44 protein-coding genes (1 of these 44 running past the window's edge) are annotated in these 57,671 nt (G+C 52.6%); 26 read left to right on the top strand and 18 right to left on the bottom strand.

Annotation, left to right across the window (positions count from 1 at the left end; translation table 11 throughout):
• Together ACO0LK_RS15985 and ACO0LK_RS15980 are read right to left on the bottom strand one after the other, a co-directional pair.
• On the bottom strand, window positions 1-610 hold the 5' portion of the coding sequence (locus ACO0LK_RS15985; protein WP_422976674.1) for a DUF1868 domain-containing protein. 215 nt of this gene lie to the left of the window's left edge; only the first 610 of its 825 coding nucleotides appear in the window; it begins with the start codon at window positions 608-610; its stop codon lies beyond the left edge, outside the window.
• Between the two features lie 72 nt (window positions 611-682).
• Window positions 683-3,418 (bottom strand): TonB-dependent receptor, encoded by a 2,736-nt coding sequence (locus ACO0LK_RS15980; RefSeq protein ID WP_422976672.1) that lies wholly within the window; start codon window positions 3,416-3,418, stop codon window positions 683-685.
• Window positions 3,419-3,769: 351 nt separating this feature from the next.
• On the opposite strand from ACO0LK_RS15980, the gene ACO0LK_RS15975 reads away from it, so the two are divergent.
• Together ACO0LK_RS15975 and ACO0LK_RS15970 are read left to right on the top strand one after the other, a co-directional pair.
• The gene (locus ACO0LK_RS15975; protein ID WP_422976670.1) at window positions 3,770-4,942 is read left to right on the top strand and encodes an ROK family transcriptional regulator; all 1,173 of its coding nucleotides are present in this window, start codon (window positions 3,770-3,772) and stop codon (window positions 4,940-4,942) included.
• Between the two features lie 111 nt (window positions 4,943-5,053).
• Window positions 5,054-6,334 (top strand): MFS transporter, encoded by a 1,281-nt coding sequence (locus ACO0LK_RS15970; protein WP_422976668.1) that lies wholly within the window; start codon window positions 5,054-5,056, stop codon window positions 6,332-6,334.
• A gap of 14 nt (window positions 6,335-6,348) precedes the next feature.
• On the opposite strand, the gene ACO0LK_RS15965 is transcribed toward ACO0LK_RS15970, so the two are convergent.
• The 3 genes from ACO0LK_RS15965 to ACO0LK_RS15955 all read right to left on the bottom strand — a co-directional run bounded on the left by ACO0LK_RS15965 (window position 6,349) and on the right by ACO0LK_RS15955 (window position 10,302).
• Window positions 6,349-7,119: a substrate-binding periplasmic protein gene (locus ACO0LK_RS15965; protein ID WP_422976666.1), complete on the bottom strand. Its 771-nt coding sequence runs from the start codon at window positions 7,117-7,119 to the stop codon at window positions 6,349-6,351.
• Between the two features lie 54 nt (window positions 7,120-7,173).
• The gene (locus ACO0LK_RS15960) at window positions 7,174-8,811 is read right to left on the bottom strand and encodes a methyl-accepting chemotaxis protein (protein WP_422976664.1); all 1,638 of its coding nucleotides are present in this window, start codon (window positions 8,809-8,811) and stop codon (window positions 7,174-7,176) included.
• Window positions 8,812-9,333: 522 nt separating this feature from the next.
• Window positions 9,334-10,302: a zinc-binding dehydrogenase gene (locus ACO0LK_RS15955; RefSeq protein WP_422976662.1), complete on the bottom strand. Its 969-nt coding sequence runs from the start codon at window positions 10,300-10,302 to the stop codon at window positions 9,334-9,336.
• A gap of 95 nt (window positions 10,303-10,397) precedes the next feature.
• On the opposite strand from ACO0LK_RS15955, the gene ACO0LK_RS15950 reads away from it, so the two are divergent.
• Window positions 10,398-10,859 carry a MarR family winged helix-turn-helix transcriptional regulator gene (locus tag ACO0LK_RS15950; RefSeq protein ID WP_422976660.1) on the top strand — a complete coding sequence of 154 codons (462 nt, stop codon included), beginning with the start codon at window positions 10,398-10,400 and terminating at the stop codon, window positions 10,857-10,859.
• A 284-nt stretch (window positions 10,860-11,143) separates the two neighbouring features.
• Here the strand turns inward: ACO0LK_RS15950 and ACO0LK_RS15945 are convergent, their stop codons facing one another.
• Entirely contained in the window at window positions 11,144-12,421 is a 1,278-nt protein-coding gene (locus tag ACO0LK_RS15945; RefSeq protein ID WP_422976658.1) for a cation:dicarboxylate symporter family transporter, read from the bottom strand.
• A complete protein-coding gene (locus ACO0LK_RS15940; protein ID WP_422976656.1) occupies window positions 12,421-13,338 on the bottom strand; it encodes a LysR family transcriptional regulator in 918 nt (305 codons plus the stop codon). Before ACO0LK_RS15940 ends, ACO0LK_RS15945 begins: the two co-directional genes overlap by 1 nt.
• A gap of 184 nt (window positions 13,339-13,522) precedes the next feature.
• Between ACO0LK_RS15940 and ACO0LK_RS15935 the strand changes: the two genes are divergently transcribed.
• The 3 genes from ACO0LK_RS15935 (at window position 13,523) to ACO0LK_RS15925 (ending at window position 16,852) form a co-directional block, all read left to right on the top strand.
• Window positions 13,523-14,614, top strand: a complete 1,092-nt coding sequence (locus tag ACO0LK_RS15935; RefSeq protein ID WP_422976654.1) for a porin — start codon at window positions 13,523-13,525, stop codon at window positions 14,612-14,614.
• Between the two features lie 18 nt (window positions 14,615-14,632).
• Complete coding sequence (locus tag ACO0LK_RS15930) at window positions 14,633-15,451, top strand: substrate-binding domain-containing protein (protein ID WP_422976652.1); 819 nt, start codon at window positions 14,633-14,635, stop codon at window positions 15,449-15,451.
• A gap of 81 nt (window positions 15,452-15,532) precedes the next feature.
• Window positions 15,533-16,852 (top strand): MFS transporter, encoded by a 1,320-nt coding sequence (locus ACO0LK_RS15925; RefSeq protein ID WP_186949939.1) that lies wholly within the window; start codon window positions 15,533-15,535, stop codon window positions 16,850-16,852.
• Here the strand turns inward: ACO0LK_RS15925 and ACO0LK_RS15920 are convergent.
• Window positions 16,849-18,627 carry an alpha-L-fucosidase gene (locus ACO0LK_RS15920; protein WP_422976649.1) on the bottom strand — a complete coding sequence of 593 codons (1,779 nt, stop codon included), beginning with the start codon at window positions 18,625-18,627 and terminating at the stop codon, window positions 16,849-16,851. The genes ACO0LK_RS15925 and ACO0LK_RS15920 overlap by 4 nt on opposite strands.
• Window positions 18,628-18,967: 340 nt before the next feature.
• On the opposite strand from ACO0LK_RS15920, the gene ACO0LK_RS15915 reads away from it, so the two are divergent.
• From ACO0LK_RS15915 to ACO0LK_RS15905, 3 genes are all read left to right on the top strand, one after another.
• Window positions 18,968-20,185, top strand: coding sequence for a hypothetical protein (locus ACO0LK_RS15915; RefSeq protein WP_422976647.1), 1,218 nt, complete (start codon window positions 18,968-18,970; stop codon window positions 20,183-20,185).
• Between the two features lie 425 nt (window positions 20,186-20,610).
• On the top strand, window positions 20,611-21,693 hold the full coding sequence (locus ACO0LK_RS15910) for a calcium:proton antiporter (RefSeq protein WP_422976645.1): 1,083 nt from the start codon (window positions 20,611-20,613) through the stop codon (window positions 21,691-21,693).
• Window positions 21,694-21,905: 212 nt separating this feature from the next.
• Window positions 21,906-23,192, top strand: a complete 1,287-nt coding sequence (locus tag ACO0LK_RS15905) for a PQQ-dependent sugar dehydrogenase (protein WP_422976882.1) — start codon at window positions 21,906-21,908, stop codon at window positions 23,190-23,192.
• 34 nt (window positions 23,193-23,226) lie between these two features.
• On the opposite strand, the gene ACO0LK_RS15900 is transcribed toward ACO0LK_RS15905, so the two are convergent.
• On the bottom strand, window positions 23,227-23,730 hold the full coding sequence (locus ACO0LK_RS15900; protein ID WP_422976644.1) for a GNAT family N-acetyltransferase: 504 nt from the start codon (window positions 23,728-23,730) through the stop codon (window positions 23,227-23,229).
• A gap of 284 nt (window positions 23,731-24,014) precedes the next feature.
• On the opposite strand from ACO0LK_RS15900, the gene ACO0LK_RS15895 reads away from it, so the two are divergent.
• On the top strand, window positions 24,015-24,845 hold the full coding sequence (locus tag ACO0LK_RS15895) for a M50 family metallopeptidase (protein WP_422976642.1): 831 nt from the start codon (window positions 24,015-24,017) through the stop codon (window positions 24,843-24,845).
• Window positions 24,846-24,865: 20 nt separating this feature from the next.
• Here ACO0LK_RS15895 and ACO0LK_RS15890 read toward each other — a convergent pair whose 3' ends face one another.
• Together ACO0LK_RS15890 and ACO0LK_RS15885 are read right to left on the bottom strand one after the other, a co-directional pair.
• Window positions 24,866-26,683, bottom strand: a complete 1,818-nt coding sequence (locus ACO0LK_RS15890) for a redoxin family protein (protein ID WP_422976640.1) — start codon at window positions 26,681-26,683, stop codon at window positions 24,866-24,868.
• Window positions 26,684-26,774: 91 nt separating this feature from the next.
• Window positions 26,775-30,269, bottom strand: coding sequence for an EAL domain-containing protein (locus ACO0LK_RS15885; protein WP_422976638.1), 3,495 nt, complete (start codon window positions 30,267-30,269; stop codon window positions 26,775-26,777).
• Between the two features lie 609 nt (window positions 30,270-30,878).
• Here ACO0LK_RS15885 and ACO0LK_RS15880 point away from each other — a divergent pair.
• A complete protein-coding gene (locus ACO0LK_RS15880; protein WP_422976636.1) occupies window positions 30,879-32,141 on the top strand; it encodes an ectonucleotide pyrophosphatase/phosphodiesterase in 1,263 nt (420 codons plus the stop codon).
• Window positions 32,142-32,154: 13 nt separating this feature from the next.
• On the opposite strand, the gene ACO0LK_RS15875 is transcribed toward ACO0LK_RS15880, so the two are convergent.
• On the bottom strand, window positions 32,155-33,021 hold the full coding sequence (locus ACO0LK_RS15875) for a YihY/virulence factor BrkB family protein (protein ID WP_422976880.1): 867 nt from the start codon (window positions 33,019-33,021) through the stop codon (window positions 32,155-32,157).
• Window positions 33,022-33,098: 77 nt separating this feature from the next.
• A complete protein-coding gene (locus ACO0LK_RS15870) occupies window positions 33,099-33,245 on the bottom strand; it encodes a lmo0937 family membrane protein (protein WP_422976634.1) in 147 nt (48 codons plus the stop codon).
• A gap of 550 nt (window positions 33,246-33,795) precedes the next feature.
• Between ACO0LK_RS15870 and ACO0LK_RS15865 the strand changes: the two genes are divergently transcribed.
• Genes ACO0LK_RS15865 through ACO0LK_RS15850 form a run of 4 tightly spaced genes read left to right on the top strand, consistent with a single transcriptional unit; the run spans window position 33,796 to window position 37,461 of the window.
• Window positions 33,796-34,968: an MlaE family ABC transporter permease gene (locus ACO0LK_RS15865; RefSeq protein ID WP_422976632.1), complete on the top strand. Its 1,173-nt coding sequence runs from the start codon at window positions 33,796-33,798 to the stop codon at window positions 34,966-34,968.
• Window positions 34,968-35,879 carry an ABC transporter ATP-binding protein gene (locus tag ACO0LK_RS15860; RefSeq protein ID WP_422976630.1) on the top strand — a complete coding sequence of 304 codons (912 nt, stop codon included), beginning with the start codon at window positions 34,968-34,970 and terminating at the stop codon, window positions 35,877-35,879. The genes ACO0LK_RS15865 and ACO0LK_RS15860 overlap by 1 nt, the downstream gene beginning before the upstream one ends.
• Window positions 35,864-36,808 carry an MlaD family protein gene (locus tag ACO0LK_RS15855; protein WP_422976628.1) on the top strand — a complete coding sequence of 315 codons (945 nt, stop codon included), beginning with the start codon at window positions 35,864-35,866 and terminating at the stop codon, window positions 36,806-36,808. The genes ACO0LK_RS15860 and ACO0LK_RS15855 overlap by 16 nt, the downstream gene beginning before the upstream one ends.
• Window positions 36,805-37,461 (top strand): ABC-type transport auxiliary lipoprotein family protein, encoded by a 657-nt coding sequence (locus ACO0LK_RS15850; protein ID WP_422976626.1) that lies wholly within the window; start codon window positions 36,805-36,807, stop codon window positions 37,459-37,461. The genes ACO0LK_RS15855 and ACO0LK_RS15850 overlap by 4 nt, the downstream gene beginning before the upstream one ends.
• A gap of 71 nt (window positions 37,462-37,532) precedes the next feature.
• Here the strand turns inward: ACO0LK_RS15850 and ACO0LK_RS15845 are convergent, their stop codons facing one another.
• A complete protein-coding gene (locus ACO0LK_RS15845) occupies window positions 37,533-37,838 on the bottom strand; it encodes a DUF883 family protein (protein WP_422976624.1) in 306 nt (101 codons plus the stop codon).
• Window positions 37,839-37,877: 39 nt separating this feature from the next.
• Here ACO0LK_RS15845 and ACO0LK_RS15840 point away from each other — a divergent pair, with 39 nt between their 5' ends.
• On the top strand, window positions 37,878-38,048 hold the full coding sequence (locus tag ACO0LK_RS15840; RefSeq protein ID WP_422976622.1) for a hypothetical protein: 171 nt from the start codon (window positions 37,878-37,880) through the stop codon (window positions 38,046-38,048).
• Window positions 38,049-38,396: 348 nt separating this feature from the next.
• Here ACO0LK_RS15840 and ACO0LK_RS15835 read toward each other — a convergent pair whose 3' ends face one another.
• The 3 genes from ACO0LK_RS15835 to ACO0LK_RS15825 form a co-directional block, all read right to left on the bottom strand.
• Window positions 38,397-38,939 (bottom strand): ferritin-like domain-containing protein, encoded by a 543-nt coding sequence (locus tag ACO0LK_RS15835; protein ID WP_422976620.1) that lies wholly within the window; start codon window positions 38,937-38,939, stop codon window positions 38,397-38,399.
• An 89-nt stretch (window positions 38,940-39,028) separates the two neighbouring features.
• Window positions 39,029-39,262, bottom strand: coding sequence for a hypothetical protein (locus ACO0LK_RS15830; protein ID WP_422976618.1), 234 nt, complete (start codon window positions 39,260-39,262; stop codon window positions 39,029-39,031).
• 139 nt (window positions 39,263-39,401) lie between these two features.
• Complete coding sequence (locus ACO0LK_RS15825; protein ID WP_422976616.1) at window positions 39,402-39,809, bottom strand: PRC-barrel domain-containing protein; 408 nt, start codon at window positions 39,807-39,809, stop codon at window positions 39,402-39,404.
• A gap of 425 nt (window positions 39,810-40,234) precedes the next feature.
• Here ACO0LK_RS15825 and ACO0LK_RS15820 point away from each other — a divergent pair, with 425 nt between their 5' ends.
• The 5 genes from ACO0LK_RS15820 (at window position 40,235) to ACO0LK_RS15800 (ending at window position 49,841) form a co-directional block, all read left to right on the top strand.
• Window positions 40,235-41,053, top strand: coding sequence for a hypothetical protein (locus ACO0LK_RS15820; RefSeq protein ID WP_422976614.1), 819 nt, complete (start codon window positions 40,235-40,237; stop codon window positions 41,051-41,053).
• A 456-nt stretch (window positions 41,054-41,509) separates the two neighbouring features.
• Entirely contained in the window at window positions 41,510-43,219 is a 1,710-nt protein-coding gene (locus ACO0LK_RS15815) for a methyl-accepting chemotaxis protein (protein WP_422976612.1), read from the top strand.
• 247 nt (window positions 43,220-43,466) lie between these two features.
• On the top strand, window positions 43,467-46,379 hold the full coding sequence (locus ACO0LK_RS15810; protein WP_422976610.1) for a DUF4157 domain-containing protein: 2,913 nt from the start codon (window positions 43,467-43,469) through the stop codon (window positions 46,377-46,379).
• A 105-nt stretch (window positions 46,380-46,484) separates the two neighbouring features.
• A complete protein-coding gene (locus ACO0LK_RS15805; protein ID WP_422976608.1) occupies window positions 46,485-48,971 on the top strand; it encodes a DUF4135 domain-containing protein in 2,487 nt (828 codons plus the stop codon).
• 204 nt (window positions 48,972-49,175) lie between these two features.
• Window positions 49,176-49,841: a GNAT family N-acetyltransferase gene (locus tag ACO0LK_RS15800; protein ID WP_422976606.1), complete on the top strand. Its 666-nt coding sequence runs from the start codon at window positions 49,176-49,178 to the stop codon at window positions 49,839-49,841.
• Between the two features lie 42 nt (window positions 49,842-49,883).
• Here ACO0LK_RS15800 and ACO0LK_RS15795 read toward each other — a convergent pair whose 3' ends face one another.
• The gene (locus ACO0LK_RS15795; RefSeq protein ID WP_422976604.1) at window positions 49,884-50,873 is read right to left on the bottom strand and encodes an AraC family transcriptional regulator; all 990 of its coding nucleotides are present in this window, start codon (window positions 50,871-50,873) and stop codon (window positions 49,884-49,886) included.
• A 202-nt stretch (window positions 50,874-51,075) separates the two neighbouring features.
• Between ACO0LK_RS15795 and ACO0LK_RS15790 the strand changes: the two genes are divergently transcribed.
• The 5 genes from ACO0LK_RS15790 to ACO0LK_RS15770 all read left to right on the top strand — a co-directional run bounded on the left by ACO0LK_RS15790 (window position 51,076) and on the right by ACO0LK_RS15770 (window position 57,439).
• Window positions 51,076-51,942, top strand: coding sequence for an oxidoreductase (locus ACO0LK_RS15790; RefSeq protein ID WP_422976602.1), 867 nt, complete (start codon window positions 51,076-51,078; stop codon window positions 51,940-51,942).
• Window positions 51,943-52,182: 240 nt separating this feature from the next.
• Window positions 52,183-53,343, top strand: a complete 1,161-nt coding sequence (locus ACO0LK_RS15785) for an Acg family FMN-binding oxidoreductase (protein WP_422976600.1) — start codon at window positions 52,183-52,185, stop codon at window positions 53,341-53,343.
• An 18-nt stretch (window positions 53,344-53,361) separates the two neighbouring features.
• Window positions 53,362-54,213 carry a DUF6920 family protein gene (locus ACO0LK_RS15780; RefSeq protein ID WP_422976878.1) on the top strand — a complete coding sequence of 284 codons (852 nt, stop codon included), beginning with the start codon at window positions 53,362-53,364 and terminating at the stop codon, window positions 54,211-54,213.
• 157 nt (window positions 54,214-54,370) lie between these two features.
• Entirely contained in the window at window positions 54,371-56,041 is a 1,671-nt protein-coding gene (locus ACO0LK_RS15775) for an eCIS core domain-containing protein (RefSeq protein ID WP_422976598.1), read from the top strand.
• A 216-nt stretch (window positions 56,042-56,257) separates the two neighbouring features.
• The gene (locus ACO0LK_RS15770; protein ID WP_422976596.1) at window positions 56,258-57,439 is read left to right on the top strand and encodes a hypothetical protein; all 1,182 of its coding nucleotides are present in this window, start codon (window positions 56,258-56,260) and stop codon (window positions 57,437-57,439) included.
• Window positions 57,440-57,671 lie beyond the last annotated feature (232 nt).

Genomic DNA, 57,671 nt, shown 5'->3' with positions numbered 1-57,671 from the left:
CTTGCCTGATGCCGGTCGCCACAGACAGACGGTTGCGCAGGTCGCTCAGCTTTCTGGCCTCGGCATCATCTATGCATTTGAGCGGAATGGCGGTCCGGATTTTTTGCCGGGGCGTGTCGTCGATAACAAAACGTAGCGGCAACGTGATGCCCAGGTCAAACTGGCGCAGGCGTTCAGCCAGGTAGCGATGGCATTCTTCCAGCGGTGCATCGAGCGGCAGGCCATGCGGCCAGTTGCCGGGCCGCCTTAGCGCATCTACCACTCCTTCAAAAATCGTCACATGATACGAAGTGGGTGGTAGCCAGGTGATATTTGTTTGGCCAGTCTGGTCTTGCAACTGTTGCCAGGCGTTGGTGACTTCGGTATGCGTTGCACTGGCAGGCGGCAGGTGGCAGATGATGGTATTGCCGGGGAAAAATTGCACTTCGCCTGCTGTGCCGAATTTTTTACCCGGCCCCGTATCCGCCGGTTTGGTGGTGGGAACAGGGGATGCGCCATCGCAGGCTTGTGCTTCAACAGCACCGGCCCAGGCAGGCTTGAGCAGGCTGGCACCGACTGCACCGACCGTGCTACCCAGCCCTAACAGTAATCGTCTTCTGCTGATTTGCATGTGATTTTCTCCGTATTGCCCATGGCAGCGTACCTGGCCGCCACGGGCTTTCAATTTTTTTGAGTGTCTGTTTTACATGGCGTAGGTCAGGCCCAGGAATAGCGCACGACCATTGTCAAATTCTTGCTGTACCAATTGTTGTTGCAGGCCGGTGGTGCGGCCTGGGCGTGCATTCAGGAGATTTTTTGCCTGCATCACGATGCCCAGCCGTTTTGAATACGCATATTTGATCTGGCTGTCAAAGGTGCCAAAGGCTTTGTAATACACATCTTGCGCGGCATTGGTGGTGGACAGTGTGATCAGGGTTGGCCCGGTCCAGTTATAGCTCAGTTGCGCGCTGACATTGCCATTGCCCCACAACAGCGACGCATTGGCGATGGATTTTGCCGATTCCAGCAGTGCCGGCATTTGCCTTTGCGTTTTGTTTTGCATGGTGACGGAAGACGGGTTCATGTCCATGATGGTGTAGTTGAAGCTGGCACCAAACTGATTGAAAGGGGCTGGCAGGCTGCTGAATTTTGTATTCACCAATTGCAGTTCCAGCCCGGTGACGCTGGCATTGCCAACATTCTGTGCCTGCGTTGTATTACTTTGGTAAATGGTGCCGGCTATCGTCACATTTTCGGTACGGGTGAGCTTGGCAATTTCATTGTCGATGTCTTTGCGGAAAACACCGGCCGATATCATGCTGGTGTTGGATGGATACCATTCCAGCGATGCATTGAAATTATTGGCCGTGCGCGCCACCAGGTTGGGATTGGCCTGGGTGATGCTGATGGTGGTGCCGCTGACGCTGTTGGAATTTTGTGCCAGGTCAGCATAGGTAGGACGGCCCAGTGATTTGTTGTAGGCTGTTCTTAATTTGAGGCTGTCGCTGAAATCATAGATCAGGTTCACCGACGGCAGGGCTTTGGCATACGACGAATGCATTGCGCTTGGGGCAAAGACGGCAGTCTGGTTCAGCGGCGCAGGCACATAGGTGTCGATATCGAGTTTGGTTTCTTCATAGCGCAGACCCGCCGTGGCTGACCAGTTTTTGGCGCGGTAGGCTGCCATGGCATAGGCCGCATTCACGTCTTCCTTGATGTTGAAGTCTTTTTGCGTGCTGTTGGTGATCATGGTGGCGCTGGACAGAACGTATTTACCCGGATTGGCGTTCAGGTAAGCCTGGGCATTGGCAGGATCAGCCAAAAGCAGGGTCTGGCCGTTGCTGGTGTACGGTGTGATTGCTACGGAGCTGGCACCTACTGCAGACAGCGGGATGCTGACGCCGGTCGCAGGAATGTATTTGGCCACTTCGTCGAAGTTATAGTTTTGCGTTAGCTTACGGGATTGCAGGCCTGTTTTATAACCCCAGCCGGTAGAACCTTCATCCAGATTTTTTGAAAAACTGATTTTCGCGACGACTGAACGGTTTTTGCTTTGTTCGTCATTGCGTGTGTTTTCAGTCTGTGTAAAGTTTCTGGCATCTTGCAGATAGGCGCGGTTGACTGGTGTCAGGACAGGCATCTGGCCGGGTTGGGCGCTGTAGTTATAGGCCAAGCTGGCAGAATTGGCGCTGACGAAGGTATATAACTGCGATTCTTGCCGGTAGCTGCCCAGTGCACTGTTGACGACGGCTTCAATCACGCTGTCTTTGGCTGGCATGTAGGCAAAACCGGCCTCTACATAACTGATGCGGCGGGTTTGCGTAAAGGCAGAATAATCAGTTTGTGATTGCCCCACGCCGACGCTGCCTTCAGTGGCGGAAATGATATTGACAGGGGAAGTCGCTGCCGTGGCATTTTGCAACCACTGCGAGCGGCGGTCTTCGGTGTTGACATGTTCGAACGCACCTGCGGTCAGGTGGGCGCTCAGGTTTTCGCGGTTATCATAATCAAAGCGGGCGAACAGGCTTTTGCGCTCGCGGTTATTGTCATAGGTCAGCCATCTTTCGCGGTCCGGGAAGGCGATGCTGCCATCCACGCTGGCGGTGGTCTGGTTGATTTTGGCCGCATTGGTCTGGCTGCCTGTGGTCGGGAAATAACTATAGCTGTCGATTGAAGTCAGCAAGGACGACGATTGCCGTTTGTAATAACCGGCAGACATCAGCACACCGAACTGGTTATCGCTGCCAAAGGTATTGCTGATGGTCATTTCAGCTTGCCCGGATGGTTTGGAATCACTCTTTTCCAGCGCCCGCCATTGCGAGACATCGGCCCTGCCAGAGACATGAAAGCCACGTTTATCCAGGCCGCTGCGGGTCACCAGGTTGGTGGTGCCACCGATGGCATTGCCATCCATGTCGGCATTCAGGCTTTTATAGATATTTACCTGTTTTGAAAATGACGAGGGCAGCACGTCCAGTGACACGGTTCTTCTGGTGGTTTCTGTACCGGGGAAGGTGATGCCATCGATGGTCAGGCTATTGTAATCAGGGTTCAGACCACGCAGGGTCATGAACTGTGCTTCACCCCGGCCATTGTTCAAAATCATCGACACCCCGGCCACACGCTGTACTGCTTCGCCCAGGCCAAAGTCAGGGATGGAGCCGATTTCATCGGAAGAAATGCCGTCCGCAATGGTATTGCCGTCACGTTTCAACGAGATGGCCTTGTTCAGCGCCAGTGCCTTGCCGGTGACGGTAATCGTGCTGACTTTATCGTCTTCGGCAGTTTGTGTGGTTTGTGTGGTTTGTGTGGTTTGTATGGTTTGGGCGTAGGCACTGTTAACCGCCAGGGCAATCAGGCTCAGGCCACATAGCTGTGGCAGCAGGGCAGGCTTGCGCTGGAGATGGCGGCAATCACGGGAATAGGGTGCTGGTTTCATTTGTCATCCTCTTGGTTAGTTCGTCCGCCCTGGAAAAAGGGTCAGCTCGTCCTTTTTTATTTTATTCACTTCCTGTGACTTAATTATTACATGAAACCTGAACCACGGATGTTTTTGTGGTTTTTATGTGAATGTATGTTTTATTGATAATTTTTTAGACGTAAATTTGAACCTGGAACCAAACAAATGGGAAGCAAAGGCAAAATTGAAGCCCGTCTATTATCCCGTAGGCATATTTACTCAGCGTAAGTGATTTAATTTTTATATAATTAATTCAATCGTGTGCCGTGGTGTTGTTACCGTCGGCAGGTCTTTATTGTGCTTTGTATTCACCTTGAATTTGCCACTTCAATGCCACATCAAAATAATCCTCATTCCAGCCTGCGGTTTCACAGCAAATTTTCGCGTGAAGTCCGTGAGCCTGTCACGGTGACCGCCAATGAAAGGCAGTTGCTGGATCTGGTGCGGCGCAAGGTGGCGGTGACGCGGGCGGATCTGGCCAGGGTGACCGGTCTGGCGGCGCAATCCGTCATGCGACTGGTGGATGACCTGGCCGCCCGGGGTTTGCTGGTATTTACCGATGCCCTGCCCAGCAAGGCCAGGGGCAAACCCAGTCCCCAGATTGCCCTGGTGGCAGACTTTGCGTTTTGCATCGGTGCCTCTATCGCTACCGATGAGATTAATCTGGTGTTGATCGATTTTGCCGGCAATCTGATCGGGCAGTCCACAAAGCGCATGGCCCCCATTACGCGGCTGGAATTGTGCAGCTACTTGCGTATCGCCATAGACCAGTTGCTGGATCTGCACCCGATGGCGCGCAATCGCCTGTTTGGGGTGGGCGTGGGCATGACAGGTTTTTTTGTCGGCCAGGGAGCCAGACTGAACCCGCCCGAACCTTTGGATGACCTGGCGCTGATCGATCTTGATCTGTTGCTGGAAAAAGAACTGGGCTACCCGGTCTGGCTGGACAATGACGGCAATGCCGCAGCCATAGGTGAAAGCCTGCTGGGCGTGGGCATGCACTGCCAGAATTTTGCCTATCTATTTTTTAGCCATGGATTTGGCGGCGGTATTGTGTACCGGGGCCAGTGCATGCGCGGTGCTCATGGCAATGCCGGTGAATTTGCCGGTTTCTTGCCGGGGCAGGGTCTGGAAAGGCCAACGCTGGAAATGCTGCGTCTGATGTGTCATGAAGATGGCCAGTCCTTTGCCACTATCCACGACATGCTGGAGCATCTTGACCCGGCCTGGCCCTGCGTAGACCGCTGGATAGACCGTTGCCTGCCTGCGCTGACGCTGGTGACATCTGCCATTGTCGGCATACTTGATACCGAACGCATCGTGCTAGGTGGACGTTTGCCAAAGGCACTGGCAGAGCGCCTGATCGCCAGACTGGTCATCGACAATATTCCCAGACGTGGGGTGCAACGCCCACAGGCGCTCATTGTCGCTTCAGAAATCAGTGGTGACGCAACCGCCATTGGTGCAGCATCATTACCTTTGAAGCAGCATTTTTTCTTTTGATGGACCGAGTCAACACATCCTGATAATCTCTGTCACCAAACTGTCATGGCCATATTAATGCTGGCTGCTACCATGGAGACTGAATTTCTCCTCAGGTAAAAGAAAGCGCTGATGCCCGTAAAAACAATCCAACAGATGCGCCAGGGCACTTTGCTGTTCGTGCTGGTGCTGCTACTTGGCTTGCATCCTGTGGCCAGCTATCTGTATTTGCCAGCGTTGCCATTGTTGAAAGTGCAGTTGGGCATCTCTGACGCCGAAGCGCAAATGACGTTGTCGATACTGGTCATCAGTTTTGGCTTTGGCCAGATTATCTGGGGGCCGGTGGCCGACAGGCTGGGGCGCAGGTGGGTCTTGTTGTTTGGTCTGGGCATGCTGCTGCTTGCCAGCTTGTTCGTCACGTTCACCAGCGAGCTTGGTGTATTGCTGGTGGGGCGGGTTTTTCAGGGACTGGGGATTGCTGCTGCCGGTGTCTGTGCACGCGCCATTGTGCGTGACTGTTTTCAGCCGGTGGATGGGATACGCATATTGTCGCTGTCTTTCTCCTGGCTGGGCCTGATTTCACTGACTGGCCCGCTGCTTGGTGCCAGTCTGATTTATGTCGGCGGCTTTCGTGCTGCGCTGGGTACGCTTATAGTCTGTAGTGCGTTGGCCTTGGTGTTCATTGCCATCAGACTGCCGGAAACGGCTCCGGCACCGGCCACAATGGAAACCGATGACACTGATGACGCCGATGATGCTGAACACGCTGAAAAAGCGAGCATTGCCGATATCCTGAAACAATGCATGCACCAGTTCAGGCAGATTTTGCAACACCCGCTGTTTTTAAGTTATGCAGCGCTGACGGCATTCAGTTATTCCGGCCATTATTTTTTCCTGTCGCTGTCCCCCTTTGTTTTTACTGATCTGTATGGGCTGGATGCGCTGGATCTGGGTTATCTGTTTTCCCTCAGTTCCCTGGTACATCTTGCCGGTACGTTTGCCTGCCGCAAATGGCTGGCTGAACATGGCATACGCACGACTTTGAAAATCGCGGGTTTGATTACGCTGATTGGTGGTATCGCCATCGTGATGCTGAACCAGATGGGCTGGCAATCGATCTGGGCCATCCTGCTGCCGCAATCACTGTTCCTGTTTGCACATGCCATTCACCAGTCCTGCGGCCAATCGGCCGTGTCGGCACCGTTCAGCAAACTGGCGGCGACGGCGTCTTCGCTATGCGGTTTCCTGATTACAGCGGTGGCCATCGTGCTGGGTGAAATCCTGAAAGCTACATTACCAGCAGGCCGCGAAGGCATGGTCGAAGGTATAGGCATATGCGCACTGCTGACAACCGCCGTTGCCTGGACCTGGGTGCAGCGGTATGGCGATGTTACACGGCAGGTGGATGCGTGAGTGGGCGGTGGTCTTTATTCCTGATATTTTTCAAATATCCGCCTCAATTCACCACTGCTTTCCATCACGACCAGCGCGTTACTGATTTTTTTAGTGTGGTCGGCGGGCAAGGTTTTGGACACGGCCATATAAAATTTTTCTGACAACTGTGGTTTGGCCAGCAGGCGGATTTTTTTCTCCAGACCAGCCTGCTGTATCGATAGTTTGATACCTGGCGAACGGTGGCAATAGAAGCGGCCACGCCCTGCGAGGAGCTTGTTCAGATTCGACAGGGACGAGGTGGCGCCGGAATCGATTGTCAGCCCCCCCATTTTTTCCAGGATATTGACAATGCCAAAGCCATGCAGCGTCAGGATGACACCTTTGTCACCCAGCTTGCGGATGTCGTCCCAGTTCTGGATGTCAATGTCGTCATCGGCGCGTACGGCCAGCAGGTAGCTGACACTAAACAGCACGGTGTCGAGGAAGTGATATTGCGAGGTGTTGCGTGTTATGCGTTGCACACCGCAAATGGCGTCGATGTTGCCTGCGTTCATGCCGGCATCAATGCGAATGCGTGGTTGCCAGATCTGGTCACCGACGAACTTCAAGCCAGGATCAACTTTTTCCAACCCACGCATGATGTCAACACAAATGCCGTCGATACTCGTTTTGCCTTGTTGATTGATGGTGATGAACTTGGGTTCAGATGCTTCCTGGGCGGCTGTGCGTATGATGGTGTTGGCCATGCCATCAGACTGATACATGAACATGAATAGAGCAGCCAAGGCAGGCAAAAATTTCATGGTATGCCTGCACCTGTAGCCGTGGTTTTCTGGACGTCCATCATGTAGCCATTGTTAACGCTGATAAGTCACCCTGGCACTGGATCTGTTACCAGATACTGCTGCTGTCCTGACCGGGCGCGCTGCTGCCGGGCTTGCATAGCTGGGCTGACGGTTGAGCTTGAAAATGCTGACTACGTTAGACAAGTTGGCTGCCTGGTCTTGCAGGCTTTGTGCGGCAGCGGCAGCTTCTTCCACCAGGGCGGCATTTTGCTGGGTGACATTGTCCATCTGGATGATGGCCTGGTTGATCTGCTGTATGCCGGCAGACTGTTCATTGCTGGCATTGTTGATTTCGCTCATGATGTTGGTGACGTGGGCGACTCTTTGCACGATTTCCGTCATGGTGGCACCGGCCTGGTCGACCAGGCGTGCGCCTTCATCCACTTTTTCTACCGAGTCGGCGATCAGCTCCTTGATTTCCTTGGCGGCGCTGGCAGAACGCTGTGCCAGGTTGCGGACTTCGGATGCCACCACGGCAAAGCCCCGACCTTGTTCACCAGCGCGGGCGGCTTCGACGGCGGCATTCAATGCCAGGATATTGGTCTGGAAGGCGATGCCATCAATCACGGCAATGATATCGACTATCTTTTTGGATGACGCGCTGATGGAACCCATGGTATCAACCACCTGCGACACTACAGAACCGCCTTTGACTGCCGCTTCGGATGCAGCGTTGACGAGATTGTTGGCTTCTTTGGCATTCTGCGAATTCTGTTGCATGGTGCTGGTCAGTTCTTCCATCGACGAAGCGGTTTCTTCGAGTGAGCCCGCCTGGCTTTCGGTGCGTGAAGACAGGTCCATATTGCCTGCGGCAATTTCTGTCGATGCGGTGACGATGGTGTCGGTACTGTCACGCACTTCACTGACAATTTTTTGCAGCCCGTCATTCATGTCTTTTAAGGCCTGCATGAGTTGGCCGGTTTCATCTGTGGAGTTGACTTCGATATGGCTGGTGAGGTCGCCATCGGCGACGCTGCGGGCCAGTGTGACAGCACTGTTCATGGGGCGAGTGATGCCCCGGGTCAGGTACCAGGCGCACAAACTGCCAAACAGGATGAAGGTCACGATCATGATACTGATCAGGATGCGGCTGTTGGCAGCAATGGCATCAACATCCTTGCTGAGGTTATCCACTTCCTGCTGCTGGAATTCAAGATAGTCGAGTTCGCTTTTTTGGTAAGCCTCGGATATTGGCATGAATTTTTCAAACAGCTTGGCAACTTCGTCTGCCTGGCCGTCTTTTTTTGCTTTGCCTATCAGGTCACGGGTGGCAATGTATTGCTTGCGCACGGTGACGATATTGTCCAGCAGTTTTTTTTCTTCGGGCGAGCTGACATGCTCTTCCATGTATTTCTGGATTTCGCTATTGCGGGCGGTAGATGCCTTGATGTCGCTGGCAAAAAAATCCCCGAGGGAATCATCACTGCTTTTGACGATGGCCAGTGTGCGTTTCAGACCTGCCACGGTAACCCGGTACCATTCAGCCGTCATGCGTTCTTTTTTGAGCGGTTCCTGCATCATGGCGCGGGTATTACTGGCGACTTCATTCAAACGCCACAAACCTATGCAGGACGAGATTGTGGCCAGCAGCAACACCAGACCAAAGCCGATACCAAGCCGTGTACCGATAGGAAGATTTTTAATTTTCATGACGTCCTCATTGATTCCAGCAAAGGGAAATGCACTACAAAATCAAACACATGTTGCTTACATGTCGCTTTGGGTAAAGCGATGGCCTGCATAACTGTCTTGCCCGCTGGTTTTCTTTAACTTGTGGGGCAACAGTAAGAGCTAGATATTTTGTCTCCGAGATACTTGGTCTCTCTATTCACTATCGGCTTATCCTTGCCATTTTGCAAGTAAATGATTGCAAATTGAATGTCATTACACTAACTGTGTTGCAGCTTATGGGGGGGATTTTCTATTTGTCTGACAAATGCTGATCGGCGATATGCTGGCGTGTGCCGCTCCTTGTCATGATGCCTGGTGCTGGTTGCTATGCGACATTAATAGTATGCAGAGGGGCATGCAGAGCAGACACGTGATCTGGGGGCTACAAATTGTGTAGAACATGGCAGGCAATCGCGCCCGGTTGTCGGCACATTTTCTGCGCGATTGCTGCCTGACTAATACAGATATTGATAATCCATTAAATCGAATTGTTCCCCGCAATCAGGGCAACAAGACGATGCGTGAGTCGGCCCTGTCCATACGCCAGGCCTGGCTCACATCTGCCAGTGGCATGGGAGTGATGGCTATCTTGAAACCGGCCAGCGGTGCGGCATTTAATACCGACTTGATTGCCTTGAACAGCTTGGGAAAAGGAACGCTGCCTATACCGCTACCCATGAGTTGCAAAGCCGATGAACGCAATACCGCGCCTGGTAGATTGATGTCTGCACCGCCGACTGAACCAATCTGCACGAAGCGGACTGGCACGCCATCCGGGCTGGCCTTGGCGGCGGCGATCAGCAGCAGTTCGGCACTTGGTCCCCACAGATAATCCAGGACAATATCGATGCCTTGCTCGAATTCCTGCTTGAAGGCTTGTTCCAGCGTGTCTTTATCCTGATTCAGGTTGATGGTCACGTCGGCACCCAGCAGTTGCAGATCATCAAAGACGGCGGTGTTGCGTCCTGTGGCAATGACTTTTTTTGCACCCAGATGCTTGGCAATCTGTATGGCCAGTCGGCCAGATGCGCCGGTCGCACCGTTGATGAGGACGGTTTCACCCGCCTGCATGCCCGCACGCTCCATCAATGCCGCCCACGACGACATGCCCGGAATCGCCAACGCAGCGGCCACGGCATCATCCAGACTGTCTGGCAGGGCGACACAATGGGTCTTGTCGACGATGCACCATTCCGCCATCGCACCGTATGGTTTATCTGGCAACAGGAAATAGACGCGCTGATTGTTTTCATCCACACCAGTGCCATCAACCCCGGGTATGAAGCCGCTTGTCGCATCAGCGCTATAGTGCTGGCCGGACGCGCGGCTGCGGGTTACCTGGCTGATGGACGATGCTTTTACCCTGATCAGACTTTTACCTGGTGCGGGGGCGGGCGGTGGTGCCTGCAAGTCACCGAAATCACCATAGACCGGCGCTTGTCCTGCCTCAACTATAATTGCTGCTTTCATAGATCACTCCTGAAATGAAGGTTAGCCCTGTAGCGAGGGCGAAGGTTTTTGAATAATTGAGTGTATTATGCACATATTTAATCAGAAAGAAAAGCATGAAGGAAGAAATAATGCAATTGCGTGAGGCGCTGCTTGACCTGACTGGCGTCCTGAATCGCCCACAGCCAGACGCCGCGCTGATCGCTGTCGCGGGTGTTGATCTTGATCGTGCGCTGTTCCCATTACTGGTGCGTGTAGAGCGCCGGGGGCCGCTGGGCATAGGTGAACTGGCGGAACTGTGTGGCCGCGACTACACCACCGTCAGCCGTCAGATTACGAAGCTGGAAGGGGCGGGTCTGGTTACCCGCCAGGTCAATGCGCAGGATGCCCGCATCAAGGAAGCCGTGATTACGGAAAAGGGCAAGGTGATGACCAACGCACTGGATGGTGCCAGGGAGAAAATCATGACTTCACTGCTGACCGACTGGGATAAAAAGGATGTGACCGAACTGGCACGCCTGCTGCGCAAACTGGCGGATGATGCTTTTTTGTTTGTGGAAAAATCCAAATCAATATAAATTAGGACTTACGCAAAACAGCAGCGCTGCGCATTGAACCCGCGTAGGTACAAGCGCAGCGTAATCGTACGGATGTCCATCACGGCTTGCTATCGCTAACAGCTGTTTTTTTGAAAAAATACAAAGCAGCCAGGTTTTTTTCTGTCGGACAAAAGGCGAGAGAATTGGACGTGTCTTTGTTGTTGCCTGGCACAACATGCGTACGATTACGCTGCGCTTTTCGTACCTACGTTCTGGAACAATTTTGCGTAAGTCTTGTAAAAGAATAAGAAAAAAAAGAAGACTTAATCCCGCTGATCCAACTGCTGTTTCAGGATATTCCTGTCACACGCGCCTTCCCACATCGCCACCACCAGACACACCACGACATTGCTGATGGTGCTGGTCAGGGCGCGGGCTTCTGACATGAAGCGGTCTATGCCCAGTAGCAGGGTGGCACCCGCCAGTGGCAAGTCGGGGATCACGGTCAGCGTTGCCACCAGCGCCACGAAGCCACTGCCACTGACACCGGCAGCTCCCTTGGATGTCAGCAGCATGGTGGCGATCAGGCCAAGGATTTGCGCATTGCTGAGCTGTATGTCACAGGCCTGGGCGATGAACAGGGAAGCCAGTGTCAGGTAAATCGCAGTGCCGTCCAGGTTAAAGGAATACGCCATCGGCAGTACCAGCCCGGCGACATCTTTCTTGCAGCCCAGGGCCTGCAGTTTTTGCATCAGTGGCGGCAGCACCGGCTCGGACGATGAGGTACCCAGCACCACGAATAATTCTTCACGTATGTAGCGCAGCAGTTTCCACAGGCTGAAACCATGCAGCCTGGCCAGACCACCCAGGATGACGACCACAAATACCGCGCAGGCCAGGTAAAAATTCAGGATCAGGTAACTGAAACCGGCGATGGACTGTATGCCATAGCGCCCCACGGTATACGCCATCGAGGCAAAGGCAGCGAAGGGGGCCAGCTTCATGATGCTGCCAAAAATGCTGAAACACAGGCGGCTTAATTCATCCACGACATGCAGCATGCGGTCGCCGGGGCGGCGCGTGCGTGCCATGGCAAAGCCCGTCAGCAGGGCCAGCAATAGCACTGGCAAAACTTCGGGTTCGGCAAAGGCACCGACATAGGTGGCCGGGATGATGTGCAGGACAAAGCGTGACAGGCCCTGGTTTTCCATGGCGCTGGACAGGGCAGACATGACATTTTTGTCTGCCGCAGCAGGATGAAAATGCCAGCCTGCACCCGGTTGCATGATGGCGGCGGCCAGCCAGCCCAGCAACAGCGCCAGCAAGGTCAGCAGATAAAAAATCGCCATCGCCTTGAGCAGGGTTTTGGCTATGCCGCGCCGCTCATTCAGGCTGGCAATGCCACCGGCGATCGTGCAAAACACCAGTGGTGCCAGCATCATCTTGACCAGTTTGATGAAGGCATCACCCAAAGGTTTCAGTTCCGTCCCCAGTGCTGGCCAGGCATAGCCAAAGCCTATGCCTAAGATGACTCCGCAGATGACCTGGACATACAGGCCGCGCTTCAGAAAGGAAAATGCAAAAGGGAAAGGCAGTTTCATCAGGGCAGGGATTTTTTATCGTTCTTGATACTCTGATCCAGCATGTCAAACAGGGTTTGCGCTGCGGGCGGCATGATGCGCCCGCGCTTGCAGATCAGGCCCAGTGTGCGGTGGATGGGCGGGTTCACCAAAGGCACACCGACCAGCGTGGCCTGCATATGCGGGGGCAGGGATAAACGCGGTACTGCCGCTACACCCATGCCTGCTTCCACCAGCGCCAGGATGCCGGATACATGATTGACTTCGTAAAAGATGGCCGGATGTTTTTCCACCCCTGCCAGGGCATTGTCGATCAGGCTGCGGTTGCCGCTGGATTTGGACACGGCAATATAACGTTCATTGGCGGTTTCCTTCCAGGACAGTTTCTTGCGTTTGGCCAGCGGATGGTCATGGCGCATGGCCAGCACGTAACTCTCTTTATAGATGGGCTTGAAGTCGATCTCGGGGTCTTCGGCCCCGGCAAAATTGATGCCAAAATCGGCTTCGCCCGCCAGGATCAGGTTCAGCACGTCTTGCGCGCTTTCGTCATGGATGCGTACGCGTATCTTGGGAAACCGTTCAGTAAAGTTTTTCAGCACCGCCGGTAAAAAATAATGCACGGCCGATGGCACGCAGGCCAGGGTGACAATGCCGGTGCGGTGTGCGGCCAGGTCAGACACACCCAGTATCGCGCCTTCCAGCTCATCCAGCGCGGTACGTACATTGGCCAGAAACCCCCGGCCTATATTGGTCAGTTGCACACGACGCGTAGTGCGTTCAAATAATTTGACGCCCAGCGTGTCTTCCAGCTTTTCTATGCGGCGGCTAAGTGCCGGCTGCGACAGGAACAGGTCTTCGGCAGCCTGCTTGAAGCTGCTGCGATCGGCCACGGCCACGAAAGCCTGTAGTTCCTGTAAATCGAAATTGATGCGTCCCATGCATTAATCTTAAGAAATATTGCAATTCACAAATTATGCCATGTGAAGGATGATGCAGACCAAAGAAATATCAGGCGATAGTATTGTCAGTACGTGCATCGACCTGTGCATCGATCAATTCATCGAATAGCATTATTGCAATAAAAATGCCTCATCAAGAAGGCACAAAAACTTTGGAGACAACATGTTCAAACCTTCTTGCATCGTCATGCTGCTGGGTGTTAGCAGTAGCGCCTTTGCCCAATCCGCCGTGACTCCGTACGGCATCGCCGATCTGGGCGTGCATTATAGTACGGGTATCAATGCCAATAATGCGCCGGTCGCATCCGGTTCTACCGCCGCTTTAAGCAGCGGCATCAATAATACCAGCCGCTGGGGTATCAAAGGGCAAGAGGCCCTGGGCGACGGCATGGACGCCGTATTCCAGCTCGAAGGTGGCCTGAATATCGATACCGGCGCCTCTGCCAAATCAGACAAGCTGTTTGACCGACTGGCCTTTGTCGGCATCAAATCCGGCTATGGTAGTTTGACTGCTGGTCGTCAGGCGACCATTCTGTCTGATGCTATTTCGCCGGTAGACCCGCTGGGCATGCGTTATGCCAGTTTCAACCCCAACATCAATGTTACTGCCCTCAGCAATACCGCTTTTGGCACGCATGCATTTGGCGTGCAATATGGTACCAGCGGCTATGCTGATAATTATTATCGTCTGGATAATATGCTGAAATACACCGGCGACTTTGGTCCGCTGGTGGCACGGGTATCGTATTCGTTTGGTGAAGCGGCGGGCAATAGCAGTGCCTTGTCCACCATGGGTGCCGGCCTGGCCTATCAGCAGGATGGCCTGAGTATTTCTGGCGCATATATGAAATTCAAAAACAGTGCCGATTTTGGCCTGCAAGCCTATACCCTGGGTGCGGCGTATCAGTTGGGTAACGTGCAGTTGAAGGCCAATTTCGGCAATAACCGTGCTGACACCAGCGCCACCAAACAAACCCGGCAACGCATCGCTTCTGCCGGTGTGGCCATGCTGGTAGGCCCTGACCTGACCCTGACCACAGCGTATTACCGTGTGCGCCGCGAAACCAGCGGCTTTGTCGATGACGGCTTCGACCGCAGTTTCGCTTACCTGGAAAAATCTTTGTCAAAACGCAGCACCGTGTATATCGAAACTGATTACACTAATTGGAAAGGCAATGCTGCCGGTGTCACTGGCAGCCAGGCCAACAACAGCAACGGCCTTGGGCTGACGCTGGGCCTGATGCACAAGTTCTGACCAATGAAAGGAATCACCATGTCTCAATTTATGTCTCAATTTATCTCCCGCTTCAATATTAAAACCAATATCACCCTGCTTGCACTGGCTATTGCCAGCGTAAGTGCAGCCAGCCAGGCGGTGGCTGCCGACATCAGGGTGGTCAGTTCTGGCGGTTTTGCCCAGGCTTACAAAAACCTGGCACCCGCCTATGAACAGGCCAGCGGCGACAAGCTGGTGTCCGGCTGGGGCCCGTCCATGGGTACGACCACCAATGCCATCCCGGTGCGCATGGCGCGCGGCGAAGAAATTGATGTCGTCATCATGGTCGGCGATTCGCTCGACACCCTGATGAAAGAAGGCAAGCTGATAGCTGGCAGCAAGGTGGTGCTGGCCAATTCGCCGATCGCCTGCGCGGTAAAAAAAGGCAATGCCAAACCAGACATCAGTACCGTTGATGGTTTGAAGAATGCTTTTCTGAAGGCCCGCAAGGTGGCTTATTCCGATAGCGCCAGTGGTGAATATATCAAACACCAGTTGATGAAAAAACTGGAGATCACCGAACAGATGCAGGGCAAGGCAGCACAGATTCCGGCCACACCAGTCGGTGAAATCATCGCCCATGGCGAAGCCGATTTTGGTTGCCAGCAACGCAGCGAATTATTGCCGGTAGAAGGCATTGATATCGTCGGCCTGCTGCCGCAAGAAGTGCAATTGACGACGGCTTTCTCTGCTGCCATTGTCACTGGCAGCAAAGTGCAGCCTCAGGCGCAGGCATTGTTGAATTTTTTGTCGTCAGAAAAAAATGCTGGCGCGATTGCAGAGACTGGACTTGAACCAGTAGCAGGCAAGAGGTAGCTTATTTCGTTTCACCCCGTTTCAATTTTCACAGACCCGGCTGACTGAAAAATCAGCCACCGACTACAAAGGTCGAATAGCATGTCTAGCACAACCACCATAGCTCCCAGCAGCGTTGATCAGGGAAGCAGTGCACCAGCACCACGCCAATCGAAATTCTTTACCGTGATCCGTGTCACGAGCGGCAATTTCATTGAAATGTATGACTTTTTCCTGTTCGGATTTTATGCCACCTATATCGCCAAGGCATTCTTTCCGGCTACCAGTGAATATGCCGCCCTGATGATGACCTTTGCTACTTTCGGCGCAGGCTTCTTCATGCGACCGCTGGGGGCAATCATCCTCGGCAGTTATATCGACCGCATTGGTCGTCGCAAGGGTCTGGTGCTGACGCTGGGCATCATGGCGTCTGGTACTGCCATGATCGCCTTCATCCCCGGTTATGCCACCATAGGTTTGCTGGCGCCTTTCCTGGTGCTGGTCGGGCGCTTGTTGCAGGGCTTTTCTGCCGGGGTGGAACTGGGTGGTGTGTCGGTGTATCTGTCAGAAATGGCGACGCCGGGTCACAAGGGTTTTTATGTCAGCTGGCAATCAGCCAGCCAGCAGGTGGCCATCATCTTTTCGGCAGGCCTGGGTTACTTCCTGAATGAAACCCTGAGCAAGGAATTTATCGCTGACTGGGGCTGGCGTATTCCTTTCTTCATTGGTTGTTCCATCATCCCGGTGGTGTTTTACATCCGCCGCTCGCTGCAAGAGACTGAAGAATATCTGGCGCAAAAAACGCATCCCAGCTTCAAGGAAATGCTGAAAACCATTTCCCTTAACTGGCCGCTGGTCGTCACCGGCACCATGCTGATCGTGATGACCACGGTATCGTTTTACCTGATCACCGTCTACACGCCAACCTTTGGCAAGACCGTACTGAAACTGACGACGGTGGAAAGTCTGCTGGTGACATTGTGCGTGGGGGTATCCAATTTCATCTGGCTGCCGGTCATGGGTGCGCTGTCTGACCGCATCGGCAGATGGCCCATCATGGCCTTGTTCTCTGGCCTGACGGCAGTGACGGCTTACCCTTTGCTGTCATGGCTGATCGCCAACCCCAGTTTTCAACACATGCTGATCGTTGAGCTGTGGCTGTCCTTCCTGTATGGCAGCTATAACGGTGCGACGATAGTTGCGCTGACCGAGATTATTCCTGTGCGCATCCGTACTACTGGCTTTTCACTGGCATACAGTCTGGCCACAGCCTTGTTTGGTGGGCTGACACCACTGGTTTCTACCTGGCTGATAGAAACCACCGGCGACAAGGCATCGCCAGGTTACTGGATGGCGATGGCCGGCAGCTTTGGCTTGCTGGCGACTTTCCTGATTTATCGTGGCATAGTCAAGGAACGTTAATCTATTTTAAAGGCGACCGCCGTTGCATATGGCATGGCAGATGGGGCAGTAATGACCAAACCATCTGCCTGCTGTTTCCACTGTAGCGGTGCACCCTGGTGACCAAGCAGACTGACTGATTTGACGGGCTTGCCCAGCAGATTTTCTGCAATGCCCAATGAACGTATCCTGATCTCGGTACCGGCTGCCGGTACTGCCATGCTGAACGCATACAGCGAACCATCCTTGCCTTTGGTAAAGCGGAAATCATGCGGGCCAAATACAAAATCAGCCTGCTTTTTCCCCAGGGAACGGCCGGGCAGGGTACGCAGCTTGTTGCTTTTACTTTCGCCTTCACCCGCATTTTTGCCCGAATTTTCATCTTCTCCCAGGCGCACCCAGGCCTTGCTGCCATAAATGGCCTGACCATTCAGGCGCAGCCAGTTTCCGATTTCTTGCAGCATGCGGGTACTGCCTTCATCGAGTGATCCATCCGGCAGGGGCGATACGCAAATGGCGGCATTGCCGTCACGCGCCACTTCTTCCAGCAAATAACGGATGACAGCACCGGAATCATAGGTAAAGCCGGGCTGGTAATACCAGTCGCCAACGGGTGTTTCTGCTATCCATGCCTGGTCGGTCTTGATGTCGCGGGGGATGGTGCCTTCTTCGGTATTCACCGTGCCATTGGTGTTGGGGCGAAACTTGATGATGCTGAAGGTATCTACTTTGCCGCGTGTCTTCAGGGCATGGTTGTAAAAATCGGCAATCACTGTCTGGGTGGCATCGGCCTTGAAGCCGGTGCCGGTATGGTCACCACTGAAGGGCTGCGGGCCGGTACCATCGGTGTAGATAAAATCCGGGTCGTAGCGATCCACCACGTCCATCATGCGTAATGCCCAGCGTGTGGCATACCATTTGGCAAAATCCTGATGGCGGCTGAACAGGCCATCCGGTGGTGGGCTCCACGGTGAATAGGCGGCTTTGCTGACACCCTGGTATTCGCGCAGGTCAATGTTATACAACAACCTGGGGTCCAGCCCCTGCCACCATTTGCCGACACCATCCGCCAGTGTTAACTGACCATCGTAAGCTATGCCAGCACGTTCACCCTGGCTATCGCCGCCAAAGGCAGTTTGCCACCACCACCACGAATATTCATGGTGAAACGCCACCCCATAGCGTATGCCTGCCTCTTTGGCCGCCTTGGCCCATTCGCCGACCAGATCACGTTTCGGCCCCATCCTTACAGAATTCCAGGGTTGGTAGCGTGAATCCCATAAATCAAAATTGTCGTGATGCACACCTTGCACGATCAGGAAACGGGCACCGGCATCCTTGTATATGGCAGTCAGTTTGGCGGGATCAAGCTGGACAGGGTTCCAGTCACGCAAGACTTCCTTGTAACCGGTTTGTGAAGGGTGACCATAGTCCTTGAGATGGTTCTTATATGCCGGCGTGCCGGGGTTATACATTTTGCGCGCATACCAGTCCCCGCTTTTGCCTGCGGCTTGCGGACCGAAATGCACCCATATCCCAAATTTGGCTTCACGCAGCCATGCTGGCGTGCCTGGGTAGTTTTTTTCGATTGATTCCCAGCTTGGCTGAAAAGGGCCAGGTGTGATCGGTATGCCTAGCTTGACCTCGGTAGCAGTTTTGCTGTCGCCCATTGGTACGCTGTCTATCGGCAATGCGGACGGAATGGCAGGCATGGGCGGCAAGATCGGTAGCCCAGCACGTGCCGGCAAGGTGCTACTGATCAATACGGCGAGGGTAATTCTGGACAGTGTGCTCATGCTGTATCCGGTGATGGCATGGTGACCTGAGGGGCTGGTTGCAAGGGTTTGATATTCACAGCCGTGTAGCACATGCTAAAAGGCATACAAGAAATCAGCCAATCAATTTTTTGTGGATGATGATACGCAAATTGGTATCGCATGCGATGTGTATGGCTGCTCAAGGGGGTGATTGTTTGGAGGGATTGTTTGGATTGTTTGTTTGGCCGGTACTCGGTAGCCAATACCAAAGGAGATTGCACGGGTCTGTCAAAATGCCGGATTTGCCACAAAGCTTGGTAAAATAAGACAGCAGATTCACCCACTTGAATGACGCAGTAACGAACCGCACAGGACAGCCATGGGCATTTTTGATTTTTTCAGCAGTACGCCATCCACCAAAAAGTTCGGGCAGATCGTCATTGATTTTGCGCGCAGGCAGGGCGTGGATCAGCTCATCCGTTTTGATGAAGCTGATTTCCGCCTGCTGGTGGGCGAGAATGGTTCTCATGTCCTGAACCTGCACAATGCCTACCGTGACTACTGCGCTTCGCCAAAAAAACAGCGTGATACAGTACTGTTGAAATATACCGCTGGCCTGAAACTGGAAGGCATACCGGACGATTTTGCCAGCGCCAAAGCGCATCTCATGCCTAGTGTGAAGCCACGCGGGCAGGGCGAATACCTGCGCCTGACCAGCCTGATCCAGGATAAACCGATGTCCTATGATGAAGCGTCACTGAACTTCAGCGATGATGCCGTGCTGATGCTGGCTTATGACACGGAACATTCCATGGCGCTGGTCAATCGCTCCAATTTTGAAACCTGGGGTGTCAGCGTGCAGGATGCGATGGATGTGGCACTGGGCAACCTGCGTGACCGTACTGCCGATAAATTTGTTGAACTTGGCGTCGGTGTGGTCGCAGGTGTGTGGGATGATGCCTACGATTCTTCGCGCATCCTGTTGCCAGACCTGGCATATCGCGCTAATTGCGGCAGCGACCCAGTCATCATGGTGCCGACACGCGGGCGTTTTTTGGTGACACCCGCATCAAATAAGGCGGGTCTGTTTTTTATGATAGTTTATGCGCAGGAATGTGCCGAAAAAGAAGGACGTACGGTTTCTGCTCACATGTACAAGATCAAGAACGGCCAGGTCGTCAGCTACACACCGGAAGATACTGACGTTGCTGCGAGCCTGAAATCATTGCAGACATATTATCTCGCTGAAGACTATGGCTCGCAGAAAGATTTGCTGGAAGCCCTGTACGAAAAAAACAAGGCAGACGTTTTCGTAGCCACCTTTACCGTCTTCAAAAACAAACAAACCGGCCTGCTGACATCCTTGTGCACCTGGACGCAGAGCGTGGTAACGCTGTTACCGAAAACCGATCTGGTCGCTTTGTTGATACCCGGCGAATCAGAGAGCGAGCACCGGACCAAGATCATTACTTGGGACGCCGCCATGAGCATTGCCGCCGACCTGATGCAGGAAGTGGAGGGCTATCCCGCCCGCTATCTGGTCAAGAATTTCCCGACAGCAGAGCAGTTGAATTCGGTGGCAGAGACGCCGCTGTAATGCAGAAGGGAAGGTGCTACGTAGTAGGGTGCACCACGCGCACCGTCTCTGTAAAATGGACGTGAAGTGATTGAACAAGGTGCGCGCGGCGCACCCTGCTAGTCAGCATTAGATAGTCGTGAAATTATTATCGTTTTTTGCTTTTGTGACGAGTCGCCGAAGGTGTTTAAATTCTTTAAACTCTATCGCGAAGCCATAACCCAGTAGGGTGCGCCACGCGCACCGTCTCTGTAAAATGGATGTGAAGTGATTGAACAAGGTGCGCGCGGCGTACCCTACGTAACATTTGCTTGTCGCCTTTTGATGCGCGGCTGCTTGTGAATCATCTGATGTGGTAGGCAATTTTCGGCTATTCTTTCATCTGGCTCACATTGTTTGTGTGATCCGCCCTGTCTGCGGACCACACGACAGCACTCTGGATTACTATGAAAATTCCCGCACGTTTACCATCATGGTCTGTTATCACCCCCTTTGCCGCCTGGATCATCCTGGCGGGTTCTCTGTTGATATCCGGCACCTGGTATGCCATCGTGCTGACGGCTGCTCTGTTTGGTGGTGTGCTGACTGCGGTGTATCACGCCGAAGTGGTGGCGCATCGCATCGGTGAGCCATTTGGCACCTTACTGCTGGCCCTGGCGGTGACGCTGATCGAAGTCGCCCTGATTGTGTCCCTGATGCTGGCCGGTGGGGAAGCCACGTCCGGTCTGGCGCGGGATACGGTGTTTGCTGCCATCATGATTATCCTCAATGGCATTATCGGTATTTGCCTGCTGGCCGGTGCCAGCCTGCACAAGGAACAAAGTTTCAGCCTGCGTGGCGCCAGCACCTCACTGGCGACGCTGGCGGCATTGGCAGTGCTGACCCTGGTCTTGCCCAATTTTACGTCCACCGTAACCGGCCCGTATTACAGCCCCAGCCAATTGACTTTTATCGCTATTGTTTCGCTGGTACTGTACGGTACCTTTGTGCTGGTGCAGACGGTGCGCCATCGTGATTATTTTTTGCCCGAAGTCGCCACCGCAGACGAAGATGCGCATGCACCCTTGCCATCCAATGCAATGAGCTGGATGAGTGCCGGTTTGCTGATGCTGTGTCTGGGGGCCGTGGTCTTGCTGGCCAAGTCACTGGCACCAACGCTGGAAAATGCCGTGCTGGCCGCAGGCGCGCCGAATGCCCTGGTCGGTATCATCATTGCGATTGTGGTGTTGTTGCCTGAAGGGGTTGCTGCCTTCCGTGCTGCCCGCGCCAATCGCTTGCAGACCAGTATCAACCTGGCCCTGGGTTCGGCACTTGCCAGCATAGGTCTGACTATTCCTGTGGTGGCAGTGATTTCGCTGGCCACCGGCTGGTCACTGACGCTGGGTATTGATGCCAAATCCAGCGTGCTGTTGTTGCTGTCACTGATTATTACCTCGCTGTCACTGGGTACTGGCCGTACCACCGTCATGCAGGGCACTATTCATTGTGTGATTTTTGCGGTGTATTTGTTTACCACCGTGGTACCGTAAAAAATATAAATTCCGGCAATGACGGTTTATTGCAGGTTTATTGTACGTTGACGAACAGACTGGGTGCGCGCAGGGGGATGTAATGGGGAACCACTTTCCCGTTACAGCCTGGAGCAATCATGACACCTGCCGCGTCCGCCACTTTAGTGGCAAATCTGAAAGATACCCCGCGCCGTATTGCCGCCAGATTATGCCTGTTGGTGGTGCCTGCAATGCTGTTGGCAGTGCAGACATGCAGTGCACAAAGTAGCGCGCCAGAAGTCCGTGGCTTTGGCACCCAACCCAACCTGCCTGAGCCCGAAAAATCTATTTTGCCGACGATTAACATCGCCCCCGCCATAGGCTGGACAAAGGGTGAAAAACCGCAGGCTGCCAACGGTCTGGCGGTGACGGCATTTGCAGCAGGGCTGGATCATCCGCGCATGCTGCATGTCTTGCCCAACGGTGATGTGTTGGTGGCTGAAAGCAATGCGCCAGCAGTACACGATACCAGCAGTGGCTTAAAAGCGGTACGCAACTGGGTGGAAAAGAAGGTCAAAGGATCTGCCGGTGCCAGTGTGCCCAGCCCCGATCGCATTACCTTATTACGTGGCCTGGATGAACACGGCGTGGCCACCAGCCGCACCGTGTTTTTGCAAGGCTTGCATTCACCATTTGGCATGGCTCTGGTCGGGGATTATTTATACGTCGCCAATACCGACGCTATCATGCGTTACTCCTATAAGAACGGGCAAACCAGTATCGTGGAGCCGGGCGTGAAATTTGTGGATTTGCCTGCCGGAAAAATCAACCATCACTGGACCAAGGACCTGGTAGCCAGCCGCGATGGCTTGCGTCTGTATGTGTCAGTGGGCTCCAACAGCAATGTCGCAGAAAATGGTATGGAAAATGAAAAAGACCGTGCCGCCATTCATGAAATTGACATTGCAACAGGCCGTATGCGCCTGTTTGCCAGCGGCTTGCGCAATGCCAACGGGCTGGCCTGGCAACCCCAGAGTGGGCAGTTGTGGGCCGCCGTGAATGAAAGAGATGAACTGGGTAACGACCTGGTGCCAGACTATATGACATCGGTACGCGATGGCGGATTTTATGGCTGGCCCTACAGCTATTTTGGCCAGCATGTGGATGTGCGGGTAAAGCCGCAACGACCTGATCTGGTGGCAACAGCGCTGGTGCCGGATTATGCACTGGGTTCACATACCGCTTCACTGGGGCTAACCTTTTATGATGCCAAAATGCTGCCTGCCAGCTATGCCGGTGGTGCCTTTGTTGGCCAGCATGGTTCATGGAACCGCAAGCCTCACAGTGGCTACAAGGTGATTTTTGTACCCTTTGCCGACGGCAAGCCGGCCGGTGCACCGCAAGACATACTCACCGGATTCTTAACTGCAGACGGCAAGGCGAGGGGGCGCCCGGTTGGTGTTGCTGTTGACAGCAAGGGTGCCCTGCTGGTGGCAGATGACGTAGGTAATATTATCTGGCGGGTGACGGCGAAGTAAGATCTGATGCGCAATTTTTAAGCAGACTGATGCCTCATTCACAGTCGGTTTTTGCCGCGTGGGTGAGGGCAGTACCTGACAGGCGGTAGCATAATCTGTCATCGACAGGTATGCCCCCCAGGCTTTGGTAGAAACGCAGTCCGGCTTCATTGTCAGCCCTGACATGCCAGTCAACCCGCACGCAATTTTTGCTCAGTGCATAACGCGCCGCCCATTTTATCAATGCCTCACCAACGCCGCTGCGACGTTCTGCACGCAGTACATACAGTTCTTTCACAAAAAGCTGTCCCGTCTCACCTGCCGTCGCGTTGACCAGGGAATGAAATATCGTGATTGCGATCAGCCCGACCACCACGCCATCATCGCGCGTGGCGACGACTATACGTATGGATGAATCAGGTCCGGTCAGGTTTGTCATGAAATGCTGTCTGATGACTTGTCTGGACACGGCGTCTTCACCATTGTAATGAGCGCTCATATCGTGCAGCAGGTCGACAGCCGATTCGTATTGTTCTTCCTGGATAAACGCGATTTGCAAATTGGCCTCTGTGGTGTTTAGTTACCAGGCGCAGCGCATCGCTCACCTGCATTATTTTTCAAGATGGTTGAAGTGACGTGTGAGCCAGGTTTCTTTCATCTACAGGGAATTTTACCTACCCAAATATCTGGTGCGCGCGGCGCACCCTACAAAATGATCGCGAATTTGGAACCGGGCGTCCAATATTCTGGCACCGTGTAGGGTGCGCTGCGCGCACCAATTACCACCCCGTATATCATAGCTGGTTTACACTATGCCAGAAATTTCTACCTACGGGAACACCCATGCCTGTCAATGATCGATCCATCTATTCAAACACTATAGCCAGCAATCGTGGCCTGGGCCACAGGCGGATGTTGCTGTCTTTGATGGCGGGGTTTTTCTTGCTGTGGGTGGTTTTGCCCTTGCTGTTTCCCAATTTGGCATATCTGGTATATCTGCTGACAGCGCCGCTGCGGTATGTGGGGGTGTTTGTGCATGAGATGGGGCACGGGCTGGGCAGCCTGCTGACCGGGGGATCGTTTTACTGGTTTCAGATGGATGCAGATGGTGGTGCGGCTATCACCGCCGGTGGTTGGCAAAGCCTGGTCTTGTTGGGTGGTTTGCTGGGGCCGGCGCTGTGTGGCAGTGCTTTGCTGATGGTATCAACCCGCGCCACGAAGTTGTGGATTCCCTACCTGATCTTGCTGCTGTTTTTTGCTTGCGGTGGCTATTACATGATCAAGCCGGTATGGATGAGCAGTGCCGATTTCCCCTTGCTGGCGCAATGGCAGGTGACACATCTGCTGGCAGTGGCATTGCCAGTTTTGCTGATGATGGCCTGCCTGTTTTTATTACGCGCTACAGATGCCTGGCAAAGGCTGGCCTTGCAGGTGCTGGGCATTGTCATGTGTTATTCCGCCTTTAGCGATACCAGCTATATCTTTCAATACGAAGCCCTGCGCAATGGTATGTATTCTGACGCGCGGGTATTTGCATCACTGTTCCTGCCCTTTAATGTACAGGCTTTGCCCTGGCTGGCCTTTGTGTTTTTTGCGCTGTTGATCAGCGTGCTCAATTTTACCTTGCTGGGCCTGGGTGTCATGCGGGCTTTGGCTTTGCCGCAGCCGCGATAACACGCCAGTTTTGATTCGCCTTAATCTGGTATCCAGTCAAAATAAGCGATCATCATTTCTTCAAAGGTCTGTTCACCAAAATGCACGGCCGCTTTGGGATTGGGATTGGACGGGTTGTCGCTGGAATTGTCATACCAGGCGGTGGCAGCGATGCGCATGCCGGGCTGGACATGGATGGCTTCTTTAAACTGATAAGCCGTTTGCCAGTTGAAATCGTATTTGGGAATATTCAGCAACAGGCTGCGCTTGCCTGCCTGGTCCACCAGTTCTATCTTCCAGGCTTTGCCGCGCAGATGCGCATGTGGCATCAGGGCCGTCAGTTTGCCGGGCTTGCGGAACAGGTAGAGGGATTCGATAGGGTAATTGGCAGCACCGGGCGGTATTTCAAACTTGGCATTGAAGGCGGATTCACTTTTGACTTCTTTTAATTTGCCTTCGGCATTGCTCACGTCGCCAGCGAACTGGAAGGCGATTTTTGCCTGATCGGTTTGTGCAGTACCGTTGGGCTGGTAATGGATCTGGAATTTCAGCCAGGCACCTTTGGGGATTTTCTTGGCCGCACCCTCCGGGAAGGTCGTCAATGGTGTACCAGGCACCAGTGCGGCAAAGAAACCGTCAATACCGCCGGCCTGGCGCTTGGCGCCTGGTTCTTCCAGGAACACTAAAATATGGTGTACCACTTTAGGGGCCGACGGGCGTATTTCCATCGCGGTGACCCATTTATCGCTGTCAAAATTGGTTTTCAGGTAGCTGTACTGATATTCAACCACGCCCTGGGCCGGTACTTGATGTGGCTCGGCAATTTGCAGTACGGCGTCTGGCTTGAGCATGTCCCAGCCTGCCACATAGGTGCGAGGGGCGGGGGCTTCTTTGGCATTGCCTGCCGGGCTGTCTGCTTTCAACCAGCTAGACAGGTCGGCCAGTTCCTGTTCTGACAGGCTTCTGTCATTGGCCCAGTGACCAACGCCGGGGTCAGCACCCCAGGGTGGCATGAGGCGCTTGCTGGTCATGTAATCGATAATGGTTTTTCGGGCTGTAACCTGTGCATAAGTCTGCAAGGGCATGGGCGCAACACCGCCATCGCGGTGGCACATTTCGCATTTTTGTGTGATCAGGCGGCTGATGCGGTTGTGATAGGTGACGGGCCGGTTTTGTACCGCTTCGCCAGCATGGTCGGGCAACAGGCAACCACTGGCCTCACTTTGTGGGGTGACAATGTCTTTACCTGACTGGTATTCGGCGATGGCTTTGCGCAGCCAGGTTTGCCCGGGAGCGTCTTTGTGCACACCGATGCCGTACTGGTCGTCGATGGCACCACGGTACAGCAGGGTGCCCCGGTTATCTGCTAAAAACACTTCCGAGGTAGATGCTGCCCGCAAGGCATTGCTGATGGCGCGACTGGTATCGAGTACCACTCGACCTTGCAGCTTGCTGCTGGACGCACTTTTTTTTGCTTCTGTATTTGCATCTGTAGCGGAATAGGGGCTGACATCGACGTACACAAAATTAAAGCCTTGCGATGTATATTCTTTTTCAAATTCAGCCAGTCGCGGTGCATAGCGTTGCGATACCGGACATTCCGCATCGCGCATGACGATGATGGCACCACGCTTGCCCGCCAGTTGCGACAGCACACCCTCGCGCCCGTCGGCATCCTTGAATTTGACATCCGCCAGGCGTTCTCCCACACGGTAACCAAAAGTGTACAAGCCAGCAGACGCGGGGCTGGCCTCGTTGGCGATAGCTGCGATGCCAACATCGGCATACGCCAGCAACTGGCAAAACAGGACAGGTAACAGCAGCTTTAATCCAGGCTTCATCTTGTGGCGCACTTTCATGTCAGTAGGGGGAGGCGTCAGGAGATGGTAATTTACTTTAGATTAAACCATTTGTCATGCAGTTGATTTTTACGGACCGCGCCAGGATGTCTCAGGCAAACTGCGGCAGATGGGCTGCTTCAAAATCGGCGATGGGCATGGGGCGGCCAAAGTAATAGCCCTGGTAGGCATAGCAGCCCTGGCTGGCAAGGTAGTCGCGTTGTTCGGCGCTTTCAACACCTTCGGCGATGACAGACAAGCCCATGCTTTGGCTCAGGGCGACGATGGTGCGGGCGATGGCTGCATCGTTGGGGTCGCTCAGTACATCACGCACAAAGGATTGATCGATCTTCAATTGATCCAGCGGCAGGCGTTTCAGATACGTCAGCGATGAATAACCCGTACCAAAATCATCGAGCGAGAAACACAGGCCAGCGGCTTTGAGCAATTCCATTTTACGGATAATGTCTTCAACGTCGTCCACCAGCAGGCTTTCGGTCAGTTCCAGTTTCAACAGATGCGGATTGGCACCGGTCTGGTGGATGATAGCCAATACCTGTTCGACCACATCGTTCTGGCGGAACTGGCGTGCGCTGACATTGACGGCGATCGTCAGGTGGGCACGCTGTTCTTGGCGTGCCCAGCTCACCAGTTGCTTGCAGGCCGTTTGCAAGACCCAGTAACCGAGCGGTAGTATCAGGCCGGTAGATTCTGCCAGGGGAATGAACTCTGCGGGCGATATCATGCCGCGTTGCGGATGTTGCCAGCGCACCAGGGCTTCGACGCCGGTCAGTTCACCATCATGGTTGACTTGTGCCTGGTAAAACAGCTGCAGTTGCTCATTGCGCAAACCTTCGCGTAATTCTTTTTCCATGACGGCGCGTGAGGTCACCACGGCCTGCATGCCCGGATCAAAAAAGCGCAGGGTATTGCGGCCGGCGGTCTTGGCAGCATACATGGCCAGGTCGGCCTGTTTCATCAATTCATCGAAACTGGTCTCGTGATCGGAGATCAGGGTGACGCCTATGCTGGGTGTGCTATGACATTCATAGCCGGACAGGTCGTAAGCCTGGTTCAGGGCATCGAGAATTTTCTTGCCGACCATTTCGATCTGGGTGGCGGCTTCATTAGTAGCCTCGCTCAGGTTTTCCAGTAACAGCACAAATTCATCACCGCCGATACGGGCTACGGTATCGTCTTCACGCACGCAATGGATCAGGCGTTCTGACACTTGCTGCAAGAGCAGGTCGCCCTTATGGTGGCCCTGGGTATCATTGAGCGTTTTGAAATTGTCGAGGTCGATATACATCAGCGCACCTTTGCGGCCACTGCGGGCGCACGACGCCAGGGCCTGTTGCAGGCGGTCGGTCAGCAGGCGGCGGTTGGGCAATCTGGTCAAGGGGTCGTAGAAGGCCAGGTTCTTGATTTCATCTTCTGCGGCCTTGCGGGTGGTGATGTCGGTCAGGGTGCCGACATAATGCAGCAATTCATGGTTGCTGCCATAGACGGCAGTAATGGTCAGCCATTGCGGGCTGACATGGCCATCTTTGTGGCGGTTCCAGATTTCACCCTGCCAGGTGCCTTCGGTATCCAGACGCTGGCTCAGGGCGACAAAGAAAGCCTCATCATGCTGGCCGGATTTTAATAAATCCTGGGTCTGGCCGATGGCGTCTTCCCTTGTATAACCGGTGATTTCGGTAAAGGCGCGGTTGACCTGCTGTATGACCCGGTGGGCATTGGTGACGAACATGCCTTCATGCGATTCAAATACGGTGGCAGCCAGGTGCAGGCTTTGTTCTGCCTGTTTGCGGGCGGTGATGTCGCGTACAAAAGCGGGGAATAATTCCTGACCTGGCAGATAGCGCACCGACACTTCAACGTCAATGATGCGACCGTCCTTGCGTCTGTGTCTGGCTTCAAACTGCTGGCTGCCTTCCTTGCGCAAGATGTCGATGCGTTCATAAACCGTCATGCCACGTGTGTCATCCAGCACATCAATATCGGTGATATTAAGGGCAAGCATTTCTTCGCGGGTATAGCCCATCATGCTACAGGCAGTTTCGTTGACGGATTGCAGATTGCCGTCTTTGTTGATGAGCCAAAAGGCATCCATTGCTGTTTGCAGGATCAGTTCATCCAGGTCGGTTATGCGCTTGCGTTCTGTGATATCTACTGCCAGCCCACCCAACTGGGGTGTGCCGTTAAAGCCGGTGAATACAAATTTATTCACCATCCACCAACTGATGCTGCCGTCGCTATTGGTGGATGGCCAGACGGCTTCGTTTTGTTGGCGGTTTTCCAGCAAGACCAGGTCACTGTCGTGGTAACCGTCAGCGACGCTGGCTGGCCAGAGTTCATGGTCCGTCTTGCCGATGACATCTTGCATCGAGGTATTGAAACGGCGCAAGAAATTGTCACTGACAAACTGGTAGCGCCCGCTAAAGTCCTTGACCCAGGCGACGAGGGCACTATTGCCCAGAAAGGCGCGAAACTGTTCATCACTATGCTGTTGCGCGACCAGCATGCGATTGAATTCATGCGCTACGGCCAGCAGTTCACTGGGGCCATCAATGTGTGCCCTGGCACCCAGATCACCCTTGTTGACGGCGCGCGCCACATCGGCCAGCGCCGTCATCGGTTTGGTGATACGCCGGGCAAATCCGAAAGCGACCAGCAATAGCAGGGCGATCATCAATAACACCAGCAGGATGGACTGGATGGTCCTGGACCGGGATTCTGCAAAGATGGTGTGTCCTGGCACGCCGACAAAGGCCACCATGCCATATTCAGGTAGTGGCGCAACTGAAAAGAAGCGCACTACGCCATCTACGGCCGTGCTTTCAAATTCGCCGTTTTTTATTGCGACGATACGTCTTGCTGCCTCTGCATTGGGGCGGGTGCCGATGACCCTGTCAGGATCTTCATTTCGCCAAACCATGATGCCGTCATCACGGAAGAATCCGTAGCGGCTGGATTCTGGCAAGAACTCGGACGGGATGTTGGGATCATAAAAGCCGACATCCAGCGACATCAGGACAACGCCGACGATATGTTGTCCGTCATCCCAGATCGGCAGGCTCAGGGTGGTGGACCAGGGGCCGCTTCCATCATTATGACTGCGGCGTGGTGCAGAAATGTTCAGGCCCTTGTTGCGGATGGCACCCTGTATATATTCTGCCATGACCTGTTTAGGGACGGCGGTATCCTGCTGCCTGTTTTTGTTGGGGATGGCGCAAAGAATATTGCCCTGTAAATCAACCAGCATAATGCGGGCAAAGGCGGGATTGAGGTTGGCCAGATTACCCAGTTTTACCGGGCAATCCGCCAGGGACAGTTGGCGTACCGGTGGCAGGCTGGCGATACCGGCCATGATCTGGTGCGCCTGCTCAAGCTTGCCCTTGGTATTTTTGAGCATGACGCTGATCATGGTCTTAAGGGCAGTCTTGGTATTGGCCGTGGATTGCTGGAAATCGTGATAGATACCAATGCCGACTGCGGTCACCAGCGGCACAGAAACAGCCAGTACCAGCATCAGCAAATAGCTGCGGATAGATCTTGCCGGCACAGGCGATAAATTGCTGACGGTCTCTTCGCGGCGTTCTGTCATTGTGCTTTTTCCGTAATCCTGATGAGAAAGCCTTGTATTCAGATATCTGGGAATAGAGTGCTTGATGGCCGTATGTTTGTATTTTCCTGGCAAGCCAGGTACATGGTATTCATGTTACAAAGTAATTTTTCATCATAAGCGCTATATCCATCATTGTCTGTGCCCATTTTGCATGGTTTGCAATCCTTTACAACTGGAAAATCCGGCCATTTATGTTTGCGCGCATGTTTCCATGTATGTCTGCTGTATGCCTGCATGTATGTTGGCATCTATGCCCACACAGCCAGCAAGTCATAGAGGTGTCTTGTGTATGGCGTAGCCTGTAGCCGCATGCATGCTGTGGGTATGATTTTATTGTGATTTTATAGCTAACTTGTTAATTGTTCGGCCATTATTGGTGCGATCAGCTTCACCGCTGCATGGCTGTCACATTTCTTATACAAATATGTTTCCCGCATGCATCGCTGTACATATCATAATATGCTCCGTTGCCAAAAATTTCACGCTTATTCCACGCTTATTCCACGCTTATTCCACGCATTCGTCCACGCATTCGTCCACTCATTCGTCCACTAATTTGAAAGCAGTCCGTTTTCTAACCAACACATTATGAAATCATCCTACGCTAAGACCTTCGCTTTTACTTTATTGACCCTGTCCCTGGCTGCCTGTGCGCCCATGTCGCAGAGACCTGGCGCTGACACTGCTGCCGCCACAACCACCACGGCTGAATACCGCCCTGTTATCCTGGTATCGATAGACGGCTTCAAGCCCGACTACCTGAACCGTGGTGTGACGCCCAGGCTGAATGCAATGGCTGCCAGTGGCGTGCGTGCCGAGACCATGCGTCCATCTTTTCCATCCATCACCTTTCCCAACCATTACACGCTGGTGACAGGCTTGCGCCCAGATCATCACGGTATTGTCGGCAACAACATGGAAGACAGCAAGATTCCTGGCGTGCGTTTCAGACTGGGTAACAGCAGCGCGGTGCTGGACCGTCGCTGGTGGGATGAGGCCGAGCCTGTCTGGGTGACGGCAGAGAAAAATAATGTTCGCTCTGCCATCATGTTCTGGCCAGGTTCTGAAGCTGCCATTCACGGCGTGCGTCCATCGGAATATCGCCCCTTTGATGGCAAGCTGAGCCCGGCTGACCGTGTTGATACCATGCTGGCCTGGCTGGACAAACCTGCCAGCAGCCGCCCACAGTTTCTGACCCTGTATTTTGATCAGGTAGATCACGCTGGTCATGAATTTGGCCCCGATACGCCAGAAGTCACCGAAGCGGTAGCCAGTGCCGATGTGGCCATTGCCCGCCTGATGGAAGGCTTGCGTACACGGCACCTGGATGCCAATGTCATTATCGTGTCTGATCATGGCATGGCAGCCACCAGCCCTGAACGTACTGTGCAACTCGACAAAATCGTTAATCCTGCGCTTTACACCGTCGTGACTTATGGCAGCTATGCCGGTATCGACCCGAAACCGGGGCAGGAAGAAGCAGTCGCCAAAGATCTGCTGAAAACCCATGAGCATATGCAATGCTGGAAAAAAGAAAATATTCCTGCACGTTATGAATATGGACAAAACCCGCGCGTCCCGCGTTTTATCTGCCTGCCAGAAGTGAGCTGGCTGGTCATGCCTGATGCGGCTGCTGCTGCAAAAGCGGGTAAAGGCGCACACGGTTATGATAATCAGAGCAAAGAAATGCAGGCACTGTTTATTGCCAATGGCCCAGCCTTCAAAAAGGGGGCCGTGTTGCCGACTTTCGACAACGTCAGCGTCTATCCATTGATCATGAAGCTGATTCATGTTCCGGCCCTGCCATCTGATGGTAAGCTTGAATCCGTTCAAGGCGCTCTTGCTCAGTAATTAGTCCCCCATGTCACTCTATACCATGAGTGGCATGGGTATTGCGATGCAGATTAACGGCGCGCAAGCTGCCCAGGCTGTAGGCATACTGACGGGTGAATTCTGCACCCAGCAAAAAGATCTGGGCAGAATAATAAACCCATAGCAGCAGGGCGATGATGGAGCCGGCCGCACCAAAACTGCTGGCGACGCCGCTGTTGCCGATATACACGCCGATCAAAAATTTACCGATATAAAACAGGCTTGCCGTGCCGGTTGCACCAACCCACACATCCCCCCAGGACAGCCGTACCTGCGGTAGCATTTTGAAGATGACGGCAAACATTGAGGCAATCACCGCGAAGCCTATGCCTGACGACAGCGGTAGCAATATCAGTGCCACGACGGTGCGACTGCCTTGCCAGTAATGCTCCAGTGCCGCCAGCACTGCGCTGACTATCAATGACACCAGCATCAAAAATGCCAGCACCAGTATCAAGCCGAACGACAACAGGCGCGTGCGTAAGAAGTGCCACAGGCTATTGACGCTGCTGGGTGGTACTTGCCAGATTTCATCCAGGCTTTCTTTCAATTCGGCAAACACGCTGGTGGCACCAATCAACAGCAAAACGCTGGCGATCAGGGTAGCGATACGCCCTTCATAGACGTTATGTGCACCAGCCAGCGACACCTGTATTGCTGCCGCCCCACTTTGGCCGACCAGGCCTTGCAATTGATTGAACAATTGCCCCCGGGCGGCCTGTTCGCCATAAAAGAAACCGGCGATGGCCAGTACCAGTATCAGCACCGGTACCATGGAAAACAGGGTATAAAAGGCCAGCGCTGCACCTTTGCTGGCCGCACGATGGCGTACCCATTCCAGCACGGCCCGTCCTATCATTCCAGCCAGTGCCACCAGCAGGCCAGGGATGGCCCGTTTCCGTGTCAGCCATGGCCGTAGCAGGCGATACAGCAGCGTCAAATGCCTCTGCCGCTGATCAAACGCAGCAAGATCATGATAACGGCGATCACCAGCAAGACATGGATAAAGCCACCGATGGTATAGGCCGACACCATACCCAGTAACCACAAAATAATCAGTACTACAGCGATGGTATAAAGCATGATTTTCTCTCTTGAAGTAGGTTAGGTCAACAGGCCCGGCAGGCCGGTAACAATGCTAAGGCTTACCGCTTTGACGGTGGCCTTAGCTTGAAAGAAAAGTTTGTTTCGGTCTGTTAGCTAGCGCACAGAGCAATAGTTTTTCTTCTGTCATTCTTGACCACATTGAACACATGAATACAGTATCTTTCCGGGTCTGAAACCAGACCAGTGATGCAGAAGGAAAAGAATATTTGCGCAAAATCGCTCCGGCATGTTTCGGCGACGATAAAATACAGAACTCCATGCATCTTCTGTATCGTCGCTGGAGCGGTTTTGCGCAAGTATTTTGAGAGGCTGAACGCGGCTTTGTTTCGACTGCTTTATTTCGACTGCTTTGTTTCAACTGTTTTATGTCGCACCATCCCTGTTCAATTCTCATCGAATCCAAACAGCCTGAATCGCCAAGGCGCTTTATCCAGACAAACTCTTCCCTCCCTTGGTACGCCAGCGCACAGAACTGCATGTCATCCAATGGCAAGCTCAAGGCATGTATTTTTTACGATAAGCATCCATGCCTGTCCCCAATGCCAACCACCCTATACCAACTGATACAGGCGACACCGCCAGTGTGGCGGCGCACCAGCCTGCACGCATCCAGCAGACCGCACCAGGCATCTTGCAACTGTCCGGTAGCTGGACCATTTGTCAGTTGGGTAATGTCATGCGTCAGCTGGATGCCTTGCTGCTACGTCACCCGGCGATGGTACAACTGGATGGTCAGCAAATTCAAAAAATAGACAGCATCGTGGCCTGGATCATGCACACACGTCTGCAAAAACTGCGTGACAGCGGTACGCAGATCAGCCTGCAAGGCTGGCCAGACGCTTATCAGCATATGCTGGATGGCCTGGGTGAGATGCCAGCGACAGCAGAGCCTGTAGTTAAAGCCGCTGGCTTGCTGGAAAAAATTGGTAAGGCAACGGTCAATGTCTGGCATGACAATCTGGCCTGGCTCGGTTTTTTGGGGGAGATTGCCGTTAGCGTGCTGGGCGTGCTGCGGCATCCACGCCGCTGGCGTGGCCGTGCCATTCTGCGCAATATTCAGATTGCCGGATTTGAAGCCCTGCCTATCGTCGGTATCACTTCGTTTTTATTGGGCATTGTGATTGCCTATCAGGGTGCCGACCAGCTCAAGCACTATGGGGCGAACATCTTTGTGGTGGAGTTGGTGGGCTATGCCATGTTGCGCGAATTTGCGCCGCTGATTACAGCCATCATCATTGCCGGACGTTCTGGCTCAGCCTATGCGGCACAGATAGGCACCATGGTGGTGACGGAAGAAATTGATGCCCTGCAAACGGTGGGCATTCCCCCGATTGATTTGCTGGTCATCCCAAAACTGATGGCGCTGATGCTGGCCTTGCCCTTGCTGACCCTGTTTGCCGACTTGCTGGGCATTCTGGGCGGCATGCTGATGGCCAGTACGCAACTGGGTGTCGGCCCGCATGAATTCATGGACCGTTTCGCAACTGAAATTCCGCTCAGGACGCTGCTGATCGGCATCGGCAAGTCGGTGGTATTTGCGATGGTGATTGCCATCATAGGTTGTTATCAGGGCTTTCGTACTAAGGGTAATGCCGACAGTGTTGGCCGGCAAACCACGCGCAGTGTGGTGCAGGCCATCTTTATCGTTATCGTGCTGGATGCCGGTTTCTCCGTCATTTTTAATGTGCTAGGGCTGTGATGGCAGCCACTACAGCCACCACAGCTACTGCGGCCACTGCGGCTGCGCCCGATGGCGATGATTATGTGATTCAAATGCGCCAGGTCTGTACCCGTTTTGGTGACAAGATTGTGCATGATGGCCTGGATCTGGATATACGCCGTGGCGAAATTCTTGCCATCGTGGGTGGCAGTGGTTCTGGCAAATCAACGTTATTGCGCGAAATGATTTTGTTGCACACGCCCGATTCCGGTTCGGTCACAGTTCTGGGATCTGAACTGGCTGGCATCAGCGACGCAGATTCTGCCGCATTGCGCCAGCGTTGTGGCGTGATGTTTCAGAAAGGCGGCTTGTTTGGCACCCTGACGGTCAGCGAAAACATAGGTTTGCCGCTGCGCGAACATAGCGATCTGGATGAAGCCAGCATCAACGAGATCGCCGCCTGGAAATTATCCTTGACTGGTTTGAAGCCAGAGGCCGCCAGCCTCTATCCGGCCGAGCTTAGCGGTGGCATGTTAAAGCGTGCCGCACTGGCCAGGGCGCTGGCGCTGGACCCGGAACTATTGTTTCTTGATGAACCCACGGCAGGCCTGGACCCGGCCGGGGCAGGTGGTATCGATGCGCTGGTGCGGCATTTGCACGCACTGTATCAACCCACCATCGTCATGATCACCCATGATCTGGATTTGCTGTGGCAGGTAACCCACAGGGTAGCGGTGCTGGGCGAGGGCAGGGTGCTGGCAGTGGGTTCCATGGAAGAGTTGTCACACATGCAGCACCCGGTCATCCGTGATTATTTTGATGGGGCGCGGGGCAGGGCAGCGCAGGAACAGGCACAAACTCAAACAAAAACACAAACAAAAACAAAAACACAAGCAGCCGGACAACAAGAACAAATGGCAAACAAGGACAGTCTATGGAAACCAAAGTAAATTACGCTGCCGTCGGCGCTTTTGTGCTGGCGCTGGGGGCCTTGCTGGTGGCTGCCGTATTGTGGCTGTCAGTCGGCCTGGGCAAGCGCACGCAGACGGTCTTGTATCAATCGGTGGTGAATGAATCGGTGGCGGGGCTGAACCTGGATGCGCCAGTCAAATACCAGGGCGTGAATGTGGGTAAGGTGCATGCAATCAGTCTGGATCCAGCTAATCCGCAGCAGGTGCAATTGCTGTTTGCCATTGCCGCCGACACACCCATCAAGACCGATACCCAGGCTGTATTGAAAACCCAGGGGCTGACCGGCATCGCCTACGTGGAACTGAGTGGTGGCTCACCCGCTGCGCCGGCATTGCAGGCCCTGGCCGGACAAAGCTATCCGCAGATACGCACCAAGCCGTCCTTAAGCGCCCGTCTTGAAAATGTCCTGAGCGCCGTACTGGCCAACCTGGACCGTACCGCAGCCAACGTGAATGCTATACTGAATGAAGATAACCGTGCGGCCTTCAGCAAGATTTTGCAAGATACTTCTGCCGTGATGGATGCACTGGCATCGCAAAAGGCGACCATGCGTGCGGCGATTTCAAATGCTGCCATCACTACCAATAATACGGCCCAGGCCAGCGCCAAACTGGATGCCCTGTTCCAGCGCATAGGCAAAAGTGCAGATGCTGTCGCCGCCATGGCGGACAAGGCTGGCAAGGCCAGTGACAGTGCCAGAACAGCCGTGGATCAACTGGGTGGAGGCGTGCGCCAGATCAGTACCGACACGCTGCCGGAGATACAAAGGCTGATGGCAGAACTGGCGACCTTGTCAGCATCGCTGACTCGCCTGATCGAACAAACTGAACACAACCCCAGCAGCCTGATCAGAGGACGGCAGCCAGCGCCACCAGGGCCAGGGGAATCAAAAGGAGCAACACCATGAAACCTGCCCATTCAGCCAAACCAGCCAAACTGCTACCCCTGTTACCCTTGTTGGCAGTATTGATCGCCGGTTGTTCTGCCCTGCAACCGGCGAATGTACCGGTGGCAGCAGTGTACAGGCTCGATACGGTTGCCAGCATCCCGGCGCCTGACAAGGCAATTGGCAATCCACCAGCCAGTATCCTGATAGGCAACATCCGCGCTGCTGCCGGTTTTGACAGCAACCGCATGCTGTTCATGCGTCAGCCGCACCGTGTAGAAGAATTCCAGCAAAGCCAGTGGCAAAAACCACCTGCCGCCATGCTCATGCCCCTGGTCACCAGCGCGCTGGAATCCAGTGGCTTGTTCAAGGTCGTATTACAGGCACCCAGCGCCTTGCAGACCACCTACCGGCTGGATCTGGAAATACGCAACCTGCAACAAGACTTCACCAGCACACCCAGCCGTGTCCACTTCGTCTTGCGCGCGCATCTGTCGGACAACCAAAACCAGCAAATCACTGCCTGGCGTGAATTTGACGTTAACATCGCCACCCCGACCGAAGACGCCTACGGCGGCGTCCTGGCCAGCAACCAGGCTGTGACCCAGGCCCTGCAACAACTGACAGCGTTTTGTGCTGAACAGTTGGGAACACTAAAGGGAAAACAGCCCTGACAGCTTGTGCATCAGGCAAAAAAAAGCAGCCATGCATTCAGGCTGCTTTTTTGTGGTGCCTGCTTATCGATTCATGACTTGCGACAGCACAGCAGACCCACCAGCAAGCCAGCCGTAGCTGCCACACCGATGCTGCTCCACGGGTTTTCCTTGACATAGGCATCGGTCGAATTGACCATCTCTTTACCTGTCGCCAGCGCCGACGCCTGCGCATCCTGTGCCGCGACCATGGCCGCATCCAGCAATTTCATCCCCCGCGCACGCGCCTCATCGGCCTTCTCGCCACTCAATGTAGCCGCCGCACTAAACAGCGCCTGCGCGTCTTTGAGCAATACTTTGATATCTTTGTTGACAGCTTTGATGTTGGATTCGAGCATGATGATTTTCCTTCTGGTTGGTTAGGGAACGAAAAAATTTTGGTTGGTGTTGATGTCGCTGTTTGTTTTGAAGTTGCTTCTGATGTTGCTTCTGATGTTGATCTTTGTGTTGCTGTTGTTTTTGTTTGTGAAGTTGTTTTTGACCTTATTCCGCTTGGGACACCGCAATTTGTGCGTCACAGAAAATGGATCAGAAAGCTTCGTGTTTGAGCGAAGCGAGTTTCGAAGCTTTCCCATTTTTTGTGATGCACAAATTGTGCTGAAGCGTAGCGCAAGCACCCGAAGGGCAAGTCTGCGGTCGCCTTTTCTTTGGATACTTGCTTTTGGCGAAGCAAAAGAAAGTATCTCGGCCGCCGGGCCGAGACCCGGCTTGTGTCTACGAAGGGCAATCGCTTTAATCAAAGTACGGCAATGCAACAAACGCCGCTGGGCCCCAGCCTTCGCTGGAGCGACGATCCTTTGATTGCCGCCTATCGACTGAAATTCAACACGATCACTACGCTACGTAGCTCTTAAGCTGCCCAGCCAGTCGCAACGCCCAAACGTCAGGCCAAAACACTACGCCAACAAATCCCGCATATCATCCGCATGTTCCTCTTCCTTCGCCATAATCCCCACCAGCATATGCCGTGTGGTCGGATCACTTTCACCTATCTTTTCCAGCATCTGGCGATACGATTCTATGGCAACTCTTTCGGCGATCAGATTCGCCGTCAGCATGCCCTTGATATCATCCGCATCGTCATATTCGGCATGACTGCGTTCCGTCAATGTGGCCGGGTTGAAGTCAGGCTTCCCATTCAATTGCACGATACGTTCTGCCAGCAGATCGGCGTGGGCCTGTTCTTCTGCCGCATGCGCTAAAAATTCAGCCTTGATGGGGCCGTTTTGCAGGCCGTTTGCTGTGTAATAATGGCGCTTGTAACGCAGTATGCAGACCAGTTCAGTTGCCAGTGCCCCATTGAGCATATCGATCACTTCCTTGCGGTTGCCCTGGTAGCCAGCGGTGACAGCACCATCATCCAGGTTTCTGGCTGCTTCGCGAATGGCGGCTGTATCCAGACCGCTGTGCTGAGGTTGGGTCTTGTTGACTTCATGCATGATGTTCTCTCTGTGATCGGTTCAAAAACGGGTGATGGCAGATGCCGTATCATAGATAAGATTGCACACTGCCTCTCGACACCATGGCACTACTTGCTGGCCACGCTGTGAACATAACTGGGCAAGGATTTTTGCGGACTAGACCGTATCATCATCGCGACTTTACGGGTGTCGGCCAGCACTTCATTGACGGCCACTTCCAGCGTGTACACTTTTTCTTCGGCATCGCGCAAGGGTTCTGGCGTCTTGAACAAATGCCTGCTACGTTTTGCCAAAGCCTTTTCATATACTTCAAAGGCGAAATGCATTTCGGTATAGTCCATGGTAATTTCCTCCGTTACTTGTTGGCGCTGATGCTACAGCCATCACGGTAGACAGTGTTGGCCGTAGATCATTCTATGCATCTTTGTTACCTGATGTGACTACAAGCTGGTTTTTAACGTGCCTGAATCACATCCTTGTTCAGTTTTTTGCGTTGTAATATCCATGCACTTCATTGACCCAGGTCTGGTCAGCCATGTCTGGCCAACGGTCGCTGTCAAAGCCAGGTGCTTTTTCAAAATGTTCTTTGTCAATGTTGAGTACAAAGCGTTTGTTCACGGGGTCCAGTGTCAGTGCAGACCAAGGTACTGCAAACAGCTTTTCACCTATGGTCAGCACGCCACCATGCGCTACCACTGCATAGGCAACACGGCCCGTGCGCATGTCCAGCATGATTTCCTTGATGTCGCCCAGATGTTCGTCCGCATGGTTGACGACGTTGTCACCAGTCAATGTCTTTGCACCCATCAGTTCAGGACCCGGTCCCTTGTCAGGTGAGGCGCCGCTGCTGCCATTACTGCCGTAACCATCCAAATTTGCGTTAATCATTTTAAATCCTTCACGTTGAATCGAGACTTGAGTATGTCTGGAAATTTTTCTCACTTCGGTTCGATAACACACATAAAAGATGTTTCTTTTTTTTGCTGCGAAACCAGACATGCCAGCGCGTTTGTCAGTTGATCTGCCAACGGATATCCGTTTGGTGCAGGTTTTTACCAGGACTGATTTCACCCCTATGGATGAAATCAGTTCCACATATTGACTAGCGGAAATGTCTGCACAAAAGCGAGAAATTGTTAATTTTTTAAATAGTTATTTTTATAATTAATTTATAATCGTAGCGATGCCACAGATTTCACTTTGACAGTGATCTGTGAAGGCGTCGCGTGACATCACTTATGGCATGGCCCATCAGTTGAACAGGGTAGGAATGCGCCGTGCTTTTCTCTGCTTTTTTTGCAAAGGAATACGATATGCATGTGTATCAAAAAAATGGTCAGTGGATAGCAGGTGAATATCCAGCCATCCTGGCGGTAGGGGATTCGTGGTTCTGGTATCCGGGCAATAATATTTTGCAAGCCCTGATACGCAATAATTCGCTCAGCGCTAATTATTCGAATATCCAGGGGGTGGGCAATAATGGTGCTCCCTTACAAGATTATGTAGGTGCGGGCAAATATGCCGTGGATGTCGAACGTAACCTGATACCGGATGTCAGAAAATACTATAACGTCTTCATGATCAGCGGTGCCGGCAATGATGCCATCGATTACAAGCTGGCCCTGAAGACCGACTGCACCGGCATTACCGATCCCAAAGCCTGTCTGGACCCGGCAGGTATCGATAACTTTTTACGTAAGATAGCCACTGCCATGGGCGGGCTGATACACGAAATACGCTGGGCCTACAAAGATGCAGTCAAGCAGGTACGTCCCATCTTCATTCATGGCTATGATTATCCAGTGCCTGATGGGCGCGGTTTTAGCATCCTCAATGCCCAGGTCACCGGCCCCTGGTTGTTGCCTGCACTGGATGCCGCCAAGGTAAAAAAAGACGATGCCTTTCGCCTGGCAGTCATCCGTGAACTCATAGACCGCCTGAATGGCTTGTTCAAAACCTTTGACGACTGGCGCAATGACGTCGTCTACATCGATACACGCGGCGTACTCAGCAGCGGTGCCGACTATAAGAGCGACTGGGCAAATGAAATGCACCCCACTTCATCCGGCTTTGACAAAATTGTTGCACAGCGCTGGATACCGATCTTGAAGCAGTGGGGGATAGCGAACTAAATGGTTGTGTCCGGCATAAGGACGGTGCACGTGGTGCACCGTCCCCTGTCTCTGGATTTGTGCCGATGAAGGCGCAATTGTTAAACATCTTCTCTTGCTAGTCTACGCCTGACTTGACGTAGGCTCAGGTCGCCATTCTCGCCATACCATTTAACCGATGTTAACACATCGGTTTATTTCTCTACTGTAATATAACTTCAGAGACATCGTACCACCTGATGGCTAGCGTCTTTCTCATACCCGTTATGATTTTTGCCGGTTTGAGCAAAGCCATCGCCTTAACTTCCTACATAGCAGAATGCCGCCATGAACGGCATCGCCAGATTGCGCTGCACGCATTGTGCTTATTTCTTGCACGCTTCGTGCTCGCTTCGTACTCTCTTCGTGCTTATTTCGCGCTTATTTTGTGCTTATTTTGTGCTTATTTCAGATTTACCTGCTTTTGAGAAATATTATATGAACAAATTAAAAATTGGTTTTCGTCTCAATCTGGCGTTTGGCACCATACTGGTGTTGCTGATGGTGATTGCCTATATAGGCTGGTCTTCATTGTCTGCCACCAAGGCACGCATGGACGTGGTGGTGAACGAAAACAATGTCAAGACAGCTTTGTCGAATCGCATGCTGACTGACTTGAATCTGGCTGCCCGTTCTGTACGCAACTATATCCTTTACAAGGACAAGGATTTGCAGGCCACCATGCGTGGGCGTATCAATGATGCTTCCAAGAACCTGACTGCCGGGGTGGAGCGCCTTGGTGGTCTGGTGCGTAGCGAACAGGCCAAACAACTTCATGCCGACATGAAAACCAAGGTGCCTGATACCTTGCGCCTGCTCAATAACGTGGTTGAACTGGTCAATGCCGACAAGCAGGATGAGGCAACGGGCTTTTTACAGAATTCAGTACAGAAACCGCAAGATGCGACATTCGCCTTGCTGAACGAGATGATTCAATTGCTGGAAAAACAGAACCAGGAATCAGTGGCGCAGATGCATGCAGAATACGTTTTCGCCGTCAACATTCTGCTGGGCGCCACGGTATTTTCTTTCATCGCAGCAGCAGGTCTGGCATGGTCAATCACACGTTCGATTACCCGCCCCATCAATGAAGCGGTCAGCATTGCGCAAACTGTTGCTGCCGGTGATCTGACACGGCATATCGACGTGCAAGGCAAAGATGAAGTCAGCCAATTGCTGGAGGCTCTCAAGGCCATGACCGCCAGCCTTGCCGGCATCGTCAGCGAAGTGCGTGCCGGTACCGATACCATCAGCACGGCGTCGCAAGAGATTGCGGCGGGTAATCAGGACTTGTCGTCCCGCACTGAAGAACAGGCTGGCTCACTGGAAGAAACCGCATCGTCGATGGAAGAACTGACATCCACCGTCAAGCAAAATGCAGACAATGCGCGCCAGGCCAATGTGCTCGCAAATTCGGCATCGGATGTGGCTGTCAAGGGCGGTAGCGTGGTGCAGCAAGTGGTGGAAACCATGGGCTCGATCAATGAATCGTCGAAGAAGATTGTCGACATCATCGGCGTCATTGATGGCATCGCCTTCCAGACCAATATCCTGGCGCTGAATGCCGCAGTCGAGGCAGCACGTGCCGGTGAACAGGGCCGCGGTTTTGCCGTGGTTGCATCAGAAGTGCGCAACCTGGCACAACGCTCGGCATCAGCCGCCAAGGAAATCAAGGAACTGATTGGTGATTCGGTACAAAAAGTCGGCATGGGTGCCAAACTGGTGGATGAAGCCGGTATCACCATGGGTGAAATTGTAGACAGCGTCAGACGCGTGACGGACATCATTTCCGAAATTTCGTCTGCCAGCCAGGAACAGAATGCCGGCATTGAACAGATCAACCAGGCCATCGCCCAGATGGATCAGGTCACCCAACAAAATGCAGCCCTGGTGGAAGAAGCCGCTGCCGCCGCAGAATCGATGCAGGACCAGGCCGTCAAACTGGCCCACGTGGTCGATGTGTTCAGGTTGAATGGTCATCAGCAGGGCATGACTGCTGCAACGATCAAAAGCGCCGCCAAACGGCCACAGCTTAAAGTCGTCAGCAAGACAGCCACCGTATCCAGGCTGGCATCCAATGCTGGCACCCGGCCCCGTAATGCTGCAAAAGTGGCAGCAGGGACAGAAGGAGAGTGGGAACAGTTTTAAGCCAGGCTGCTAACAGTTTCTGCTGCCACCAAAACCCGTTGCGCCAGTTCAGACGCAACGGTTTTTTGTTTTTTGATGTCAAAAAAACGATATTTCTTACTTTAAATATTTTTACTAAATAATTGACAAAATAACACAAATAATCTACAAGTAATGCTCATCCGTCCTGGTTGGTAAAGCGCTGAGCGCCCTTGTTGTGCTCTTGCTTGCCATCTGAGCGACACAGCGCACCTGAAATGGGAACGTCATGTCTGAGCATATTCGTCAAGCACGCAAAAAAATGGACCCTGGGCAGCAGCATGCGCCTGCTCAACGTCAATCTGCTGTGCAGTCGCAGCCACAGTCGCACATTGCACAATTGGCCCAACAAGATTCCGTCGACCTTCGTCCGCAATTTGCTGATCAGCGCCAACAAACCAGGCAACTGAAAGCCTATAGCCACATGATGCAGAACAGTCCGCGTGCCACGCAATTGCGGGCGATGCAGCACTTGATGAATCAAGCTGTATTGCAAAAGGCAGAAGGTGAAGAGCTGCTGCAAGAAAAATCTGTTGATCACAGTACTACCCAATTAGCCGAACAATCCAATACTCAACCCAACAACACCGGTTTGCCACACCAGCTCAAGGCCGGCATAGAATCGCTTTCCGGCATGAGCATGGATCATGTCAGGGTCAACTACAACTCAGGCAAACCCGCACAGTTAAATGCCCATGCTTATGCACAGGGCAGCGAAATCCATGTGGCACCGGGGCAGGAACGTCATGTACCGCATGAAGCCTGGCACGTAGTGCAGCAGGCACAGGGGCGTGTCAGGCCGACCATGCAGATGAAGCAGGGTGTGCCGGTGAATGATGATGCAGGCCTGGAAACTGAAGCGGATGTGATGGGGGCGAAGGCACTGGGTGTGGGTGCTGCCATCGGTGGGCAGGTTTCGCAGCGTATGGGCTTGGATTCAAATGAAGACAAAGGATCGGTCACTCAACAGTTGCCCATATCCGACAATAGTTTCATGCCGATTCAACGGTATGCAACCAAGGACATTGACGGAGTTTTGCATGTTTACTTTGATGCACAACTTATTGGTGAGTGCTCATTGAGAACCTGCGGTTTGACATTGAACATATTGAGTGAGACTAGTGCAAGAAATGTAATCATGGGGGATATTTCAGATCCCGCATCGTTAGTGCAAGAGTGCTTGTTCCGCGATAAGGGAGAAGCAATACCAACCTCGCCCGGAACAATTTTCCACTTTGGAAATTTGCTCACCTACGAAAGTGGAAAGTCCCGCTTCGTCAATTTGGGGGCGATTAAATATCCAGGAAAACCGAAGACTGGCGATGTTGAAGCAGAAATCGATCGATTTATTACTGAAGACTTGAATGGCGTTGCATATGCTAACAGGCAAAAATCACATGTATTGGCTAAGCTGCAAAACAAAGAAATCAGCTTGGCGCAAGGGAAAATCGAATTAATTCGAAATATTATTGCAAACTTCATATATGAAGCAGAGGATCAGAAAGGCTATGCATTTGCCAGCAAATATGCGAGTTTGCCAATTTTTTCTGGTGAATCCAGTCTAGGGTATTTAATTAACCTGGCTTTAAGGTTTGCTTGTTCCAGGCTTGCCGATTTATTGATGACAGTAGGAGTGCCACTCAATACTTTTTGGGCTGGGCGGTCTGTTCTGGCCTGCGCGGCCGAACATAGAAACAATGAACCGATAGTAAAAATTTTGCTGACCAAAGGATTTCATCTTCAAGAGCTTATTGCACTTGGCGGTATTGACCCCTACTTTCAGGCAATGGCGAGATGCGCAGTCCTTGGCCCACATATCCAGCACTATGAATCAGCGTTTGGGAGGATTCTGGGGAGAAGTTATATTGATCTCATTGCGGTGAATCCAGGCATGCCGCCAGATATCCTGAAAATTGCAGTAAATAAAATGCTTCGGAGGAAGATCGATGAGTGTAAAGAAATGCTTTTGCGCGATATTGTTGACGGAGCAGGTTTTGTAGCAGCAGATATTGAACAGATTAGAAATTCTGTGTTGCCGTATTTTGAGACGGATCAAAGTTCTGAAATAAAATTCTTTGCTCATCTATTTGATGCCAAGGGAGTAATCGAAGGCGGATTGGTTAATTTGGAAGGAATGCTTTCCGAACACGCCATGTTGCAATATGCGCTTGGCATGATGAGTGCGGTTAATAAGGACCCCGAAAAAGCCGAAGCGCTTATTCCTATACTCATCCAAATATTGAAATCCATGGAACGGAGCATTGATCTTCGCTTCATACAAATATGTTTTGGTGATTTCGGCACAACATCCAGAATGATAGGCGCTATGTTACCTCTCATGAAATCAGAGGTGTCAAAAGGACAGGGATTGTTGTTGTCCAGTGGATGGGACGCGCCCAAAGGAGAAAAGACCGGGCATAGTTTATATCTGACCGTCCCGTCCAAGGCAGACGTGGCGACTATACATAACCGGGGTGGTGGGAGTGAAAGACATCAAGTCAATTATGAACACACGTCGGTATATCCCTATGTCGTAGATATGGGGAAACGTGATTTGTTTGCATGGATAAGCGATTTATTGGAAAGTGGAATTCAAGGAAATAAAGCAGGGGTGCTTGAGAAATTATATACGGATGCTCCTTTGGAACTGTCGGCGTCGTTTACACCGCAATTGAGTCAACTTGTAGGAAACTGTAGTGTCGCTAATTTGGAAAGTGCCTTGCTGGGAATGTTGGAAGTGCGATATCGCGGCGAGGCAGTTAGCATTTTTAACTATGTGCAAAAATCTGTGAGAGCCTATGCCGAGCATGTCGTAAGAGAAAATCCCATGACTCCAATGGTAAAAGGAACATTCGGAGCGGCCTGGTCAAGGAAAATCAAGGCAGCATTATTGGAAAAAAATGGGCCTGAAATTGTAACGCTTGTTAATTCAGGTGGCAGTCCCTCTTTGGAAATATTCAAAGAAAAACAAACCTGGATATCCTTGGCTTTATTGCTTAAAGCTGAAAAAACTGAGGCACTTACCGCTTTAAAAATGGCGGGTGTTCCAGCTAAGGAATTACTCGAAAACGAAATGAAAACGCTCTTTAGAAACGTGCCTGAGGTTATCTCGAACGTACTTGCTTTCTTTTATCCTGGTTGATTAAGAAAATTATTCTTCGCGTCAGATAATTGGATTAAACAATGATCAGTTTGAATCAGAGTCAACAACAGTCGGATTACATATAACCTGAAAAAATGGACCACTATGGCCGAGCAAGCACATCAAAATCGAAAAAAAGCGGATGGCGACCAGCAAAGCCCACTGACCCCATTGCAAACTAAAGCAAAGCTGCAACAACACAGTACGGAATTTTCTCCCGGATCCCAAACGGAAAATGCTACGCAATTTGTTGATCAGCGACCGCAAGCCAGGCAACTTGCAGCCTACAGCCACATGATGCAAAACAGCCCGCGTGCGGCGCAACTGCGGGCGATGCAGGGCATGATGAACAAACCTGCGTTGCAAAGAGTGGAAGATGAAGCGCTGCAAGCGCAATCTGCTGATCAGGGTGCAGCGCAATTAATTGAGCAAGTCGAATCCCCATCCGTAGCACGCCCCAACAACACCGGTTTGCCAAACCAGCTCAAGGCCGGCATAGAATCGCTTTCGGGCATGCGCATGGATCATGTCAAGGTTAACTATAACTCCGGAAAACCCGCACAGTTAAATGCCCACGCTTATGCACAGGGCAGCGAGATTCATGTGGCACCGGGGCAGGAACGTCATGTACCGCATGAAGCTTGGCACGTGGTGCAGCAGGCACAAGGGCGGGTCAGACCGACCATGCAGATGAAGCAGGGTATACCGGTGAATGATGATGCAGGCCTGGAAACTGAAGCGGATGTGATGGGGGCGAAGGCGCTGGGTGTTGGTAAGGTTGCAGGTGGGAAAGTAGTGCAGAACGCGGGTGTAGGTAGTGGGAATGGTAACGGTAATCAAAGGATAGCTGACTCCGGCGCGGTAAGATATAGCGGCCTGGCTATGCCATATCAATTGATACGTTTCAAACCAGATCCAGGTTTTTGGAATTATTTAAGTAGCTTTCTTCCCGATCAAAAAAAGGATGAAATACTGGCACAGGAAAAGAAAGTGAAAATGTTTCTGGAGGACATGAAGACGTTTGAAAATACTACGTACGGCGAGCATATTCGACGATTGCGAGAAAATTTTGAACTTATAGAAAAATCTACCGTTGCAACGAGAGATTTTTCGAAAACCTTACTTTCATTGAAGGGAATTTATTTGCAATTGGATCAAATTTCTGTCCGGATGGCCAAGGCGTTTGTGCTTCATGATAGCGTTTCAGGTGATTGGGTTGAGGAAGGCTATGAGGGCGTGAATTCATCGCTACTGATCCGTCTTGTAAGTGAAACATACCTGGCAGCAAATCCGGTATTTCAGACAGAAAAGAACAAAGAAGTGCTGAGAACAGCAATCCTTGGTGAGCTTGGTAGCTATAAATTCCGCAATGCAGACGTAAAACCAGAAGATCTAGAATTCGCAAGAAAAAGGGTAGAGTCATTAACAAAAAATTTAAAAAAAATGCTGACTCGCATTCTTATTGATTGGTCAGATCTTCGCCGTGAATTCGGATTGTCAGAAAAGCTGCTCCATGTACATCTGACAGGGTCTGATTACCATAATGATGGACAAAGCGTTAGTATCGTTGAATCTGACGACGGAAAAAAAGTTGTTTACAAGCCAAGATCTTTGAGTCCCGATATTCATCTCGTAGGAAATGGGGAAACCAATCTGCGTTCTGCGCTTAATCTGGGCTTTTCAACGGCCAAATTTTCCGAGAAAGAGCGCGGGGCAGAGAAATATGGGTATATGGAGCATCTCTCCAGAGCAAAATTGTTAACGGAAGAAGAAGCAAAAAATTATTATCGGCAGATGGGTAGCATGATAATTGCGACGAAGTTGCTTGGAGTAACCGACCTGCATCAGGAAAATATATTCACTAGTCGTGGTGGTGTGCCGATGATAGTCGATGCCGAGACATCTTTTCTTCCTGATGTGATGATGGCCGAAGCATGGGACTCAACCTTGATTCGTTCAACACTTAGAGAATTCTCCAAGGATATGGCACCAGCACCCAATTATTTTTATACGATTGAAGAACTTGAGGCTTGGAAAATAAGTGGGAAGCGTCGTGAGGGTCAAACAGAACCAACTGGTGACTACATCAGCGAAGTGAGAGCTGCGTCTTACCGGCAAGGTGGTAAATATAACGTGGATTTCGAGGAAGGTATCCGGGATGCCATCTCGGTAGTCTATGAAAAAAAAGCTTCGCTCATTACCTATTTGCAGGAGCGAGTCAAGCAAATCCAAGCGGTGCGGATAGTACCAATTGAAACGCTTGAATTTAAAGGTGGTTTAAACGCCTATTTCAAGAAGCCGTTAAAACGAGATGAGTTATTGAACACCTTAGTGGGTAAGGCCAAAAAAGCTTTGATTGAAACTGGATATATCATGGCAGAGGGAAGCGACCAAGTATTAAAGAATGGCATGATAGCTGATTTCAATAACACTGATTTCCCGATTTTTAGATATGAGCCAGCTACTGATCAAGTGTTTTATCGCGGAACGGTCATCGCCAGACATAGACCAGGAATACAAGAGGCTATCGTTATTAGCGTGAATCACATCAGCGAAACCAAGGTTCGAGAAGTGACCGGGGAATTTTACTGATCAGTACTGAAGCAAAACCGCGACAATTTCGTAGCAGATACTCACCCAGGAACCATGTAGTAAAGTACTGCTGTTGTCGCTGGTAATATAGTTTGGATTTCAGACAGCGCCTTGGCTGCTATTAGTAATAAATTTGCGGGAACAAATTTGCATAAATCCTGTTAATGTTTTGTGTTATCAGAGGGGATATAATTTTTTTCGACAATGACCAAACCAAACATCTCAAATAACGTCGAACCCGAACTGATCACAGGTTGGCTACGCACGCGTTCAGTTGCGCGTGGTTTGCCAGCGCCGGTGCCTGATCATGGCGGATGGCGCGTCGATACCGCGCAAGAAACTGAACACTGCCGCTATGTCTTTGCTGGCCCGGTAGATGGAATACGGGAACTGGCGCTGTCGATAGCTACCCCATTCACCTTTATCAAAATGTGTGGCACAGCCGGACAGTTGCTGGCACTGGTGCTACCGCACTGGCAACTCCAGCGTGTTGGCTATTTGATGACGCATGCCGCAAGGTCAGACATGATGCCCGTACTGCCTGCCGGATACCGGTTGGAAATTGCCATTGACCATCCATTCCCTGCAACAGTAGCCCGCATTTTTTCTGATGACGGTGCGCTTGCTGCCAGTGGTTATGCCATGGAAGACGGTGGATTCTTTATCTATGATCGTATTGCGGTCGAAGCTGCACACCAGCGGCGTGGTCTGGGCCGGGCAATCATGGCGGCGCTGGGTACAACCCAGCAGTCAAATGCTACACAGCGGGTGCTGGTGGCGACAGAAGCCGGATGTGCCTTGTATGCGACGTTGGGCTGGATAGTCCGGTCGCCTTATTCGACGGTTGAGGTCATCGCGCAAAGCGAATAAGGGGCAGGATTCGGATTAACACACAACCAATTAATCGATCATTCAAGCCGCCGCTGGCTGCATGCGTAATACCGAACGCATCTGCTGTACTTCTTCCAGCGGGCTGCGGCCAAACAGGCGTTTGAACTCGCGGCTGAATTGCGAGCTGCTTTCATAGCCGACGCTGGTGGAGGCGGTATACGCGCTCATACCCGAACGTATCATCAGCAGCCTGGCCTTGTGCAGGCGCATCGCCTTGATGTACTGGATGGGCGTGGTTGCCGTCACCTGTTTGAAATGATGATGAAAGGCGGGCACGCTCATGCCGGATTCTTTCGCCAGGGTATCGACATCCAATTTTTGATTAAAGCCTTCATGGATTTTGCGCAAGGCCCGGGTGATTTTCTGGAAATGGCTGCCCTGGCTTAAGGCGGCGCGCATCGCTGTACCCTGTTCACCCATCAGTATGCGGAAATAGATTTCTTTCACTATGGACGGTGCCAGGATTTTTGCTTCCAGTGGTGACGACAATGCCATCAGCAAGCGCATGACCGCATCGGCCAGGCTGCCTTCAACGCTGGTCGAATACATGAAGCCAGGCTGTGCCGCTGGGTTGATGGCAGCAAAGTCTTCTCCTTCAACTGCCAATGCCAGCTCTGCTGCCAGGGTTTGCTGTATGCCGACATGGATGCCCAGCAAAGGGTGATCTGGCGCGGCTTCGGTATCTGCTTCAAACGGCATGGGGGCGGACACCACCAGGTATTGCTGCGCATCGTAGGTAAACATCGCCTCACCCAGATAAGCACGTTTCCGCCCCTGCACAATGATGCAGATACAGGGCTCGTACATCACAGGTGTGCGGCTGAAAGCGTGGTTGCTGCGCATGAAATGCACATAGTCCAGCGCCGATGCCGTAAAGCCTTCTTCTGGCGCCAGGCGTGCCACGATGGCGGCCATGTTGGTGGCTGCGTTGCTGTTGTTGCTGCTGTTACTGTTATTGCTGGCAGGGTCACCTGCCACTTCAGGGATGGCAGGGATGGAAGAAATAGTCATGGAATAAACACCTTGTATGCGCAGTGGAATTGTACGCGCTGATATGAACAGGCAAGTATGGTAGCAATATTTGACCTGTGTGATTGCCAGATTATAGGATTAGGCAAATCTGCGACAGTTTCCGGCATTCTGGTTTTGCTGCCCGGCTCTTATGATGACATCCTGCTCGCAATTCGCGGGTCATCATTTTAAAAGGTGCATCATGACGCAAAAAACATGGTTAAAAACATGGTTAATTACAGGCGCAACCCGTGGCATAGGGGCCGCTATTGCCACCGCTGTACTTGATAGTGGTGACAGGGTGGTCGTTACCGGGCGTACTGTCGATCAGTTGCAGGCCCGCTTTGGCAGCTATGGCGACCAGGTGCTGGTGCAGGCACTGGATGTGAACAATGACGCGCAGATACAGGCCGTGGTCAAGGCTGCCTGCGCGCATTTTGGTGGTATTGATGTGCTGGTCAATAACGCTGGTTATGGGCAACTGGGTTTGTTTGAAGAAATTGACGCGGTCGATATCCGTCAGCAGTTTGATACCAATGTCTTTGGCAGCATGAACATGGCGCGTGCTGTCTTGCCTGTCATGCGCGAACAAAGGCGTGGGCATATCTTCAACCTGTCGTCCATAGGCGGGGTCGTCGGGTTTGACGGTGCATCGGTCTATTGCGCCAGCAAATTTGCGATTGTAGGGTTTTCAGAATCACTGGCACTGGAAGTGGCGCGTTTTGGCATTCACGTCACGATCGTGGAACCAGGCTTTTTCCGTACCGATTTTCTGGATCAGAGTTCGGTACGTTACGGCCAGAAAAGCATCGCTGATTATGCAAGCAATAACGGCAGCAACAACCTCAGTGCGCGCGAAACCTATGACAGCTACAACCACCGTCAGGCTGGTGACCCTGACAAACTGGGCGCCGCCTTGCTGGCCATCAGCAAGTTGCCTGCGCCACCACTGCATTTTGCTGCCGGTTCAGACGCGATCACCCTGTTGCGTGACAATACAGAAAAACGCCGCCAGGAACTGGAGCAGTGGAGTGCCTTGTCCACATCAACCGATGGGAATTTTGAGTGAGATGTAGCTTGGGTAGCTCGCCAGGTTATTGCTACATGTCTGCCATGCCTGCCATGCGTGACTGGCTTTATTCCTTTAAACCAGATAGCCCGGTATGGAAATTGTCGCTCCAAACGCCCGCAATCGATTCATGCTTCGTGTGTCTGCGCACAGAAGCTGGGCCACGCAAGGAGTAAAATGGCTGAATGAAGCAGGGCCGAAACACAAGTACCCCAAGGGAGTCGTCAATGGATCGTCATAATGGATCGCCGTAAATTCATTCGTGTAGCTGGCGGCGGTGTCATTGTCGCTGCGTCGCTGACATCAGCAGGATGCACGCAGCTTATGCCTGAGGCCGCCGTAGCACCATGGAATGGCCCCGGGCATGAAACTGACGTCAGGCGTTGGCTACTCGGCTATGCCATCCTGGCTCCACATTCGCATAATCTGCAATCATGGCTGGTGGATTTGCACACGCCGGGCGAGATCCTGCTGCGCTGTGATCTTACCCGTTTGTTGTCAGAAACTGACCCGTACTCGCGACAGATCATGATGAGCCACGGCACATTCCTTGAATTGCTGGACCTGGCGGCACGTGAACGTGGCCTGCGGGCCGATATGGAATTGTTTCCAGAAGGCCCCTTTAGCCCATCCACGATTGATCAGCGGCCTGTTGCACGTATTCGCCTGGTGGCTGATTCCAGCGTTACCAGAGACCCATTGTTCACCGAAATACTGAAGCGTCGTACTAACCGCAGCGCTTACGAGCCTGCACACCGGGTGCCATCAGAGGCCTGGCGGGCCATGTCAGACAGCGTGAAGCCACATGCCCTGCGCTTTGGATTTGTCGGCCTGGATCAGCCCAATGTGTTGCAGCGCCACCGTGCCATAGCTGCCGAAGCATGGCGCATAGAACTGAGCACGCCGCGCGTGGTCATGGAAACCTATAAAGTGCTGCGCGTTGGCAGTGCCGAAATAGCGCAACACCGCGATGGCTTGTTCGTGCTGGATCGATTCCCGTTGTTGATGAGCCAGCTAGGTTTGTTCGACCGCAGCAAGCCACCTGCGCCAGATGACTATGCAACCACCAGTCAGATCAAGGACTTTAATGCCAGGCTGGAGTCAACGCCAGGCTTTCTTTGGATGGTCAGCAATGGCAATGACCGCCTGACTCAGGTCAACGCAGGTCGCGCTTATGCCAGGGTACAGCTTGCTGCCACCGCTGCCGGTATCGCGCTGCAGCCGCTGTCGCAGGCTTTGCAGGAATACCCGGAACAGGCCAGGCCCTATGCCGCTATCCGCAACCTGCTGAATGTGCCGCAGCCCGACAGTACGGTACAGATGTGGGCGCGTGTCGGTTTTGCACCACCCGTAGGCCCAGCGCCACGCCGTGGTGTGGATGCGCAACTGGCAGGGGTTTGATAGGGGTTTGACGTGACGATGGCCTTGGCTTATTTCCTGGTTGCTGTGGTCTCGCTTGTGGCCGCTACAGCAGTAGCAGTGTTGCTGGGCCGTCGGCGTTGGCAGCGCGCAAGCCTTGTCCGGCGTGAGACGATGCAGGCCGCCTGCTTGCCATTGCCTCGTAAGTTCTATGATCCCGGCGAAATTGAAGTGCTTCCCACACCGGTAAAGCGTTACTTTGAAACTGCATTGCAGGCAGGGCAGGCGATGGTCGCCACGGTTCGCTTTTCACAGCAAGGACAGTTCCGGCTGAATGAAAAGAAGAACATCTGGCAGCCTTTTCATGCAAGCCAGTTTGTGACAATGCAGCCGCCAGGCTTTGACTGGGATGCGCGCATCAGAATGGCCCCCGGTGTTGATGTCTGGGTTCATGACAGCTATCTGCTTGGCGCCGGGTCCCTGCGCGCTGCTGTACTTGGACTAGTCACCGTGGCAGACGTGCGTGATACCGCAGCATCGGCACGTGGCGAACTAATGCGTTATCTGGCCGAGGCGGCATGGTACCCAACGGCACTGCTGCCCAGCCAGGGTGTGCGATGGGATAGTATTGATGACAGTTCCGCACGGGCGACGCTGAGCGACGGCACCACTACGGTATCGCTTGATTTCAGATTCGGGACAGATGGTCTTATCGCGACGGTGTGGGCAGCATCCCGGCCACGAACCGCCACCGAATCGGCGGCCTGGCTATGTCGTATCAGCAGTTACGAATTGCGTGCCGGCATGCGCGTGCCGGTTCTGGGTGAAGTCGAATGGGAACTGCCAGGCGGGCCAGCGCCCTATTTCAAGGGGCATGTGGTGGATATTGAATATGAGTTCGTGTCCCGGTAATTGCGTGCTGCCGTAAACAATGGTTGTCCTTATTTGGGGAATACTCTTTGGTTTTGCCATTCATGTGGCGTATTTTTTCAGTTAGAATAGTTAAAAAATTGTCATTTCTAATGCGTAAATTGGCTGTGTGAGATGAATTAACTGAAAATGGGATGCCATGCCTGAACATATTCACCAAAATCGCAAAAATGCCACTAGCACGACGGGCAATACGTCCAATGCACCTGAAGGCAGTCGTGGTCAGCGAAACACCGCACAGTTATCGCAAGAAAGTGCTGGCGGCATCAGCGCCAGGCTTATCGATCATCGCTCGCAAGCCATCGCGCAAAGGCAGTTGCAAGACATAGGCAATAATAGCCCCCAAGCCAGGCAGTTGAAGGCGTATGGCCAGATGATGCAAAACAGCCCGAGTGCAATGCAGCTCAAGGCGCTACAGGCCATGATGCATAAGCCGCTGTTACAAAGAGCGGAAGATGATGAAGCTCTCCAAACAAAACCTGCAAGTCAGCGCACTGCCCAATTGGCCGGGCAGGCTGATCCCAAACCCAACAACACGGGCTTGCCAAATCAACTCAAGGCGGGCATAGAATCCCTGTCCGGCATGAGCATGGACCATGTCAAGGTCAACTACAACTCCGGCAAACCAGCGCAACTGAACGCCCATGCCTATGCACAAGGCAGCGAGATCCATGTGGCACCCGGGCAAGAGCAGCATGTGCCGCATGAAGCCTGGCATGTCGTGCAACAGGCCCAAGGGCGTGTCAGGCCCACCATGCAAATGAAGCAGGGCGTGGCTGTGAATGATGATGTGGGTCTGGAAGCTGAAGCGGATGTGATGGGGGCGAAGGCAATCGCCGAGGGGGCAAGTGTGGCGCAGGCAACAGGCCTTAACAAATTGCCGGGCCAGAATCCGGTCCAGTTATTGAGAGCACATTTGCAAATGCGCAGCGTGTTGCAGGGGAGAGGTGCAGTAGCACAACTAACTTTGAAAGAAGCGCTGATTTACTACAACAGAGAAAACACAGGTGGAATAACGGCAACCCAAGAGAGTGAAGTCGATCTGCAATATTTAACTCCGGGCAGGAAAGGGCATTACACGAAATTAAAAAACAAACCTGGCCCGGTTACGAGTGGCGTAAAAAAACGCAAGGTGGGTTCCGCCAACGGTCCTGGTGGATATCGTCTTCAAAGTCCGAGACAAATACGTGTCAGGTATGGAAGCAGCAAAGCTCGCTTTGTTCGAAGTGAAAGGAAGGCACGACATGTCAAGAGTAAGTACAGCGGGTATAACTATGCAACTGCCAAAGTTGTACTCACCAATCGTTTAACAAATAATAAAACAACTGTTTACATCACACGCAGCAGTAAAGACGCAACATCTCATTCTGAAGGAGCCATCATTAACGTCATCAAATACTTATTGAAAAACAACTCGGCGTTAGTGAAATGGGTTTACACAGAAAGAGAGGCCTGCGGAAAAGACAATCATAATTGCCGAGGTGATAAAAAGTTGGGTGATGGCTCGCTATTCGATAGTGATATTCCCATTTACTACAGCGTCGATTGGCCCGATAGTGTGGAAGAGGGAAGTAATGCAAAGAAAGTAAGGAAAGAAGGAACCAATCTGCTCAAAAGAATAGATACGCAAGTCGGTAAATCCACCGCAATACACAACTATGACAATGAGATCATACCGACTGTTGATTCGAAAAAAGCAGTGCAAATTGAGGATGACAATGTCGACACCAGCGACGACGAAAGTGACGATGAACGTGATGTGTTACAGGGGGGATATGAGAAAGCGAGAAAAGATTATAAGGAGATTTAAACGCTGGCTGCACATCCAGTCACGAAGCACCTTTTTAGCATCATTTGTGAAAATCAAGATATTTTCCCGGCAAGGACAAGATTAAAATGGGTGTTAAACCCGTATCCTCATGTAGCAGATGCGCTTGATAGTCGGCATCGTTCCGGCATAACTGCCTGCTTAAGCCCACGGTGTTATCATCTCCAAATAAGTTATGAGATGATAAAAGGAACCACCATGCACCCGTTTAAACACACCTTCAGCACCTTGCTATTGACCGCCGCAGGCTGCATCGCCAGCACGGCCACCCTTGCCGCAGAAACCACCAGCGCACCAGCCTGGCAGCGCGTGCATCTGGTGGGCTATGATTTCCCTGTCTATGCCAATCACGATATGGTGACAGATGGCGACAAAGATAACAGCAAAATCCGCGAAGTGATTTTCGTCCAGCATGGCATACAACGTAATGGCGATGACTATTATGCCGCTGCCATGAGCTTGCTGAAAGCGGCTGGCAGGTCTGGGCAGGATGTGTTGGTTATCGCCCCCAATTTCCCTGGTACACCGGATGCAGACAAAGGTTTTACCGGCATGCCGGTATGGACCGTGCAGGGTTGGACCGGTGGTGATGCGGCGCTGCCTGGCGCAGGTGTGCCAGCCGATTTAAGTTCCTTGCGTGTGATGGATGACCTGGCGCTGATGGTGGCTGACAAAAAACGTTTTCCGCTGGTCAGCAAGATCACCTTTGCCGGTCATTCCGGTGGCGCGCAATTGATACATCGTTATGCTGTGCTCAATCATGTCGACGACCGCTTGCGCAGTCAGGGGCTGGATGTGCAATATGTGGTGGCGAATCCGTCTTCGTATCTGTACTTCACGCCGGACCGTCCCGGTGCCAAGGGGTTTGCCCCGTATGACACCACCCTGTGCGCCAATTATGATGATTACCGCTATGGCATGCAGCATATGGTGGCGTATGCCAACAAGATGAGTGGTGATGAGCTGTACCGGCGCTATCAGAAACGTCAGGTCACTTACCTGGCTGGTACCAGCGACAATGACCCGAATCACCGCGTGCTGGATAAATCCTGCGGTGCCGAAGCAGAAGGCCCCAATCGCCTGGAGCGTGCACGCGGCTACTGGCGTTACGAAGCCATGCTTGATACGCAACTGGCTGCACAGGTCAACATCAAGGTGCAGGCAAAGGCCGAACCCAAAGCTGGTGCAACAACCAACCCGGCTTTGTCATTGCCGGTTGCCGTTCCGCCGGTGATGTCCATGCACCGCTATCTGGAAGTGAACGGTGTTGGCCACGACCAGGAACGCATGTTCGGGTCACAGTGCGGCATGCAGGCAGTGTTTGGGGTGACAGTTGGCGATGTCGGAAAAGGGGCGACGTGCAAGGTGGTGAATCCTTGAAGCATCCTTGTTGGATGATGGGGTTTTGAAGACACGTTTTTGATGCGGATATTGCTTGATCGGTGCGCGTGGCGCACCCTACGAAAAACGTTAAATTGCTACGGAGTAGGGTAATGAAATGGACGCCTCCCTCCCAAACGGCATCGTGATGTGCCAAAGTAGAGTTTCGACAAACTACTTAACAGAAGGGAAGCGTCATGGAAAAGATTACCGTAATTGGATTGGATTTGGC

The organism is Undibacterium sp. Ji49W, assembly GCF_049340205.1.
In the GTDB taxonomy this organism is placed as follows: Bacteria; Pseudomonadota; Gammaproteobacteria; order Burkholderiales; family Burkholderiaceae_D; genus Undibacterium.
Note: the sequence above shows the minus strand (reverse complement) of the source record. Positions and strands in the feature narration are given on the sequence as shown.

What these genes read in the sequence shown, in the direction of transcription:
- ACO0LK_RS15955 (WP_422976662.1), bottom strand. Translation starts at nt 10,302, where the DNA reads ATGAAAGCAGCAATTATAGTTGAGGCAGGACAAGCGCCGGTCTATGGT.
- ACO0LK_RS15945 (WP_422976658.1), bottom strand. Translation starts at nt 12,421, where the DNA reads ATGAAACTGCCTTTCCCTTTTGCATTTTCCTTTCTGAAGCGCGGCCTG.
- ACO0LK_RS15875 (WP_422976880.1), bottom strand. Translation starts at nt 33,021, where the DNA reads ATGATAGGACGGGCCGTGCTGGAATGGGTACGCCATCGTGCGGCCAGC.
- ACO0LK_RS15930 (WP_422976652.1), top strand. Translation starts at nt 14,633, where the DNA reads ATGTCTCAATTTATGTCTCAATTTATCTCCCGCTTCAATATTAAAACC.
- ACO0LK_RS15865 (WP_422976632.1), top strand. Translation starts at nt 33,796, where the DNA reads ATGCCTGTCCCCAATGCCAACCACCCTATACCAACTGATACAGGCGAC.
- ACO0LK_RS15815 (WP_422976612.1), top strand. Translation starts at nt 41,510, where the DNA reads ATGAACAAATTAAAAATTGGTTTTCGTCTCAATCTGGCGTTTGGCACC.
- ACO0LK_RS15980 (WP_422976672.1), bottom strand. Translation starts at nt 3,418, where the DNA reads ATGAAACCAGCACCCTATTCCCGTGATTGCCGCCATCTCCAGCGCAAG.
- ACO0LK_RS15835 (WP_422976620.1), bottom strand. Translation starts at nt 38,939, where the DNA reads ATGCATGAAGTCAACAAGACCCAACCTCAGCACAGCGGTCTGGATACA.
- ACO0LK_RS15935 (WP_422976654.1), top strand. Translation starts at nt 13,523, where the DNA reads ATGTTCAAACCTTCTTGCATCGTCATGCTGCTGGGTGTTAGCAGTAGC.
- ACO0LK_RS15770 (WP_422976596.1), top strand. Translation starts at nt 56,258, where the DNA reads ATGCACCCGTTTAAACACACCTTCAGCACCTTGCTATTGACCGCCGCA.
- ACO0LK_RS15810 (WP_422976610.1), top strand. Translation starts at nt 43,467, where the DNA reads ATGTCTGAGCATATTCGTCAAGCACGCAAAAAAATGGACCCTGGGCAG.
- ACO0LK_RS15800 (WP_422976606.1), top strand. Translation starts at nt 49,176, where the DNA reads ATGACCAAACCAAACATCTCAAATAACGTCGAACCCGAACTGATCACA.
- ACO0LK_RS15785 (WP_422976600.1), top strand. Translation starts at nt 52,183, where the DNA reads ATGGATCGCCGTAAATTCATTCGTGTAGCTGGCGGCGGTGTCATTGTC.
- ACO0LK_RS15885 (WP_422976638.1), bottom strand. Translation starts at nt 30,269, where the DNA reads ATGACAGAACGCCGCGAAGAGACCGTCAGCAATTTATCGCCTGTGCCG.
- ACO0LK_RS15905 (WP_422976882.1), top strand. Translation starts at nt 21,906, where the DNA reads ATGCTGTTGGCAGTGCAGACATGCAGTGCACAAAGTAGCGCGCCAGAA.
- ACO0LK_RS15825 (WP_422976616.1), bottom strand. Translation starts at nt 39,809, where the DNA reads ATGATTAACGCAAATTTGGATGGTTACGGCAGTAATGGCAGCAGCGGC.
- ACO0LK_RS15970 (WP_422976668.1), top strand. Translation starts at nt 5,054, where the DNA reads ATGCCCGTAAAAACAATCCAACAGATGCGCCAGGGCACTTTGCTGTTC.
- ACO0LK_RS15820 (WP_422976614.1), top strand. Translation starts at nt 40,235, where the DNA reads ATGCATGTGTATCAAAAAAATGGTCAGTGGATAGCAGGTGAATATCCA.
- ACO0LK_RS15855 (WP_422976628.1), top strand. Translation starts at nt 35,864, where the DNA reads ATGGAAACCAAAGTAAATTACGCTGCCGTCGGCGCTTTTGTGCTGGCG.
- ACO0LK_RS15860 (WP_422976630.1), top strand. Translation starts at nt 34,968, where the DNA reads ATGGCAGCCACTACAGCCACCACAGCTACTGCGGCCACTGCGGCTGCG.
- ACO0LK_RS15790 (WP_422976602.1), top strand. Translation starts at nt 51,076, where the DNA reads ATGACGCAAAAAACATGGTTAAAAACATGGTTAATTACAGGCGCAACC.
- ACO0LK_RS15795 (WP_422976604.1), bottom strand. Translation starts at nt 50,873, where the DNA reads ATGACTATTTCTTCCATCCCTGCCATCCCTGAAGTGGCAGGTGACCCT.
- ACO0LK_RS15915 (WP_422976647.1), top strand. Translation starts at nt 18,968, where the DNA reads ATGGGCATTTTTGATTTTTTCAGCAGTACGCCATCCACCAAAAAGTTC.
- ACO0LK_RS15775 (WP_422976598.1), top strand. Translation starts at nt 54,371, where the DNA reads ATGCCTGAACATATTCACCAAAATCGCAAAAATGCCACTAGCACGACG.
- ACO0LK_RS15920 (WP_422976649.1), bottom strand. Translation starts at nt 18,627, where the DNA reads ATGAGCACACTGTCCAGAATTACCCTCGCCGTATTGATCAGTAGCACC.
- ACO0LK_RS15925 (WP_186949939.1), top strand. Translation starts at nt 15,533, where the DNA reads ATGTCTAGCACAACCACCATAGCTCCCAGCAGCGTTGATCAGGGAAGC.
- ACO0LK_RS15960 (WP_422976664.1), bottom strand. Translation starts at nt 8,811, where the DNA reads ATGAAAATTAAAAATCTTCCTATCGGTACACGGCTTGGTATCGGCTTT.
- ACO0LK_RS15845 (WP_422976624.1), bottom strand. Translation starts at nt 37,838, where the DNA reads ATGCTCGAATCCAACATCAAAGCTGTCAACAAAGATATCAAAGTATTG.
- ACO0LK_RS15910 (WP_422976645.1), top strand. Translation starts at nt 20,611, where the DNA reads ATGAAAATTCCCGCACGTTTACCATCATGGTCTGTTATCACCCCCTTT.
- ACO0LK_RS15850 (WP_422976626.1), top strand. Translation starts at nt 36,805, where the DNA reads ATGAAACCTGCCCATTCAGCCAAACCAGCCAAACTGCTACCCCTGTTA.
- ACO0LK_RS15895 (WP_422976642.1), top strand. Translation starts at nt 24,015, where the DNA reads ATGCCTGTCAATGATCGATCCATCTATTCAAACACTATAGCCAGCAAT.
- ACO0LK_RS15870 (WP_422976634.1), bottom strand. Translation starts at nt 33,245, where the DNA reads ATGCTTTATACCATCGCTGTAGTACTGATTATTTTGTGGTTACTGGGT.
- ACO0LK_RS15975 (WP_422976670.1), top strand. Translation starts at nt 3,770, where the DNA reads ATGCCACATCAAAATAATCCTCATTCCAGCCTGCGGTTTCACAGCAAA.
- ACO0LK_RS15940 (WP_422976656.1), bottom strand. Translation starts at nt 13,338, where the DNA reads ATGGGACGCATCAATTTCGATTTACAGGAACTACAGGCTTTCGTGGCC.
- ACO0LK_RS15965 (WP_422976666.1), bottom strand. Translation starts at nt 7,119, where the DNA reads ATGAAATTTTTGCCTGCCTTGGCTGCTCTATTCATGTTCATGTATCAG.
- ACO0LK_RS15890 (WP_422976640.1), bottom strand. Translation starts at nt 26,683, where the DNA reads ATGAAAGTGCGCCACAAGATGAAGCCTGGATTAAAGCTGCTGTTACCT.
- ACO0LK_RS15805 (WP_422976608.1), top strand. Translation starts at nt 46,485, where the DNA reads ATGGCCGAGCAAGCACATCAAAATCGAAAAAAAGCGGATGGCGACCAG.
- ACO0LK_RS15780 (WP_422976878.1), top strand. Translation starts at nt 53,362, where the DNA reads ATGGCCTTGGCTTATTTCCTGGTTGCTGTGGTCTCGCTTGTGGCCGCT.
- ACO0LK_RS15950 (WP_422976660.1), top strand. Translation starts at nt 10,398, where the DNA reads ATGAAGGAAGAAATAATGCAATTGCGTGAGGCGCTGCTTGACCTGACT.
- ACO0LK_RS15880 (WP_422976636.1), top strand. Translation starts at nt 30,879, where the DNA reads ATGAAATCATCCTACGCTAAGACCTTCGCTTTTACTTTATTGACCCTG.
- ACO0LK_RS15830 (WP_422976618.1), bottom strand. Translation starts at nt 39,262, where the DNA reads ATGGACTATACCGAAATGCATTTCGCCTTTGAAGTATATGAAAAGGCT.